Annotated in this window: 59 protein-coding genes and 1 riboswitch (1 of these 60 only partly in view); of the genes, 21 read left to right on the forward strand and 38 right to left on the reverse strand. The window is 72.3% G+C overall.

What is annotated here, in order from left to right; genetic code table 11:
- Window positions 1–587, reverse strand: partial view of an MgtC/SapB family protein gene (locus tag Q5425_RS10215; RefSeq protein WP_308671875.1) — the 5' portion only. The gene continues 205 nt to the left of window position 1, outside the view; the window shows 587 of its 792 coding nt (coding positions 1–587); the start codon lies at window positions 585–587; its stop codon lies beyond the left edge, outside the window.
- A 202-nt stretch (window positions 588–789) separates the two neighbouring features.
- Window positions 790–1,644 (reverse strand): alpha/beta hydrolase, encoded by an 855-nt coding sequence (locus tag Q5425_RS10220; RefSeq protein WP_308671876.1) that lies wholly within the window; start codon window positions 1,642–1,644, stop codon window positions 790–792.
- A gap of 91 nt (window positions 1,645–1,735) precedes the next feature.
- Here Q5425_RS10220 and Q5425_RS10225 point away from each other — a divergent pair, with 91 nt between their 5' ends.
- Window positions 1,736–2,314 carry a TetR/AcrR family transcriptional regulator gene (locus tag Q5425_RS10225; RefSeq protein WP_308671877.1) on the forward strand — a complete coding sequence of 193 codons (579 nt, stop codon included), beginning with the start codon at window positions 1,736–1,738 and terminating at the stop codon, window positions 2,312–2,314.
- A gap of 61 nt (window positions 2,315–2,375) precedes the next feature.
- Here Q5425_RS10225 and Q5425_RS10230 read toward each other — a convergent pair whose 3' ends face one another.
- From Q5425_RS10230 to Q5425_RS10260, 7 genes are all read right to left on the reverse strand, one after another.
- A complete protein-coding gene (locus Q5425_RS10230) occupies window positions 2,376–3,977 on the reverse strand; it encodes an alpha/beta hydrolase (RefSeq protein ID WP_308671958.1) in 1,602 nt (533 codons plus the stop codon).
- A 148-nt stretch (window positions 3,978–4,125) separates the two neighbouring features.
- Entirely contained in the window at window positions 4,126–4,548 is a 423-nt protein-coding gene (locus tag Q5425_RS10235) for a nitroreductase family deazaflavin-dependent oxidoreductase (RefSeq protein WP_308671959.1), read from the reverse strand.
- Between the two features lie 46 nt (window positions 4,549–4,594).
- The gene (gene egtD / locus Q5425_RS10240) at window positions 4,595–5,572 is read right to left on the reverse strand and encodes an L-histidine N(alpha)-methyltransferase (RefSeq protein WP_308671878.1); all 978 of its coding nucleotides are present in this window, start codon (window positions 5,570–5,572) and stop codon (window positions 4,595–4,597) included.
- Window positions 5,569–6,324, reverse strand: coding sequence for an ergothioneine biosynthesis protein EgtC (gene egtC / locus Q5425_RS10245; RefSeq protein ID WP_308671879.1), 756 nt, complete (start codon window positions 6,322–6,324; stop codon window positions 5,569–5,571). The genes egtD and egtC overlap by 4 nt, the downstream gene beginning before the upstream one ends.
- A gap of 4 nt (window positions 6,325–6,328) precedes the next feature.
- On the reverse strand, window positions 6,329–7,666 hold the full coding sequence (egtB, locus tag Q5425_RS10250; RefSeq protein ID WP_308671880.1) for an ergothioneine biosynthesis protein EgtB: 1,338 nt from the start codon (window positions 7,664–7,666) through the stop codon (window positions 6,329–6,331).
- Window positions 7,663–8,925, reverse strand: coding sequence for an ergothioneine biosynthesis glutamate--cysteine ligase EgtA (gene egtA / locus Q5425_RS10255; RefSeq protein ID WP_308671960.1), 1,263 nt, complete (start codon window positions 8,923–8,925; stop codon window positions 7,663–7,665). Before egtA ends, egtB begins: the two co-directional genes overlap by 4 nt.
- 120 nt (window positions 8,926–9,045) lie before the next feature.
- Window positions 9,046–9,972, reverse strand: a complete 927-nt coding sequence (locus Q5425_RS10260) for a LysR substrate-binding domain-containing protein (RefSeq protein ID WP_308671881.1) — start codon at window positions 9,970–9,972, stop codon at window positions 9,046–9,048.
- A 118-nt stretch (window positions 9,973–10,090) separates the two neighbouring features.
- On the opposite strand from Q5425_RS10260, the gene Q5425_RS10265 reads away from it, so the two are divergent.
- Window positions 10,091–11,284, forward strand: coding sequence for a Glu/Leu/Phe/Val dehydrogenase dimerization domain-containing protein (locus Q5425_RS10265; protein WP_308671882.1), 1,194 nt, complete (start codon window positions 10,091–10,093; stop codon window positions 11,282–11,284).
- Here the strand turns inward: Q5425_RS10265 and pip are convergent, their stop codons facing one another.
- The 5 genes from pip to Q5425_RS10290 form a co-directional block, all read right to left on the reverse strand.
- Window positions 11,285–12,238 (reverse strand): prolyl aminopeptidase, encoded by a 954-nt coding sequence (gene pip / locus Q5425_RS10270; protein WP_308671883.1) that lies wholly within the window; start codon window positions 12,236–12,238, stop codon window positions 11,285–11,287.
- Window positions 12,239–12,315: 77 nt separating this feature from the next.
- Window positions 12,316–13,044, reverse strand: coding sequence for an ESX secretion-associated protein EspG (locus tag Q5425_RS10275; RefSeq protein ID WP_308671961.1), 729 nt, complete (start codon window positions 13,042–13,044; stop codon window positions 12,316–12,318).
- A 25-nt stretch (window positions 13,045–13,069) separates the two neighbouring features.
- Window positions 13,070–14,419: a hypothetical protein gene (locus Q5425_RS10280; RefSeq protein WP_308671884.1), complete on the reverse strand. Its 1,350-nt coding sequence runs from the start codon at window positions 14,417–14,419 to the stop codon at window positions 13,070–13,072.
- A gap of 3 nt (window positions 14,420–14,422) precedes the next feature.
- Complete coding sequence (locus Q5425_RS10285; protein ID WP_308671885.1) at window positions 14,423–15,079, reverse strand: DUF3558 domain-containing protein; 657 nt, start codon at window positions 15,077–15,079, stop codon at window positions 14,423–14,425.
- Window positions 15,076–15,480: a hypothetical protein gene (locus Q5425_RS10290; protein WP_308671886.1), complete on the reverse strand. Its 405-nt coding sequence runs from the start codon at window positions 15,478–15,480 to the stop codon at window positions 15,076–15,078. Before Q5425_RS10290 ends, Q5425_RS10285 begins: the two co-directional genes overlap by 4 nt.
- 184 nt (window positions 15,481–15,664) lie before the next feature.
- Between Q5425_RS10290 and Q5425_RS10295 the strand changes: the two genes are divergently transcribed.
- The 5 genes from Q5425_RS10295 to Q5425_RS10315 all read left to right on the forward strand — a co-directional run bounded on the left by Q5425_RS10295 (window position 15,665) and on the right by Q5425_RS10315 (window position 21,438).
- On the forward strand, window positions 15,665–16,246 hold the full coding sequence (locus Q5425_RS10295; RefSeq protein ID WP_308671887.1) for a helix-turn-helix domain-containing protein: 582 nt from the start codon (window positions 15,665–15,667) through the stop codon (window positions 16,244–16,246).
- A gap of 210 nt (window positions 16,247–16,456) precedes the next feature.
- The gene (locus Q5425_RS10300; protein WP_308671888.1) at window positions 16,457–17,794 is read left to right on the forward strand and encodes a hemolysin family protein; all 1,338 of its coding nucleotides are present in this window, start codon (window positions 16,457–16,459) and stop codon (window positions 17,792–17,794) included.
- On the forward strand, window positions 17,791–18,834 hold the full coding sequence (locus tag Q5425_RS10305) for a hemolysin family protein (protein ID WP_308671889.1): 1,044 nt from the start codon (window positions 17,791–17,793) through the stop codon (window positions 18,832–18,834). The genes Q5425_RS10300 and Q5425_RS10305 overlap by 4 nt, the downstream gene beginning before the upstream one ends.
- Entirely contained in the window at window positions 18,831–19,730 is a 900-nt protein-coding gene (locus Q5425_RS10310; RefSeq protein ID WP_308671890.1) for a 3-methyladenine DNA glycosylase, read from the forward strand. Before Q5425_RS10305 ends, Q5425_RS10310 begins: the two co-directional genes overlap by 4 nt.
- 100 nt (window positions 19,731–19,830) lie before the next feature.
- Complete coding sequence (locus Q5425_RS10315; protein ID WP_308671891.1) at window positions 19,831–21,438, forward strand: hypothetical protein; 1,608 nt, start codon at window positions 19,831–19,833, stop codon at window positions 21,436–21,438.
- A gap of 74 nt (window positions 21,439–21,512) precedes the next feature.
- On the opposite strand, the gene Q5425_RS10320 is transcribed toward Q5425_RS10315, so the two are convergent.
- Both Q5425_RS10320 and Q5425_RS10325 read right to left on the reverse strand, forming a co-directional pair.
- Window positions 21,513–22,292: an aldo/keto reductase gene (locus tag Q5425_RS10320; protein WP_308671892.1), complete on the reverse strand. Its 780-nt coding sequence runs from the start codon at window positions 22,290–22,292 to the stop codon at window positions 21,513–21,515.
- 40 nt (window positions 22,293–22,332) lie between these two features.
- Window positions 22,333–23,127 (reverse strand): helix-turn-helix transcriptional regulator, encoded by a 795-nt coding sequence (locus Q5425_RS10325; protein WP_308671962.1) that lies wholly within the window; start codon window positions 23,125–23,127, stop codon window positions 22,333–22,335.
- 168 nt (window positions 23,128–23,295) lie between these two features.
- On the opposite strand from Q5425_RS10325, the gene Q5425_RS10330 reads away from it, so the two are divergent.
- The gene (locus Q5425_RS10330; protein ID WP_308671893.1) at window positions 23,296–23,655 is read left to right on the forward strand and encodes a nuclear transport factor 2 family protein; all 360 of its coding nucleotides are present in this window, start codon (window positions 23,296–23,298) and stop codon (window positions 23,653–23,655) included.
- A 38-nt stretch (window positions 23,656–23,693) separates the two neighbouring features.
- On the opposite strand, the gene Q5425_RS10335 is transcribed toward Q5425_RS10330, so the two are convergent.
- Window positions 23,694–24,848 carry an NAD-dependent epimerase/dehydratase family protein gene (locus tag Q5425_RS10335; protein ID WP_308671894.1) on the reverse strand — a complete coding sequence of 385 codons (1,155 nt, stop codon included), beginning with the start codon at window positions 24,846–24,848 and terminating at the stop codon, window positions 23,694–23,696.
- Between the two features lie 139 nt (window positions 24,849–24,987).
- Here Q5425_RS10335 and Q5425_RS10340 point away from each other — a divergent pair, with 139 nt between their 5' ends.
- Window positions 24,988–25,485, forward strand: coding sequence for a GtrA family protein (locus tag Q5425_RS10340; protein WP_308671895.1), 498 nt, complete (start codon window positions 24,988–24,990; stop codon window positions 25,483–25,485).
- Here Q5425_RS10340 and Q5425_RS10345 read toward each other — a convergent pair.
- A complete protein-coding gene (locus tag Q5425_RS10345) occupies window positions 25,415–27,589 on the reverse strand; it encodes a glycosyltransferase family 2 protein (protein WP_308671896.1) in 2,175 nt (724 codons plus the stop codon). The genes Q5425_RS10340 and Q5425_RS10345 overlap by 71 nt on opposite strands.
- Window positions 27,586–28,521, reverse strand: coding sequence for an NAD-dependent epimerase/dehydratase family protein (locus Q5425_RS10350; RefSeq protein WP_308671897.1), 936 nt, complete (start codon window positions 28,519–28,521; stop codon window positions 27,586–27,588). The genes Q5425_RS10345 and Q5425_RS10350 overlap by 4 nt, the downstream gene beginning before the upstream one ends.
- Before the next feature lie 124 nt (window positions 28,522–28,645).
- On the opposite strand from Q5425_RS10350, the gene Q5425_RS10355 reads away from it, so the two are divergent.
- On the forward strand, window positions 28,646–29,311 hold the full coding sequence (locus tag Q5425_RS10355; RefSeq protein WP_308671898.1) for a hypothetical protein: 666 nt from the start codon (window positions 28,646–28,648) through the stop codon (window positions 29,309–29,311).
- A gap of 68 nt (window positions 29,312–29,379) precedes the next feature.
- The gene (locus tag Q5425_RS10360; RefSeq protein WP_308671899.1) at window positions 29,380–30,120 is read left to right on the forward strand and encodes a LuxR C-terminal-related transcriptional regulator; all 741 of its coding nucleotides are present in this window, start codon (window positions 29,380–29,382) and stop codon (window positions 30,118–30,120) included.
- Here the strand turns inward: Q5425_RS10360 and gcvP are convergent.
- Both gcvP and Q5425_RS10370 read right to left on the reverse strand, forming a co-directional pair.
- Window positions 30,095–32,989, reverse strand: coding sequence for an aminomethyl-transferring glycine dehydrogenase (gene gcvP, locus Q5425_RS10365; protein ID WP_308671900.1), 2,895 nt, complete (start codon window positions 32,987–32,989; stop codon window positions 30,095–30,097). The genes Q5425_RS10360 and gcvP overlap by 26 nt on opposite strands.
- A gap of 170 nt (window positions 32,990–33,159) precedes the next feature.
- Window positions 33,160–33,258: riboswitch (glycine riboswitch) on the reverse strand.
- Window positions 33,259–33,328: 70 nt separating this feature from the next.
- Window positions 33,329–33,907 carry a MerR family transcriptional regulator gene (locus Q5425_RS10370; RefSeq protein ID WP_308671901.1) on the reverse strand — a complete coding sequence of 193 codons (579 nt, stop codon included), beginning with the start codon at window positions 33,905–33,907 and terminating at the stop codon, window positions 33,329–33,331.
- 279 nt (window positions 33,908–34,186) lie between these two features.
- On the opposite strand from Q5425_RS10370, the gene Q5425_RS10375 reads away from it, so the two are divergent.
- The gene (locus tag Q5425_RS10375) at window positions 34,187–34,819 is read left to right on the forward strand and encodes a TetR/AcrR family transcriptional regulator (protein WP_396135143.1); all 633 of its coding nucleotides are present in this window, start codon (window positions 34,187–34,189) and stop codon (window positions 34,817–34,819) included.
- Here the strand turns inward: Q5425_RS10375 and trxA are convergent.
- From trxA to Q5425_RS10410, 7 genes are all read right to left on the reverse strand, one after another.
- Window positions 34,800–35,141: a thioredoxin gene (gene trxA, locus Q5425_RS10380; protein ID WP_308671902.1), complete on the reverse strand. Its 342-nt coding sequence runs from the start codon at window positions 35,139–35,141 to the stop codon at window positions 34,800–34,802. The genes Q5425_RS10375 and trxA overlap by 20 nt on opposite strands.
- 11 nt (window positions 35,142–35,152) lie before the next feature.
- Window positions 35,153–35,548, reverse strand: coding sequence for a MerR family transcriptional regulator (locus Q5425_RS10385; protein WP_308671903.1), 396 nt, complete (start codon window positions 35,546–35,548; stop codon window positions 35,153–35,155).
- 42 nt (window positions 35,549–35,590) lie between these two features.
- Entirely contained in the window at window positions 35,591–36,064 is a 474-nt protein-coding gene (locus tag Q5425_RS10390) for a bifunctional nuclease family protein (RefSeq protein WP_009078856.1), read from the reverse strand.
- Between the two features lie 216 nt (window positions 36,065–36,280).
- A complete protein-coding gene (locus Q5425_RS10395) occupies window positions 36,281–37,027 on the reverse strand; it encodes a MerR family transcriptional regulator (RefSeq protein WP_308671904.1) in 747 nt (248 codons plus the stop codon).
- Window positions 37,024–37,494: a glycogen accumulation regulator GarA gene (garA, locus tag Q5425_RS10400; protein WP_086679381.1), complete on the reverse strand. Its 471-nt coding sequence runs from the start codon at window positions 37,492–37,494 to the stop codon at window positions 37,024–37,026. Before garA ends, Q5425_RS10395 begins: the two co-directional genes overlap by 4 nt.
- Before the next feature lie 115 nt (window positions 37,495–37,609).
- Window positions 37,610–37,996: a glycine cleavage system protein GcvH gene (gene gcvH / locus Q5425_RS10405; RefSeq protein ID WP_308671905.1), complete on the reverse strand. Its 387-nt coding sequence runs from the start codon at window positions 37,994–37,996 to the stop codon at window positions 37,610–37,612.
- Window positions 37,997–38,088: 92 nt separating this feature from the next.
- Window positions 38,089–38,703 (reverse strand): CDP-alcohol phosphatidyltransferase family protein, encoded by a 615-nt coding sequence (locus Q5425_RS10410; protein WP_308671906.1) that lies wholly within the window; start codon window positions 38,701–38,703, stop codon window positions 38,089–38,091.
- A gap of 48 nt (window positions 38,704–38,751) precedes the next feature.
- Between Q5425_RS10410 and Q5425_RS10415 the strand changes: the two genes are divergently transcribed.
- Window positions 38,752–38,961, forward strand: coding sequence for a hypothetical protein (locus Q5425_RS10415; RefSeq protein ID WP_308671907.1), 210 nt, complete (start codon window positions 38,752–38,754; stop codon window positions 38,959–38,961).
- A 253-nt stretch (window positions 38,962–39,214) separates the two neighbouring features.
- Here the strand turns inward: Q5425_RS10415 and Q5425_RS10420 are convergent, their stop codons facing one another.
- Window positions 39,215–39,424 carry a hypothetical protein gene (locus Q5425_RS10420; RefSeq protein ID WP_308671908.1) on the reverse strand — a complete coding sequence of 70 codons (210 nt, stop codon included), beginning with the start codon at window positions 39,422–39,424 and terminating at the stop codon, window positions 39,215–39,217.
- Between the two features lie 309 nt (window positions 39,425–39,733).
- Here Q5425_RS10420 and Q5425_RS10425 point away from each other — a divergent pair, with 309 nt between their 5' ends.
- Entirely contained in the window at window positions 39,734–40,237 is a 504-nt protein-coding gene (locus Q5425_RS10425; RefSeq protein ID WP_308671909.1) for a hypothetical protein, read from the forward strand.
- A 35-nt stretch (window positions 40,238–40,272) separates the two neighbouring features.
- The gene (locus Q5425_RS10430) at window positions 40,273–40,677 is read left to right on the forward strand and encodes a hypothetical protein (RefSeq protein WP_308671910.1); all 405 of its coding nucleotides are present in this window, start codon (window positions 40,273–40,275) and stop codon (window positions 40,675–40,677) included.
- Between the two features lie 113 nt (window positions 40,678–40,790).
- On the opposite strand, the gene Q5425_RS10435 is transcribed toward Q5425_RS10430, so the two are convergent.
- Together Q5425_RS10435 and Q5425_RS10440 are read right to left on the reverse strand one after the other, a co-directional pair.
- Window positions 40,791–42,494, reverse strand: a complete 1,704-nt coding sequence (locus Q5425_RS10435) for an AMP-binding protein (protein WP_308671911.1) — start codon at window positions 42,492–42,494, stop codon at window positions 40,791–40,793.
- 13 nt (window positions 42,495–42,507) lie between these two features.
- The gene (locus Q5425_RS10440) at window positions 42,508–43,350 is read right to left on the reverse strand and encodes a crotonase/enoyl-CoA hydratase family protein (protein WP_308671912.1); all 843 of its coding nucleotides are present in this window, start codon (window positions 43,348–43,350) and stop codon (window positions 42,508–42,510) included.
- Between the two features lie 135 nt (window positions 43,351–43,485).
- Here Q5425_RS10440 and Q5425_RS10445 point away from each other — a divergent pair, with 135 nt between their 5' ends.
- Both Q5425_RS10445 and Q5425_RS10450 read left to right on the forward strand, forming a co-directional pair.
- A complete protein-coding gene (locus tag Q5425_RS10445; protein WP_308671913.1) occupies window positions 43,486–44,364 on the forward strand; it encodes an alpha/beta fold hydrolase in 879 nt (292 codons plus the stop codon).
- 1 nt (window position 44,365) lies between these two features.
- Window positions 44,366–44,875, forward strand: coding sequence for an AAA family ATPase (locus Q5425_RS10450; RefSeq protein ID WP_308671914.1), 510 nt, complete (start codon window positions 44,366–44,368; stop codon window positions 44,873–44,875).
- A gap of 127 nt (window positions 44,876–45,002) precedes the next feature.
- Here the strand turns inward: Q5425_RS10450 and cobA are convergent, their stop codons facing one another.
- From cobA to rpmB, 7 genes are all read right to left on the reverse strand, one after another.
- The gene (cobA, locus tag Q5425_RS10455; protein WP_308671915.1) at window positions 45,003–46,223 is read right to left on the reverse strand and encodes a uroporphyrinogen-III C-methyltransferase; all 1,221 of its coding nucleotides are present in this window, start codon (window positions 46,221–46,223) and stop codon (window positions 45,003–45,005) included.
- Between the two features lie 47 nt (window positions 46,224–46,270).
- On the reverse strand, window positions 46,271–48,139 hold the full coding sequence (locus tag Q5425_RS10460; protein WP_308671916.1) for a DUF2201 family putative metallopeptidase: 1,869 nt from the start codon (window positions 48,137–48,139) through the stop codon (window positions 46,271–46,273).
- Window positions 48,136–49,197: a MoxR family ATPase gene (locus Q5425_RS10465; protein ID WP_308671917.1), complete on the reverse strand. Its 1,062-nt coding sequence runs from the start codon at window positions 49,195–49,197 to the stop codon at window positions 48,136–48,138. Before Q5425_RS10465 ends, Q5425_RS10460 begins: the two co-directional genes overlap by 4 nt.
- Window positions 49,198–49,285: 88 nt before the next feature.
- Window positions 49,286–49,540: a 30S ribosomal protein S18 gene (rpsR, locus tag Q5425_RS10470; RefSeq protein WP_308671918.1), complete on the reverse strand. Its 255-nt coding sequence runs from the start codon at window positions 49,538–49,540 to the stop codon at window positions 49,286–49,288.
- Window positions 49,537–49,842 (reverse strand): 30S ribosomal protein S14, encoded by a 306-nt coding sequence (rpsN, locus tag Q5425_RS10475; protein WP_308671919.1) that lies wholly within the window; start codon window positions 49,840–49,842, stop codon window positions 49,537–49,539. The genes rpsR and rpsN overlap by 4 nt, the downstream gene beginning before the upstream one ends.
- The gene (gene rpmG, locus Q5425_RS10480) at window positions 49,842–50,009 is read right to left on the reverse strand and encodes a 50S ribosomal protein L33 (protein WP_005149953.1); all 168 of its coding nucleotides are present in this window, start codon (window positions 50,007–50,009) and stop codon (window positions 49,842–49,844) included. The genes rpsN and rpmG overlap by 1 nt, the downstream gene beginning before the upstream one ends.
- Window positions 50,009–50,245, reverse strand: coding sequence for a 50S ribosomal protein L28 (gene rpmB, locus Q5425_RS10485; protein ID WP_308671920.1), 237 nt, complete (start codon window positions 50,243–50,245; stop codon window positions 50,009–50,011). The genes rpmG and rpmB overlap by 1 nt, the downstream gene beginning before the upstream one ends.
- A gap of 79 nt (window positions 50,246–50,324) precedes the next feature.
- Here rpmB and mrf point away from each other — a divergent pair, with 79 nt between their 5' ends.
- From mrf to Q5425_RS10505, 4 genes are read left to right on the forward strand one after another with little or no spacing between them, the layout of a single operon-like run.
- Window positions 50,325–51,587: a ribosome hibernation factor-recruiting GTPase MRF gene (gene mrf / locus Q5425_RS10490; protein WP_308671921.1), complete on the forward strand. Its 1,263-nt coding sequence runs from the start codon at window positions 50,325–50,327 to the stop codon at window positions 51,585–51,587.
- On the forward strand, window positions 51,584–51,838 hold the full coding sequence (locus tag Q5425_RS10495; RefSeq protein WP_308671922.1) for a type B 50S ribosomal protein L31: 255 nt from the start codon (window positions 51,584–51,586) through the stop codon (window positions 51,836–51,838). Before mrf ends, Q5425_RS10495 begins: the two co-directional genes overlap by 4 nt.
- Window positions 51,838–51,990, forward strand: coding sequence for a 50S ribosomal protein L32 (gene rpmF / locus Q5425_RS10500; RefSeq protein WP_308671923.1), 153 nt, complete (start codon window positions 51,838–51,840; stop codon window positions 51,988–51,990). Before Q5425_RS10495 ends, rpmF begins: the two co-directional genes overlap by 1 nt.
- Entirely contained in the window at window positions 51,987–53,045 is a 1,059-nt protein-coding gene (locus Q5425_RS10505) for a GTP-binding protein (RefSeq protein WP_308671924.1), read from the forward strand. Before rpmF ends, Q5425_RS10505 begins: the two co-directional genes overlap by 4 nt.
- The last annotated feature ends 92 nt before the right edge of the window (window positions 53,046–53,137 follow it).

Here is a 53,137-nt window from a genome sequence, read left to right on the forward strand (position 1 = left end):
TCGACCGTGTGGTCCTCGCGGTCGGTGCTCAGCACCGAAAGCAAGCGGAAGTCCGTGCGGGTCAACGACTGCACGAGCAACGCCCGCACGTGCGCTTCCGTGGCGTCGCGCGTGACGGCCTGGAAGGCGTACCGCGTCGGTGTCTCGTCGCCGGCGTCCGGGCGGCGGTCGACGACGCGGCCGAGGGGCCGCAGCACCACGTTGACCCCGACCACCACGGCGGTCCCGGCCGCCGCGACCGCGTACAGCCCCGCCCCGGCGAGGGCGCCGACCGCGGCCGAGCACCACAGCGTCGCGGCGGTGTTGAGGCCGCGGACGTTGAGGCCGTCCCGCAGGATGACGCCGGCCCCGAGGAACCCGATGCCCGAGACGATCTGCGCGGCCACCCGGGTCGGGTCGGCGTCCCCGCTGCCCGGCAGGCCGCCGAAACCGTGGGCGGACAGCAGCACGAACAGCGTCGCGCCGACCGCGACGAGGGCGTTGGTGCGCAGCCCGGCCATCCGGGCGCGGAACTGGCGCTCGAACCCGATGACGGCACCCAGGCCGACGCCGGCGCCGACGCGCAGCAGCATTTCGAAAATGGTCATGATCCGGCTCTTTTCCGGCGTGCGCGCACTGCCGAACAGGGGGCGGCCGGATTCAGCCCAGCCGGAAACCTCCGGTGAGCGCGCGCCCGGCCGTCCGAGGACTGTCCGCTGGCATGTGCCGCTCACCTCGCTTCCCGTGTTCGTCGATGATCAACCGCCCCACTGTAGCGCCGGATGGGCGAAGCCGGGCTTGTGATGATCGCTACGTCCAGTGCCGGCGCAGGTGCGGCACGAGGTCTCCGGGCCGCTCGTCCGGGAAGAACAGCCGCGCGCCCGGCACCTCGACGACCTCGGTGACCCCCGGGACGGCCTCGCGGAAGCGGTGGGCCCACTCGACGCCGAAGTTCGGGTCGCCGGTGCCCCAGACCAGCAGGGTCGGCACCCGGAACTCCTTGAGCAGCGGCTCGATCGCGTCCAGTTCCTCGCCGCGGACCGACGTCAGCAGGCGCTCGAACTGCCGGGCCGCGTCGAGGGTGCCGAACACCGGCCGGACGAAGGCGCCCAGGACTTCGTCCGGCACCAGGTCGGGACGCTCGTAGCCCCCGCCGAGCGCGCCGGCCCGCGCCCGGTCGAGGTCGGCGGCGAGCGGGACCGACAGCGGCGCCAGCTCCCCGCGCTCGGCCAGCTCGACGATCGGGCGGAACGCCGCGGGCGGCAGGTTGCCCCGGGTGTCGCAGTTGGTCAGGGTGAGCGTCCGGAGCCGGTCGGCGTGGTGCACGGCGAAGACCTGCGCGACCGCGCCGCCGGTGTTGTTGACCACCAGGTCCAGTTCGCCGACGTCCAGTGCCGCGCAGAAGTCGCCGAGCCACCGCGCCAATCCGTTCAGGCTGAGGTCCTGCCCGGGCGGCACCGGCGAGCCGCCGTGCCCCGGCAGGTCGGGGGCGAGGCACCGGCGCACACCCGCGAGCTCCGCGATCGCCTTGCGCCACAACAGGTTGTTCGTCCCCGCGCCGTGGAGGAAGACCGCCACCGGCCCTTCGCCGACGTCCACGTAGCTCACGTCACCGGACGCCGTCGACACGCGCCCGCGCTCGTCCTCCCAGGTCCGCAGATTCATGGACTAAGGTCCCTCCAGAAGTAAACCGACTGTCGGTCTAGTATCAACAGACCGACAGTCGGTTTGTCAACGACGGAGGCAGCCCACCCGCATGAACAAGAAGATCGACCGCGGCCAGGCGACCCGCGAGCACCTCGTCGCGGTCGCCACCGGCCTGTTCACCGAACACGGCTACGACGGGACCTCGATCGACGCCGTCCTGCGGGCCGCCGAGGTGAGCCGGGGCGCGCTCTACCACCACTTCCCCGGCAAGGACGCGCTGTTCGCCGCGGTCCTGGACGCCGTCTACGACCGCGTCGAAGCAGACGGCGCGCGAGCCGTCGAGGGGGTGACCGAGCCGGCGGCGGCGTTGCGCGCCGCCTGCCTGGCGTGGATCCGGAGCACCGCGGATCCCGTGGTGCGGCAGGTGATGCTGATCGACGCGCCCGCCGTGCTCGGCTGGCAGCGCTGGCGCGAAGGCGACGAAGCCCGCACGCTCGGCAAGATCAAGGCGGCGTTGCGGCGCGACGGCCGGATCCCCGCCGCGCGCGTGGACCTCTTCGCGCACGTGGTGCTCGCCGGGATGAACGAGATCGCGATGCTGGTCGCCCGCGCCGGCGACCCCGCGAGCGCGGCCGCGGAAGGCGAGGCCGCGGCCGGGGATCTGCTCGACCGGTTGCTGCGCGCGTGACGGTGTCCGCGAAAAACGGGGCCGGGGCGACCAGCGTCGCCCCGGCCCCCTCACACTCGGGCTACGACGTCTCGAACGGCTGGACGTTCGGCTGGAACACCTGCCCGTTCGCCGGCACCTTGAGGTCGGTCAGGTAGTCGGCCACGGCCTTGTCCACGCCGAGGGCGTCACCGAGGATGCAGTGGCCGAACGCGTCGACCGACAGCAGCCGGCTGTTGCCCAGCTCGGCCGCCATCCGCTGCGCGAACTTGTACCGCGTCGCCGGGTCGTAGTAGTTGCCGACCACGACCACCGGGACGTCCGTCTTCGCCCGCCACGGCCCGCGGTAGGCGTCCGGCTTCTTCGCCGGCCACACCGGGCAGGCCGCCGTGTCCGAGAACGCCTGCAGGCGGCCGAAGGTCCGCGACTCGCGCTCCCACTTCGCGGCGATGTCCGGCACCTGCTCCTGCCTGATCTTGAACGGCTTGTCCGAGCAGTTGACGGCGAAGTACGAGTCGTCGCTGCTGTAGGGGCTGTCCGGCCTGAGGTCGGCCAGGCCCCGATGACCGACGGCGGGCGCCTGCAACGGCCGGGCCTGCAGCGACTGCGCCTGCGCGGACGGGTGGATGGCGTCGTAGTACGCCTGCAGGTACTCGGCCAGGCTGCCGAACACACCCGGGCTGTAGAGGGCACCCGCCACGGTGCCGGTGAACCCGCTGATGTCGAGCGGGTCGGCGCCCGGGAGGGTGATCGGCTGCTTGCGCAGGTACTCGCGGAGCTCGTCGAACTTCGCCCGCGGGTTGCCGTCGCTGAACGCGCACTTCGCGCCCACCTGGTCGCAGCGCTCGAGGAACCCGGCCAGCGCGATCTCGAAGCCCTGCGCGCGCTCGCGGTCGTACTGCACACCGTCGCTGGTGCGCAGGGCCGGGTCGACGTTGCCGTCGATCACGATCGCCCGCGACTGCTTCGGGAACATCGACGTGTAGGTCGAGCCGATCAGGGTCCCGTACGAGAAGCCGACGTAGGTCAGCTTCCGGTCGCCGACCGCCGCGCGCAGCGTGTCGAGGTCCCGGACGACGTCCTTCGTGGACATGTGGTTCAGCAGCGAACCCGCGTTGTTCCTGCAGAACCGGCCGTAGTCGCGGTAACTGGCGAGCGTGCCGGAGATTTCGGTGCGGCTCAGCGGCACCGGGATCTGGGCGGCGAAGATCTCGTCGGCGTCTTCCTGGGTGGTGAAGCAGCGCAGCGGGTTGCTCTGCCCGACCCCGCGGGGGTCGAACCCGACGAGGTCGAAGCGGTCGAGCACCTGCGGCTGGAAGTAGTACTGGCCGCTGATCGGCATCCGCAGGCCCGACCCGCCGGGACCACCGGGGTTGATGAAGAGCGAGCCGACCCGCGCGTCCGGGGTGCGGGCGGCCCGCTTGAGCAGGGCGATGTCGATGGTGCCCAGCGAAGCGTTGTCGTGGTCGATCGGCACGCGGTAGCGCGCGCAGCTGTAGAACTTGACCTGGTCCGCGGGCACGCCGGCGAGGGTGTCGCTCGAGCACGTGCCCCAGGCGACCGCGGGGGTCGCCCCGACGACGGCGGGCTTGACCGCCGCGTCTTCGGCCGCGGCGGCGGCGCCGGCCGGCCCGGCCAGCCCCACGCCGGCCACGAGTGCCCCCACCAGTGCGAACGCCCGCACCCGGCTCTGTGTGGATCTCGGCAAGACGGTTCCTCCCTAGGTAACGCTTGCACGCAGCGCCGTGAGATCACGACGTCACGGCGCGTTACCCGGGTGAGACTGGCACAAACCGGTGAATCCCGGCACCGGCCGAACGGATGGTGAGAACCTAACGAGCCACCCGCGTGAGCACAAAAACCGGCAACGGACGGTTCGCTTCCCGCTGCTCCATCCGGTAGCCCGGCCAGAAGGCGAGCAGCTCGGCCCACATCCGCTCGTACTCCTCGCCGTGCAGCTCCCGTGCGAGGACGTCCACCGGCTTTCCGGCCCGCGCCACCTGGCACTTCGGGTTCGCCCGCAGGTTGAGGGCCCACGCCGGGTCGTTCGGGCGGCCCCAGTTGGACGCCGTCAGCACGAAGTCCTCCCCGCGCGGGAAGTAGAGCAGGTTCGTGCTCCGGGGCAGCCCGCTCTTGCGGCCGGTCGTCGTGAGGCGCAGCGACGGCAGCCCGGCGAGCGCCACGAGGCTCACCCGGCCGCCGAACGCCGTGTGCAGTTTCCGGTCCACCCACACGACGAACCGGGCCGTGCGCATCAGCCACGGCCGGGTGCCGGCGGCCCGGGCCAGTACCCGGAGAGGATTAGCCACGCACGGATTTTGCCAGGCTCACCCCGAACCGCTGCTGGGAGTCGGTCCACCAGTGTTCGAGCGCGAACCCGGCCGCGGCGAGCTCGGCCTCGACGCCGCCCGGGCGGAACTTGGCGGAGATCTCCGTCCGGATGTGCTCGCCCTCGGCGAAGGTCACCGTCAGGTCCGCGTCGGGGATCTCGACGGTCAGCGCGCGGCGGGCCCGCAGGCGCATCTCGATCCACTCGTTCTCCGCGTCCCAGTGCGAAACGTGGTCGAACTCGTCGGGGTCGAAGTTCGCACCGAGGCGGGAGTTGATCACCCGCAGCACGTTCTTGTCGAATTCGGCCGTGACACCGGCGGAGTCGTCGTAGGCGCGTTCGAGAATCCGGGGGTCCTTGACCAGGTCGGTGCCCAGCAGCAGCCACTCCCCCTCGTCCAGGACTTCCCGGACCGAGTGGAGGAAGGCCGCGCGCTCGGTGGGCAGGAAGTTGCCGATCGTGCCGCCGAGGAAGGCCACCACCCGCGGCTGGCCGCCGGGCAGCAGGGCGAGGTGCTGGGTGAAGTCCCCGACGACGCCGCGGACGCTCAGCCCCGGGTAGTCCTTCGAAATTGCCTCGGCGGCTTCGGCCAGCGCGGACTCGGACACGTCGAGCGGGACGAACGCTTCCAGCGTGCCGTGCCCGGTGAGCGCGTCGAGCAGCAGCCGGGTCTTCTCGCTCGAGCCCGAGCCGAGCTCGACGAGCGTGTGGGCGCCGGTCAGCCGCGCGACGTCGCCGGCGTGCGCGGCGAGCACCTCGCGCTCGCTGCGGGTGGGGTAGTACTCCGGCAGCTGGGTGATCTTTTCGAACAGCTCGCTGCCCTCAGCGTCGTAGAACCACTTGGGCGGCAGCCACTTCTGCGCCGCGGTGAGCCCGGCGACGACGTCGGCGCGCAGTTCCGCGGTGACGGCGTCGCCGGAGCGGTGGTGGTCGAGATCGACTTCGGTCATGACAGCTCCTGGGTCAGGGGAAGCAGGTCGACGCCGGCCGCGGTGGCGCGCACGGCGTGGTGGTCGGGGACGGGCCGCCAGCGCGGGTCGCCGTCGCAGGGTTCGGACGCCAGCAGCACGCCGGCCGGGGTCTCCAGCACGGACAGCGCGTGCGTCCAGGTCGTGCCGATCAGCGTTGCGCCGTCGGTGAGCAGGAAGTTGAGCCGGGAGCCGGGCGCGGCCGCCTCGACGGCGGCGCTCAGCCCGGCCACCGCCGTCAGCGGGTCCTCGCCCGTGGCGAGCCGGGCCCGCAGCAGGGCCCAGAGCACCACCGAATCCGTCGGTGCCTCCAGCGTCAGCAGTTCGGTGACCGGCAGGGTCTTGGCCAGCTCGGCCAGTGCGCCGGGGTAACCGCGGACGACGCCGTTGTGGCTGAACAGCCAGCGCCCGGCGGTGAACGGCGCCGCGGCCGCCTCGGTCACCGGCAGGCCGGTGGTGCCGTTGCGGACCGCGGCGACGAACGCGCCCGTGGTCACCGCCGCCGCGAGCGGCGGCAGCGTCTCGTCCGTCCACAGTGGAGTGGAACGCCGGTGGCGCAGCGGCGGCGAGCCCGGGCCGGGGTACCACCCCAGCCCGAACCCGTCGGCGTTCACCGAGCCGCCGCCGCGCATGTCCGCCGGCGCGTACGACTGCACCAGCAGCGAATGCGGGGCGCGGAAGAGCACCCCGGCGGGCGAAACCGGCTCGCCGAGGTAGCCGATGTGGCGGCACATGCGCCTACCCCACCTCGCCGGGGCCTGCGTCGCGGGCGGTGCGGAAGCCGGCGAAGATCTGCCGCCGGATCGGGTAGTCCCAGTTGCGGAACGTGCCCCGGATCGCCGCCGAGTCGGTGCCGAACGACCCGCCGCGCAGCACCTTGTGCTCGGGGCCGAAGAACACCTCCGAGTACTCCCGGTACGGGAAGGGCGCGAAGCCCGGGTAGCCGTGGAAGTCGGTGCTCGTCCACTCCCAGACGTCGCCGATCAGCTGGTGCACGCCGGTGGGCGACGCGCCCGCCGGGTACGCCCCCGCCGGCGCCGGGCGCAGGTGCCGCTGGCCGAGGTTGGCGTGCTCGGGGCCCGGTTCCTCGTCGCCCCACGGGAACCGGCGCGACCGGCCGCTCTCCGGGTCGAACCGGGCCGCTTTCTCCCACTCCGCCTCGGTCGGCAGCCGCCGCCCGGCCCAGGCCGCGTACGCCTCGGCCTCGAAGTAGGAGACGTGCACGACCGGTTCGTCCGCGGGCACCCGCTCGTAGACGCCGAACCGGGTCCGCCACCAGCCGTCCTGCTCCCGCTTCCAGAACCGCGGCGCGGTGATGCCGTTGTCCTGCCGGTAGGCCCAGCCGGCCGGGCTCCACCAGCGCTCGTCGTCGTAGCCGCCGCCGTCGAGAAATTCGACGTAGGCGCCGCACGTCACCGGCACGGTGTCCATCCAGAACGCCTCGACGGCGATCTCGTGCGCCGGGCGCTCGTTGTCCAGCGCCCACGGCTCGGCCGAGGTGCCCATGGTGAAGGCACCGCCGGGCACCAGCACCTCGGCCGGCAACACGCCGGACCGCGCGGGCGGCGGCTCGGGCGCGTGCAGCACCGGGTCGCCCTTGCGCAGCTGGTGGGTGGCCAGCATCGTCTCGTCGTGCTGCTGCTCGTGCTGGGTGATCATGCCGAACGCGAACGCCTGCTCGGTCAGCCTGCTGCCCTGCAGCGGGACGCGTTCGAGCACGTCGAACGCCTTCTCGCGGACCTGCTTGACGTACGCGCGCGCCTCGGCCGGGCCGAGCAGCGGCAGCTCCGGCCGGTCGGCGCGGGCGTGCTGGAAGGCGTCGTAGATGTCGTCGATGTCCGGCCGCAGCGGTTCCCGGCCGCCGACGTCGCGGACCAGCCACAGCTCCTCCTGGACGCCGATGTGCGCCAGGTCCCAGACCAGCGGCGACATCAGCTTCGAGTGCTGGCGGACCAGGTCCTCGTCGTCGACCGCGTCGGTCAGCGCGACGCTGCGCGCCCGCGCCCGGGTCAGTGCTTCGGCCGCCTGGGCACGCAGGTCCTGCGCGCTCAGCTCGCTCAGTGCGTCCGTGCTCATGCTTCGCTCCTCGATCGGTACGCGCGCCCCTGCACGCTCTCGCTGATCTCGGTGATCGATTCCTCCGCCAGCCCGGTGCCGCCCAGCTCGGCGCAGCCGAGGTCGGCCAGTGCCGCCGCGGCGGCCGCCACCTCCGGGTCCGCCAGGCCGCGCCGCGCCGCCGTGGTCCACCGGTCGGCGACCGGGGCGCAGACCTCGCGCACCTTGTCGACCGTGGACGGCCGGGCGAGCAGCGCGGCGACCAGCGCCACCGGGACCAGCCACTCGTCCGGCGGTTGCGCGTCGAGGTAGCGGATCTCCAGGTAGCCCTGGGGGCGGACGGGGGTGAACATCGTGGTGAGGTGGTAGTCGAGATCCGCCACGGTCGGCCTCGGCAGCAGGGCCGCCGCGCCCCGGCCGTCGATCCAGTCGGCGAACGTCAGCCCCTCCGGCGCATCCCACGGCCGGTCGCCGCGGGGCAGCACCATCAAGGGGACGTCCATCAGGCGCCCCGCCCACTCTCCGGCGGGGTCGTCGCCCGCCACGGCGGCCGTGCGCGTGCGCACCGCTTCCGTGTCGTGCACCGCCAGCCAGCGGGCGGAGGCGTGTCCGGTGTCCCGTCCGGCCTGGACGCGGGAGTTGGCGAAGAGGGCGAGCAGCGGCGGGCCCATCGCGTGGGCCGCCGCCCACCGGGCGGCGTAGTGCTCGGGCTCCCCCGCGTCGACGCAGATCTGCAGGCCGGCGGTGCTGCACATCATCGTGATGCCGCCGGGACCGATCGGCGCGAACCGGCGCTCCATGGCCGCGTACCGCGGTGTGTGCAGGAGCCTGCGGGGCGCGCGGTGGGCGTCGATGCCCGTTTCGCCCAGCTCAAGGCCGTGGGAGGCGAGACGGTCGCGCAGGTGGTGGAGGTCGGCCGTGACAGCTGCGTCGAGGTCACGCAGGGAGGCCTGGGGAAGAGCGGAAATCTCGACCTGGCACCCGGGTTCGAGGCTCACGGGTGAGCCGGCCGGGAGCGGTGAGGCGGGGCTGCCGGGGCGGAGCGTCCGCGGGGTGTGCGGACCCAGCGCCGAGGCGAGGACGTCGGGATCGAGGGGTCTGGCCGGGTCGTCGGCGTGGTGCACGGTGAACTCCAGTTCCACGCCGATCAGGCGCGGCGGTCCGTGCTTGAAACACACCGATGCGACATACGCCTCGCCGGCCGCGCGGTCCGCCAGGACCCGCGCGGTGCGGTTCGACGCACTACCCGACTTCTCGGGGAAATCGTGCACCGCTTGCATGTCCATTCCTGTTCCGTGTGGAGGAACTTCTCGCCTTCGGACGCTACACGCGGGGTACGACAAAATCAGGCCGGATCTTGCGCACCGGGAGCCGGTCACCACTCCGTAAGAAGACCCTGATCAGGGCAAAGCGGGCTCGGTGCCGAGGCCGAGTTCGGCCGCGGAAGCCCGCACGGCCTCGATCACCAGGTGCAGCGCGGGACGCCGGGACGCGGTCCGCCGGTAGGCGATCGACACCGTCCGCAGCAGCGGCGTGGTCAGGGTGACGACGTCGATTCCCGGCGGCCGCAGCAGGCGCAGGCCCAAATCGGACACGAGGGTGATGCCCAGCCCGGCGCCCACCATCGCCATCGCCGTCGACTGCTCTTCGACCTCGTGGTTGATCTTCGGCGTGAAGCCGTGGCGCCGGCAGGCGGTGCGCATCGCCCGGCCGAAGTGCGACTTCGCGCCGGCCAGGATCCACGGGTGCTCGGCGAGGTCGTCCAGGGACGCCGACCCGGCGGGCACGGCACCCCGCGGCACGGCCGCGTGCAGCCGTTCGACGGCCACGACCGCGCGTTCCAGCCCGGCGTCCCACGGCGTCGGCGCGTCGGAGTAGTCGATGACGAACGACAGGTCGAGGCGGCCGTCCCGGACCGCCTCGGCGGTGTCCTCCGGCGCCAGCTCGCGGGTGCGCACCTCGATGCCGGGGTGCGTGCCGGCCAGTGCGGTCAGCGCCGTCGGCAGCAGGCCGGAGGCCACCGACGCCCACACCCCGGCGGTCAGCCGGACCGTGCGGGATTCCTGGGCTTCCTCCAGGGCGAGCGTCGCACGCTCGACCGAACCGAGGATTTCTTCGGCGTGCTCGGTCAGCAGCGTGCCCAGCTCGGTCAGCTGGACGCGCCGGCCCAGCCGTTCGAACAGCTTCGCGCCGACGTCCCGCTCGAGCTGCGCGAGCTGCTGCGACACCGCCGAAGCGGTGTAGTGCAGGGCCGCGGCTGCCGCCGTCACGGTGCCCCGGCGGTGCAGCTCGCGCAGCATCCGCAAGCGGCGCAACGAAAGCTCCATGCACAAAACCTAAACGAGATCGTGCAGCAGCGGTAAATGGACGGGCGGGCCACCCGGGGCGCACGCTCGTGCCGGCGGTCGCGAGGCCGCCCGGACTCCCCTGGAGGTGAGTGGCCCGATGATCCCCGCCCCGCCACTGATGCGGCTCACGTGGACCGACCCCGTCACCGGCGCGAACGGCTACCTCGTCGTGCACAGCCTGGTCTCCGGCGTCGCCACCGGCGGCACCCGGATGCGGGCCGGCTGCACGCTGACCGAGGTCGAGGACCTCGCCCGGGGCATGGCCGACAAGACCGCGACCTTCAACCTGCCGGTCGGCGGGGCCAAGGGCGGCATCGACTTCGACCCCAAGGACCCGCGCGCGTACGACGTGCTGAAGCGCTTCTGCGCGTTCCTGCGGCCGTGGCTGGACGCGCACTGGGTGACGGCCGAGGACCTGGGCGTGCCGCAGCACCTGATCGACTCGGTGTTCGCCGAACTCGGGCTAGAGCAGTCCTACCACGCCGCGATCCGCCGTTCGGCCGATCCGGCGCGCACCCTGCGCCGGGTGCAGGCGGGCCTCACCGCGCCGGTCCCCGGCGGGCTGCTGCTCGGTGACGTCGTCGGCGGCTACGGCGTGGCGCAGGCGTGCCTGGGCGTCGCGGCGGCGTGGGACTGGGACGTGCGCGGGACGACGGTGGCGATCCAGGGCATCGGCACCATGGGCGGCGGAGCAGCGTGGTACCTGCACGAAGCGGGGATGCAGGTGGTCGCGGCGGCCGACGCCGCGGGCACGCTGTACGACCCCGCCGGCCTCGACGTCCCGGCGCTGCTGGAGCTGCGCGACCGCTTCGGCGAGGTGGACCGGTCCCGGCTGCCCGCCGGAGTCCGCTCGCTGCCGCGCGAGACGATCGCCGGCATCAACGCCGACATCTTCGTGCCGGCCGCGATCTCCTACGCGCTGCGGCCGGACAACGAGGACCTCGTCAAGGCCAAGGTCGTCGTCGAAGCGGCCAACGCGGCGACGACGCCGGAAGCGGAGGCGGCGCTGTCGGCCCGCGGGGTCGCGGTCGTGCCCGACTTCGTCGCCAACGCGGGCGCGGCGGCCTGGGCGTGGTGGCTGCTGCTGGGCGAGGTCGGCGCGGACCCGGCCGACTCCTTCCTGCGGCTGCGCACGGAAATGCAGGCGAAGGTCGCGCTGCTGCTGGCGGAGTGGAACTCGGACCGGCTGCCCCTGCGCCGCACCGCCCTGCGGCTGGCCGAGGCCAACCGGACCCGGCGCACCGAAGCGACGCCGGTCCCGGAAGGCGAGCCGGGGCTGCTCATCCCGTAGTCAGGAGCGGTCCGCGAAGCGGTCGGTCGCGCCGATCAGGACTTCCTGCATCGACGCGGCCGACACCGTGTGCCCGACGTCGTCGAGCAGCACCAGTTCACTGCCCGGCCAGGCGTGGTGCAGCAGCCACGGCGTGCCGGCGAGGTTGCTCGTGTCCAGCACCCCCTGCGCCAGCACCGCCGGGATGCCCGCGAGCTCGCCCGCCCGGCGCAGGATCTCGCCGTCCGGGAGGAAGGCGCGGTTGCTGAAGTAGTGCGTGACGAGCCGCGCGAAGCAGAGCCGGTACGCCGGGTCCTCGAAGACGTCGTGCGGGGGCACGCCCGGCAGCATCGCGTCCTCCCAGGCGCACCAGTCCGCGGCCGCCCGGTGGTGGACGGCGGGGTCCGGGTCCATCAGCAGGCGGTGGTAAGCCGCGGACAGGTCGCCGTCGCGCTCGCTTTCCGGTACGCCTTCGCGGAACTTGGCGAAGCCCTCCGGGAAGTACGCCCCCAAACCGCGGATCAGCATCTCGATCTCGAGGAAGCGGTCGGTCGCCAGGCCCATGAGGACGACCTCGCTGACCCGTTCGGTGTGGCGCAGCGCGTAGGCGAGGCTGAGGACCGAGCCCCAGGAACCGCCGAACAGCAGCCACTTGCCGATGCCGAGGCGCGTCCGGAGCAGTTCGAAGTCGGCGATCAGGTGCTCGGTGGTGTTGGCGGACAGGTCGGCGACCGGGGCGCCGGCGTGCGGGGTGCTGCGCCCGCAGCCGCGCTGGTCGGCCAGGACGATCCGGTAGCGCGCCGGGTCGAAGAAGCGGCGGACGTTCTCCGAGCAGCCGGAGCCGGGGCCGCCGTGCACGACGAGCGCGGGCTTGCCCTCGGGGTTCCCGCAGGTCTCCCAGTAGATCTCGTGCCCGTCGCCGACGTCGAGCATCCCGTGCTCGTACGGGGCGATCTCGGGGTACAGCCCAGCCATCAGCGCGTCCTTCCACCGGAATACAACAGCGCTGTCACATTAGTCGCGCCACCGGCCCCGCGCACGGTCTTTTCCGTTCAGCCGAGAGTGCCGGCCAGCTCGGCGAGCGTCTCCGCCAGCTCCTGCGAACCCGCCGGGCCGATGTGGATGACCGCGTCGCCGCCCGAGCCGGACGTGTAGCTGAGGTAGCGGCCCCAGTCGGTGTCGGCGTAGTGGAGCGGCTGCTGCAGGCAGGTGTGCCTGCCGACGTCGTCGCGGCGGCCGACGTAGAGCTCCCCGCTGCCCGAAACCGGCCGCTGCACCAGGCTGACGACGTCGGCGACGGCGGGGTCGAGCGGGTAGGCGCCCGGCCCGCGGCGGGCCGCCTCGGTCAGGTCCGCCACCCGCACGGTGCGCCGCTGGCCGCCACCGGGCCCGACCGGCGGCAGCTGCTCGACCAGGGACTCGGCGAGCCGGTTCCGGTCGATTTCCTGCACGCCGACGTGGGTCCCGTCGGAGACCGCCAAGACCGCTTGCAGCCCCTTCGCGGCGGCGAGGACGCCGTAGGTCCGGCCGCCGGCACCGACCCAGCCGTAGCACTCCCGCGCCGGGCTGACCAGCAGCGGCAGCCAGTCGAGGAAGTCGACGGTGGCGCGACCGCGGGCGTCGACCAGCCCGGCCTCGGCGAGGGCGGCGTCGACCCGCTTGGCGGCGTCCTCGCGCTCTTCGTCCGAGAGCCACAGCGGCTCCGGACGCAGGGTGAGGTGCAGCTGGCCGACCTGCTCGCGGTCGGCCAGCGCGGCCAGCGCCTCGACCGGAACGTCCACCCGGCCTGTTGCCACGTCCACCCGCCTATTCGCCGATGACCGGCGGGCTGGTCCGCTGGTCGGTGCCGAAGATCGCGTCCGGATCCGCTTCGATCAGGTAGTCCGGCCGCTGGTGCTCATCGTCGTCCTCACCCTCGCCCCGGCGGCCACCGGGCCCCATCGGCCCCAGCTGCCCGGACCGCCCGGCCGCCGACCGCGCGGCGGCGGCCTCCGCGGCGGCCGCGTTGCCGAGGCTGCCCATGCCGGAGCCGCGGCCCCCGCCGAGCCCGCGCTCCCCCGCACCGCCGGCCCCGCTGCCGGCGCCGGTTCCGGTCCCGGTACCGCCCCGGCCCGTCGGGTCCAGCAGCCGGCTGCCGGCGTTGCCGCCGGTGGGCCCGCGCCCGCCGGTGCTGGAGTTGGGGTCGTAGGTGTTCGAGTAGTTCTGCCCGCCACCACCGCCGGGGTTGGTGGGGTAGAACTCGACCCCGCCGGTGCCGGGCGGCGTCCTGCCGGGCTGATCGGCCGGCTGCCCGGGCCGCGTCTTCGTGGGCAGGGTGCCGGTCGGCCGGGTGGTGTCCGTCGGGCGCGTCATGTCGGTGCCGATCGGCTTTTCCGTGCCACCGGGCCGATCCGTGCCACCGGGGCGGTCGGTCCCGCCGGGACGATCGGTGCCGCCCGGGCGGTCGGTGCCGCCGGGCTTGTCGGTGCCGCCGGTGTGCGTGGTGTCGACGCTGGAGGTCGAGGTGTGGTCGTCGCCGCCCGGGTCGCCACCGCCGTATTCGGGGTACCACCGGTTCCGGTCGGTGGGCTCGTTGCTCCACGGGTCGACGCGCCCGGGCGGGCTCGGCTGGTTCACGGCGATCGCGGCACCGTCGGCCTCGAGCACGCCGTAGTCGGTGGGGAGGATCGCCCTGGTTCCGCTCGTGACGCTGCTGTACTGGTCCATCACGCGGACGTTCGTCTCGTTCGCGGCGTTGTACCGCGCCATGCCCTCTTGGTAGTTGTCGATGTCGTCCTTGGCCATGAACGGCCCGGCGATCGGGATGGCGGCCTTGAGGCCGGTGGTCCAGGGGTTCGGCTTGTCCGGCTTCGGCGGCACCTCGACGACGGTGGCGCTCGAGGCGTTGAAGACGTCGGCCTGGGTGTCCACGGAAGCCTTGGTCACGTCCAGCGGCGCGGCGGTTTCCGCGAAGGCCTGTTCGAGCGGCCCGGCCCCGGCGTTGGCCGCGTCGGCGGCGTCACCGGTCCAGGCCTGCTTCATCCGCTCCTGCAGGGACTTGATGCCCTGGGCGCGGTCCAGGTAGGCGGCGGACAGCTTGTTCACCCCCTCGGACAACTGCTGGAGTCCTTGGGTGTCGCCCTGTCTGAAGTTTTCGTAGATCTGCTTGCCGTCCACTCGTCAAGCCCCCTTGAGTGTTTTGACCGTCCCGGCTGCGACGCGCTGGGCGACGTCGCAGGAATCCTGTTGCCCCTCGTAGCCTTCCGCGAAGATCGACACCGCCAGGTCGTCGGCGATACCGAGCGCCATGGAGCAGTTCCCGATCGGGCGGCGGTCGCGGATGTCGAAGTACACCGCGGGGTAGCCCTCGATGTCCGGAGCGGGCTCGAGGAACCTGATCAGGCGGTTCGGGCGTTCGTACGCGGCCTGGATCCCGGTCAGCCCGCCGGCGCCGGCGTCACGGTTCCCCGTACCCAGGATGATCAGCACGCTCGTCCCGTCCCCCCGGATCTTCCAGCCGCAGCTGGGACCGGACTGCCGCTCGGGAGCGCTGTCCTGGGGACGCGGGTCGCCGGGATCGGTGTACCGCAGCTGGGACAGCAGTTCCTTCGGCACCAGACCACACGGGTCGCTCACGAACTTCGTCGCGTCCAGGGGAACGGCGACCTTCGGCACGTTCCCGGAGGGACTCGGCTGCGACGCCGTACCCGGCGAAGAAGGAGTGTTCGCCGGCTGAGCGGTACCGCCGGTCGTCGGGTTGCAGCCGGCAACGAGCGCGCAGACCACCAGAACGGCCCCGCCGAGCACACTCGCGCGGGCGGTGTTGCCCAGCTTCACGTCGCCTGCCCGAAGGTCTCGGACAGGCCCTGGTCGGTCGCGACCGTCTTCGTCTGGGCTTCCTTGAGCTTCTTGATGTAGTTCTGCACGTACTTGCGCATGGAGTCGTTCTGGGCCTGCAGCGAAGCGATCGAGTCGTAGGTGGTGGAGGCGTAACTCGAGCTCGCCGGATCCTGCCCCGGAGCGGGCGAGTGGTTCGTGAGCCCCTGGATCGTGCGCGCGTCCTCCACGATCTTGTCCAGTTCGGCTTCCCACAGCCCGATCACCGAGGCGAGCTCCTCGGGGTCCATCTCGAACTTGCCGCCCCCGCCGCCCCCGCCGCCGTAAACCCGGCCGGACCCGCCCAGGATGTCGCCACCCCAGACCGCCTGGACCGCCTGCCCGGCTTCGCCGATGATCACGCCGCACCTTCCCCTCGGTTCACCCACCGTGATGGGGCAGACCTTAGCCAACTGTCTCACTTCGTGTCAGCGAATCGCCGCAACGTTCAGACGGCAGGGTCACCGGATCGGTTCCCGGGCACTCCGGGTCACAGTACGTACGTACGGATTGCGAGAAGCCGGTCCCCGGTGCCAGGATTTCAGGATGCCACGCGTAAGCCAGGATCACCTCGACGCACGCCGGCGCCAGATCCTCGACGGCTCGCGCGTCTGCTTCGCGCGCTACGGCTATGAAGGTGCCACAGTCCGGCGGCTGGAGGAAGCCACCGGCCTCTCGCGCGGGGCCATCTTCCACCACTTCCGCGACAAGGAGTCGCTCTTCCTCGCCCTTGCCGAGGACGATGCCCTGCGGATGGCCGACGTCGTCGCCGAACAGGGGCTCGTGCAGGTCATGCGCGACCTGCTCGCCGGGGGTGACCACCCCGCCGACTGGCTCGGGACGCGCCTGGAGGTCTCCCGGCGGCTGCGCACCGACCCCGAGTTCCGGGGCCGCTGGGCCGAGCGGTCCGAGCAGCTCACCACCGCCACCCGGCTGCGCCTGCTGCGCCAGCGGGAGGCCGGGAACCTGCGCGACGACGTCGACGTCGACGTCCTCACCGCCTTCCTCGAGCTGGTTCTCGAGGGACTGGTGTCGCACCTGGCGATGGGCCTGCCCGCCGCCGGGCTGGGGCCGGTGCTCGACCTCGTCGAGGAGACCGTGCGGCGCCACCGGCCCGGCACCGCCTGATCCGCGGATGAGCTCGGCGACACACCGGCTGCGCCAGCGGCGAGCACCGGGGACACGTTAGGATTGTCCGCATATCCGCAGTACACGCCGATTCACATCTAGGAGTGACCGTTTCGTGCGCGCAGCGCAGTCACCCGGTGACAGTACCGGGCCGGGTGACCGACCCGGCTGTCCGATAGGTTCATCCCCCGCCGCCGAGGCGGCCGCGGAATGATGCAGATCCTCTTCGCCGTGCTCGGCGTCCTCCTCTTCGTGCTGCTGACGGTCGGCACCGGGCTCGCCGTCGCGGCCGAGTTCTCGCTGACCGCGCTCGAGCGCAGCACCGTCGACGCCAACGTCCGCCAAGTCGGCGACCGCCGCGCGGTGACCGTCCAGAAGGCCCACCGGACGCTGTCGTTCCAGCTCTCCGGTGCCCAGGTCGCCATCACCCTGACCACGCTGATCACCGGGTACCTGGCCGAGCCGCTGATCGGCGAGCTCGTCCGGCCGCTGCTCACCGGCATCGGGCTGCCTGCCGGGTTCGCCGCGGGCGCGTCGATCGCGCTCGCCCTGATCATCGCCACCTCGCTGTCGATGATCCTCGGTGAGATGGTGCCGAAGAACCTCGCGATCGCCCGGCCGCTGCCGACCGCGCGCGCGGTCGCCGGTTACCACTCGCGGTTCTCTTCGCTGTTCCGCTGGCTCATCACGCTGATGAACAACAGCGCGAACTTCCTCGTGCGCAAGTTCGGCGTCGAGCCGCAGGAAGAACTGCGGTCCGCCCGTTCGCCGCAGGAACTGGGCTCGATCGTGCGGTCCAGCGCCGAGAGCGGCACGCTCGACACGTCCACCGCCGAGCTGCTCGACCGCTCGCTGCGGTTCGGCGAGCGCACCGCGGAAGAGCTGATGACCCCGCGCGTGCAGCTCGAATCCCTGGCCGTCGACGACACCGTGGAAGACCTCATCGAGATCTCCCGCCGCACCGGGTTCTCGCGGTTCCCGGTGCACGCCGAGGACCTCGACGACGTCCGCGGCGCCGTGCACGTGAAGCAGGCCTTCGCCGTGCCCGCCGCGGACCGGGCCGCCGTGCCGATCGGCTCGGTCATGCGGCCGGTGCCGACCGTGCCGGAGTCGCTCCCCGGCGACGACCTGCTGCTGCGCCTGCGCGACTCCCGCTTCCAGCTGGCCATCGTCGTCGACGAGTACGGCGGCACGGCCGGGCTGGTGACCCTGGAGGACGTCGTCGAGGAGATCATCGGCGACGTCCGCGACGAGCACGACGAGCGCGAGGCCCCGGCGTCGCAGCAGGTCGGCACGGACAGCTGGCTGGTCTCCGGGCAGCTGCGCGCCGACGAGGTCACCGACGTCACCGGGTTCCGGATGCCGGACGGTGACTACGAGACCATCGCCGGGCTGATCCTCGAGCGGCTGGGCAAGATCCCCGCCGAGGGGGACGCCACCGAGGTCGACGGCTGGCTGCTCACCGTGACCACGATGGACAAGCGCCGGATCGCCGAGGTCGAGGTCGCCCCGGTCCGGGTCGGCGCGGACGCGGAGGTGGTCTCGTGACCGACTGGCTGAACATCGCCCTGGTCGTGGTCCTGCTGCTGACCAACGCCTTCTTCGTCGGCGCGGAGTTCACGCTGATCTCCTCTCGGCGGGACAGGCTCGAGGCGCTGCTGGAACAGGGCAAGACGCGCGCGAAGATCGTCATCAACGCGAGCAAGCACGTGTCGCTGATGCTCGCCGGCGCGCAGCTGGGCATCACCATCTGCTCGCTGCTGCTCGGCCGCGTCGGCGAGCCCGCCATCGCGCACCGGCTGTCGGCCGCCTTCGACCTGCTGGGCCTGCCCGAGGCGCTGCTGCACCCCATCTCCTTCGCCATCGCGCTGGCGTTCATCACCGTGGCGCACGTCCTGATCGGCGAGATGGTGCCGAAGAACCTCGCCATCGCCGAGCCCGAGCGGCTCGCGCTGTGGCTGGTGCCGGTGCACGTCGCGTGGGTGAAGCTGGCCAACCCGTTCATCTGGCTGCTGAACTTCGTGGCGAACTCGCTGCTGCGCGCGTTCCGCGTCGAGCCGAAGGACGAGCTGGAGACGGCCTACACGTCCGACGAGCTGGCCGAGCTGCTCAGCGAGTCGCGCCGGGAGGGCCTGCTCGACCAGTCCGAGCACCAGCGGCTCGCCCAGACGCTGTCGTCGGTGCAGAAGACGGTCGCCGACGTGCTGGTGCCCACCGCGGAGCTGACCACGCTCCCCTGCGGGCCGACCGTCGGCGAGGTCGAGAAGGCCGTCTCCTCCACGGGGTTCTCGCGGTTCCCGGTGTGCACCGACGACGGGCGCCTGACCGGCTACATCCACGTCAAGGACATCCTCGAGCTGGCTGGGCAGGACCCGCGGACGACCGTGCCCGACTCGAAGACGCGGCCCCTCACCGAGCTGCGCGCCGACGCCCGGCTCGACGTCGCGCTTTCGGCCATGCGCAAGGAGCGCAGCCACCTCGCGCGGGCGCTCGACGCGAGCGGCAACGCCGTCGGCGTCGTCGCGCTGGAGGACCTGGTCGAGGAGTACGTGGGCACGGTGCGCGACGGCACCCACGTCGGCGCATGACCGGCGTCGAGGTGCTGGCCGAACCGGACTGGCTGGCGCGGGAGGCGGCGCACGTCTCGCGGATGCGGCGGTGGACCGGCCCGCACCAGCAGCGGCGGTCGCGGGGCGAGAAGCACCCGGTGCTGGACTTCCTGTTCACCTACTACTCGTACCGGCCGTCGCACCTCGAGCGGTGGCAGCCCGGGCCCGGCGTCGCGCTCGCCGGGCCCGCGGCGCGGCGCTTCCTGGACCGCAAGGGTTACGTCTCGACGCCGGAGGGCGTCCTGCTGGATCCGGCCGGCTTCGGCGCGGGCAAGGTGCGCACGGCCGAGTTCGTCCTGAAGCTGCTGACCGCGACGGCGGCACGCGCGCCCCGGCTGAGCTGCTTCGGGCTGCACGAGTGGGCGATGGTCTACCGCGAGCCGGCGGACTCGGTGCGGCACGACCAGGTGCCGCTGCGGCTGGGGTCGGCGGGCACCGACGCGGTCGTCGAAGCCCTGGACATCCGGTGCGGGCACTTCGACGCGTTCCGCTTCTTCACGGCCGCGGCGCGGCCGCGGAACGAGCTGACGCCGGCTCGCGAGACGCAGATCGCCCTCGAGCAGCCGGGGTGCCTGCACGCGAACATGGATCTGTTCAAATGGGCGTACAAGCTCGACCCGTTCGTGCCCGCCGAGCTCGTGGCGGACTGCTTCGAGCTGGCGGTCGAGATCCGGACGCTCGACATGCGGGCGAGCCCGTACGACCTCGCCGCGCTCGGCTACCCGCCGGTGCCGATCGAAACCGCGGCCGGACGGGCCGAATACGCCCGGTTCCAAGGGGAGTTCGCCCGCCGGGCGGCGCCGCTGCGTCATCGCCTGATTGCGCATTGCCATCGCCTGGTCAGCGCAGCCGACCCTGAGCACGGGCAACTGTGAGTCAGATTATTCTCTCTCCGATACTCACCTGTTAGGGTGATAACGGTTTGATTGCATCGCAGCGCGTGCTTGGCATGCGCTCACCCCCGAAAGGATGACGATGGGGCGACACTACCGGGACGAGGAGCCGGTGCCGCACCCTCAGGACCGCACGCCGCGTGTGCCCGCCGAGGGCCGCAGTGAAGCCTCCGGCGCCTTCCGCACCCCGGGCCGCAGTTCCATCTCCGACGCCTTCGGGATCGCCGGCCGCGCCACGGGCGCCACCCGCATCCCCAGCGAGTCATCCGGTTCGGCGTTCTTCACGGAGGGGGCCGAGGCACCCGGGTTCGCGCCCGAGCCCAGCGGCACCCACCCGGCCCGGCGAGGCGAGGCTTCGGGTGCGTACCCGGCCACTCGCCGCGGCGAAGCCTCAGGTTCGTACCCGATCACCCCGGGCGGCGAGACCACGGCCACCCGTGCTCCCCGCCGCGGAGAGGCTGCCGGTCCCCCTCCGGTCGCGACCGGCAGCGAATCGACCCTGACCCACGCCCCTCGGCGCGGGGAAGGTTCGTACCCGGCGGCGAGCCGCGCCGAAGCCACCGCCACCCGCGCTCCCCGCCGCGGCGAAGCCCCCGGCCACCCGGCGGCCAGCACCGAAACCACCACGGTCTTCTCCACCCGCGTCGGCGATGCTTCCGGTTCGTACCCGGCCGCGAGCCGCACCGAAGCGACCGGTGCCCGCCCCGTCGCCACCCGCAAGTCCCGCCGGGGCGAAGCCTCCGGCGTCCACCCGGTCACCGCGGAAGCTCCCGCCGCCCCCCGCTCGCGCCGCAAGGGCAAGCCCGCCGGCGACCCCCACCCCGAATCCGCCGCCGAGCGCACCGAGGTCATCACCCGGCCGGACGACCTCGCGGTCGAGCTCCCCGACGACGTCGCCGCCACGGCCCGCACCCTCGACCGGAGCGACGACACCGGCTCGTCCCGTCGCCGGGGACGGAGCGCCGAACGCAGCGATCCCGGCACCGGACCCGACCGCGCCGGCCGCAGCGACAGCACCGGGCCGGCCCCGGCCGGGCGCAGCGAGGGCACCGGTTCGCACCGGATCGTCGGGAAGAGCGACGTCACCGGCTCGCACCGCATCGTCGGGAAAAAAGCCCCGCGCCGGCGGATCGCGACCTGGCCGATCGCCTGCCTGGTCCTCGCCGTCCTCATCGGGCTCGGGGTCGTCGGCTGGAACTGGGCCGACAACGAGCTGAACAGCCGGGCCGAGGCGCAGGCCGCCAGTTGTGACGGGGGCACCTCGCACATGCGGGTCGTCGTCACCCCGAGCGTGCAGAAGCCGGTCACCGCCGCGGCCGAGCGGTGGAACCAGGCCGCCACTGTCGTCCACGGCCAGTGCGTGCACATCATGATCGAAGCCAAGCCCTCGGCGCAGGTGCTCGACGCGCTGGTCGGCCGGGCCAACCTGGACTCCATCGGCGGGCTCCCGGCCGCCTGGCTGCCCGAATCGTCGTACTGGGTCAGCGAGCTGACCACGAAGAAGCCCGAGATGATCGGCTCGGCCGCGCAGTCGGTGGCCAACGCGCGCTCGGCGGACTACCCGTTCATCGGGCTGGCCGGCCCGGGCATCGACGACACCGTGCTGCGGGCCGCCCAGACGTTCCGCGAGTACCTGGAGCAGCCCGCCCAGCAGGCCGACTTCGCCGCGGCGGGGATCAAGTCCGCCTAGACGCGCGTGCCGTTGCCGAGCTGGACCGAGCCGCTGTTGCCGCCTCTGCCGACGCGGTTTCCGCTCACGCCCGCCTAGACGCGCGTGCCGTTGTCGAGCTCGGCCACCACCGAGACGTCGTCGTCGGCCAGCTCGAAGTCGAAGATCCCGAAGTTCTCGCGGATCCGGGTCGTGGTGGCCGAGGCCGCCACCGCGACCGTGTCGTTCTGCAGGTGCCAGCGGAGCACGATCTGCGCCGGGGTCTTGCCGTACTTGGCGGCGAGCGCGGTGACCGTCTCGTCCGACAGCAGCGCGGCGTTCGCGGCCGGGCTGGCCGCCGCCGTCAGGATGCCGCGCTCGCCGTGGAACTCGCGCAGCGGGAGCTGCTGCAGCCACGGGTGCAGCTCGACCTGGTTGATCGCGGGCACCGCGCCGGTCGCGTCGATCAGCCGGCGCAGCTCGGAGACACCGAAGCCGGCGACGCCGATCGAGCGGGCCCGGCCGTCGGCGCGCAGCCGGCTCAGCGCCCGCCACGTGTCGGTGAACGCGCCGTTCGTGCCGTCCAGCAGGACCAGGTCGACCCGCTCGACCTGCAGCGCCGCCAGCGCGCCGTCGACGGCCCGGCGGGCGGTGTCGTAGCCCTGGGCGGGCACGTGCACGCCGACGAACAGCTCCTCGCGGGGGACCTCCGCCGCGGCGAGCACGGCGCCCACCGCCGTCTCGGTGCCCGGCGTGGTGTCGATGCCGCGGTAGCCGGTGTCGAGGGCGATGCGGACGGCCCGGCCGGTTTCGGACGGCGACAGGCCGGCGACGCCGAACAGCAGCTGGGGGATGCGGACTCCGTCGGACAGGGCGAGCGAAGGCGGGACGGCCATCAACCGGTGATCCTCACTTCGGATGCTGCGCGGACCCCCATCATCCCACCCGGGCGGCCCGCTCGCGCAGATATGCCGCCGTTGCCGGGTCGGCCGGGAAGAACGACTCGATCACCAGCTCCGCCACGGTGACGTCCAGCGGGGTGCCGAACGTGGCCACCGTGCTGAAGAACGTCAGGTCGGTGCCCTCGTGGCGGAACTCGAGGGGCACGAAGATGTCGCCCGGCCCGGGGACCTCCACCTCGGGCACCGGCTGGTCGCACGGGTACCCGCGCAGCTCGTCGAGGAGCTCGGCGAGCCCGGCGTCCGCGGTCTGGGCCACCTGGCGCCGCAGCCGGCCGAGCAGGTGGGCGCGCCACTCCCCCAGGTTGCGGATGTGCGGGGCCATACCGGCGGGGTGCAGGGTCGCGCGCAGCACGTTGGTGGTGAGCTCGGGGGCGATCCCGGCCACGAACAACGTGATGCTGGAGTTGGCGTCGACGAGGTCCCAGTTCCGGTCGACGACGGCGGCCGGGTACGGCTCGTGCCCGGCGAGCAGCTGCCGGACGGCCTGGCGGACGGCAGAGAGCTCCGGGTCCGCGAGCGCGTTCTCGGTGTAGGCGGGCGCGTAGCCGGCGGCGAGCAGCAGCCGGTTGCGTTCCCGCAGCGGGACGTCGAGGTGTTCGCCGAGCCGCAGCACCATGTCCCGGCTCGGCTTGGACCGGCCGGTTTCCACGAAGCTGAGGTGGCGGGTGGAGACGTCCGCCGAGATCGCCAGGTCGAGCTGGCTGATCCGGCGCCGGTCGCGCCATTCCCTCAGCAGTTCACCGACGGGCCGCTGCCGTGCCTGCACCATGGTCGTCACTTCGGCGACGCTACGGCGAACACTGAACCGCTGCCATTACTTCGGAGGTAATGCCCCCGCATTACCTCGCGCGTAATCGACGCGACGCCGGCGCGCCGCCAGGGTGGGTTCCAGCGCCGGGACGACGAACCCGTTGTCCCCCAACGAAAGGAACCACCTGTGACCGACGTGCGTACCCTCGTCGAGCAGTACATCGCCGTCTGGAACGAGACCGACGCCGGCAAGCGCCGGGCCCTCGTCGCCGACGTCTTCACCGCCGGCGCCGGCTACACCGATCCGCTCGGCGCCGTCCGCGGGCACGACGGGATCGACCAGTTCGTCGCCGGTGCGCAAGCCCAGTTCGGCGGGCTCACCTTCAGCCTGCCCGCCGACCCGGACACCCACCACCACCTCGCCCGGTTCCAGTGGTACCTCGGCACCCCCGGTGCCGAGCCGGTCGCCATCGGCTTCGACGTCGTGGAGCTCGAAGACGGGAAGATCGCGAACGTGCACGGCTTCCTCGACAAGCTGCCCGGCTGAGCGCGTGCGGGCTCCCGGACGGCGGGAGCCCGCCCCCGCTAGGCCTTGAGCGCGCCCCGCCAGCGCACGGTCGGGCGCAGCTTCTCCGGGTTCACCCGGTGCTTGTTGGCGCCGACGATGTCGAACATCGACTCGATCAGCGTGTCCGAGAGCAGGTGCGGCTCGAGCCCGAGCCCGACCAGCCCGGTGTGCTTCACGTTGTAGTAGTGCTCCGGCGCCTCGGTGCGCGGGTTCTCCAGGTGCTCGATCTGCACCGGGCCGGGGAACCGGTCGGCGACGAGTTCGGCGATGCCGGCCACGGACAAACTCTCGGTCATCTGGTTGAAGACGCGGAACTCGCCCGGCTCGGCCGGGTGCTCGACGGCGAGGCGGATGCACTCCACGGTGTCGCGGATGTCGATCAGGCCCCGGGTCTGGGTGCCCTGGCCGTACACGGTCAGCGGCTGGCCCAAGACGGCCTGGATGACGAACCGGTTGAGCACCGTGCCGAACACCGCGTCGTAGTCGAAGCGGGTCGCCAGGCGCGGGTCGAGCGCGGTCTGCGGCGTCTGCTGGCCGTACACGACACCCTGGTTGAGGTCCGTGGCGCGCAGTCCCCAGGCGCGGCACGTGAATTCGATGTTGTGCGAATCGTGGACCTTGGTCAGGTGGTAGAAGGAACCCGGCCGTTTCGGGAACAGCACCCGGTCTCGGCGCCCGTTGTGCTCCAGCTCCAGCCAGCCTTCTTCGATGTCGATGTTCGGCGTGCCGTACTCGCCCATCGTGCCCAGTTTGACCAGGTGGATCGCCGGGTCGGTCTCCGCGATCGCGTACAGCAGGTTCAGCGTCCCGACCACGTTGTTGTGCTGGGTGTACACCGCGTGTTCGCGGTCGATCATGGAGTACGGGGCCGACCGCTGCTCGGCGTAGTGGACGATCGTGTCCGGCGCGAAGTCACGCACCGCCGCGAACAGGAACTCCGCGTCGAGGAGGTCGCCTTCGTAGCTGGTGATCGTCCGGCCGGAGACCTCCCGCCAGGTCGCGATCCGGTCCGCCAGCGAGGCGATCGGGACCAGGCTCTCGACTCCGAGTTCGGCGTCGTACCCCCGCCGCGCGAAATTGTCGAACACGGCCACCTCGTGGCCTTTGTCCGATAAGTGCAACGCGGTCGGCCAGCCCAGATATCCGTCACCGCCGAGAACCAGCACCCGCATTGTGCCGCCTTTCCTGCTCGTTTACGCCACACGAACGCTATAGATCACGTGCTGATGAAGACCTGGCAATGACCTGTGAATCTCCTATGCGTGAGGGGGCCGGACGGCGGCGCGGCCGGCCCGCGGGGAGGATGGGGGCATGACGACCGTAACCAACGGCGTGCGGCCCCGCAGAGCGGAGAAGACGCGCCGTCGCGGCTGGGCCCGCCTGGCCCGCGCCGCGACGACGTCCGTCGCGGCCACGGTCCTCAGCCAGGTCGTCCTGCTGCTGGTCCTCGCCACCGGCGGCGCCGCGGCCCTGGCGAGCACGCTGGCCTGGGCGGCCGGGGCGGTGCTGAACTTCCTGGTCACGCGGCGCTGGGTGTGGGGCCGCACCGGACGGCCGCGCGTCCGGGGCGAGCTGCTGCCCTACCTCGCGGTGGTCGGGCTCGGCGGGCTGGCGTCGATCGGCCTGACGACCCTCGCGGGCTCGCTGCTGACCCGGGCGGACCTGCCGCACTTCTGGTGGGTCGTGCTGGTCGACGGGGCGTACACCGCGAGCTACGCGCTGGTGTTCGTCGTCAAGTTCACCCTGCTCGACCGGCTCGTGTTCGGCCGCGGCGCAGGACGTACCCCCGCCACCACGTCCCGGTCATGACGCGGGCGTAGTTGGCGCCGTAGACGAGGCTGCCGCCCTTCTTGCTCTTGCCCGCCTTGCGCAGCCGCATGCTCATCGGCAGCTCGACGACCCGGGCGCCGCGCGCGGTGACGCCGAGCAGCAGCTCCGAGGACTGGTACTGCGGCTCGCGCAGCGGGATCGAGCAGGCCAGCTCCGCCCGCATCGCGCGGAAGCCGAACGACGTGTCGGTGATCCGCCGCCCGGTCAGCACCGACGCCAGCACGGCGAACACCCGCACGCCGAGCCACCGGACGCGGCTGTCGGCCTCCTCGTGCCCGAGCCGGCGGGACCCGGTGACGAAGTCGGCGGTGCCCTCGGCGATCGGGCGGACGAGCGCTTCGAGCTCGCTGTTGTCGTACTGGCCGTCGGCGTCGGTCGTCACGACGTACTCCGCGCCCGACCCGGCCGCGAGGTGGTAGCCCAGCCGCAGCGCGGCGCCTTGGCCGCGGTTCCGGGGCGCGACGCAGACGTACGCGCCGTGTGCCGCGGCGATCGCCGCGGTGTCGTCGGTTCCGCCGTCGACGACGACGAGGACGTCCACCGGCAGGCCGAGGCACTCGTCCGGCATCTTCTCCAGGACTTCGCCGATGCCGCCGGCTTCGTTGTAGGCGGCGATGACCACGGTCAGCGGAGCGAGGGCCAGGTCCGGGTGGCGGCCGCGGAAGTCGTCGAGGGCGCCGGAGTCGACGTCGTCGGGGAAGGCGGCGAGCCGCTTCCGGCTCGCCGACGTCAGCGTCGTGAAGCCGAGGGCCCCGGCGATCGGCAGCAGCACGAGCGCCGGGATCTGGTAGCGCCAGGAGAACTGGAACACCGCCGAGGCGAACAGCAGCAGCAGCCCGCTGGACGCCGCCAGCAGCGCCCCGGCCTGGGCCCGGTCCAGGGGCTTCTTGCGCCGGAACACCGTCAGGAGGCCGAAGAGGGCGCCGATGCCGAGCACCGCGCCCGGGACGTACCCGCCGCCGAGCTGGTAGTCGCGGAGGATCTTGGCCAGGGGCCGGTCGACGCTCGCGACGACACCGTCGTTCTGCAGCGTGACCAGATCGATCAGCGATTGGTCGGCCCATTGCGGGTAGCTCGGCTGGAACTGCCACCGGTCCAGGGCGACGTCGGTGGGGTCCTGCTCGCGCGTCCAGGCGAAGCTCTTGGCGAAGTCGTCCAGGATCGCTTCGGCGACGTCGCCGGGCTGCTCCTTCAGGACGTCGAGCGCGAACTCGTGCGCCAGCGCGGCCTTGTCCGCGCCGGGTGGCAGCGGGCCCGGCCAGTTCGGGTCGAGGTCGGCGTGGGTGTAGTTGTCGACGAGCCGCGTCTCGCGCGGCTCGGCCGGGCAGAACACCCGCAGCTCCGGGTCGAGGTGGAGGTTCGCACAGTCGGCGACGGCGGCGGTGCGGCCGTAGAGCATGTTCCCCGAAGGCCCGCTCAGGCCCCACTTCCCGGTCTCCGAATGCACCCGCGCCGAGTACGGCACCAGGACGGCGAGCAGGCCCAGGAGACCGACGCCGGCCCGGCGCCACCCCGCCCACTGCCGCCACGCTCCCCCGGCCACGACCAGGCAGACCAGCAGCGGGAGGGCGAGGGAGATCCCGATCAGCCGCGTCAGCACGCCGAACCCGAGCAGCAGTCCCGCGGCCCCGGCGCGCTTCCAGCCGGGGGTGCCCCGGCCGAGCAGGAGCCAGAGGAGCCCGAGGAGCACGGCCTCGAACGTCACTTCGGACATGATGTTCTGTTCGATCTGCAGCTGGTAGGCGTCGAGCAGCACCGGGGCCGCGGCGAGCGCGCCGACCCACGGGCGGCCACCGAGGCGCAGGACCAGCCCGTAAGCGCCGATCGCGATGAGCACCCCGCCGACGTGCTGGACCGCGGCGACCCAGGCCAGCCCGCCGACCCCGAGAAGCGGCCGCAGGACCAGGTCGTAGCCGATCGGGTCGAGCTGGTCCGCGCGCAGGGCGTGCAGGTTGTCGAGGTAGCGGAAGGAGTCGATGAACAGCAGCGCGGGCCGGTAGGCCAGCCAGGTCAGCACCCGGAGCGTGATCGCCGGGACGAGCAGCAGCAGGAGCAGCCAGTGGCGGCGTAAGAACACCTTCATGGTGTCGCGAGGCCGGAAAAGTACTTCCACGCCGTCGCCAGGCCGTCGGTCAGCGAGACCTCCGGCCGGTAGCCGATGGTCTCCGCACTCGCCGAGACGTCGACGACGACCGCGGGCATCTCCCCGGCCGGGGCCTCGACGTGCTCGACCGGCAGCTCGGCGCCGGTCACCTCGCGGACGGCCTCGACCAGCTCCAGCACGGACACCGAACGCCCGGCGCCGACGATCGCGCGGCCGGAGTAGCCGCGGCCGAGGGCCAGCAGGACCGCGCGGACGACGTCGTCGACGTGCACGAGGTCGCGGCGCTGACGGCCGTCGCCGTAGACCTTGACCCCGCCGCCGGTCAGCGCGGCCCGCATCATCCGCGGCACGAAACTGTCCTTGTGGGACATTCCCGGGCCGTAGACGTTGGTGAACCGCAACGAACACGTCGTCATGCCGTACGCGCCGGCGTAGCCCGACAGCAGCATTTCGCACGCCGCTTTGGTGGCGCCGTAGGGCGTCAGCGGGCGCAGCGGCAGATCCGGGGTGATGGTGGCGGTGCCGACGTTGCCGATCACCGCGTTGGTCGAGGCGAGCAGGAACGTGGGCACCTCGTGGCGCCGGGCGAGCTCCAGCAGTTCCTGGGTGACCAGGACGTTGTCGGCGAAGGTGTCTTCGGGCAGCTCGACCGACTTCAGCACCGACGTCAGGGCGGCGAGGTGGACGATGCCCGCCGTCTCGCGCGTCACGGCTTCCGCGCGGACGCCCGCCTCGCGGAGGTCCCCGGTGACCACGCGCACTCCGCCGAGGTCCCCGGGGAACGGGACCCGGTCCACGACGGTGACCGGGACGCCCCGGTCGCGCAGGGCGCGCACGACGGCCTGGCCGATGAAGCCGCTGCCGCCGGTCACGACCACGGACGTCCGATCAGGACCGCGCCCACTCGCCATGGGCGTCAACCTACCCGGAGCTCCTGTGCGCCCGCAGTGCGCGTACGCAGAACTGCGGATGGCCGCGGCCCCCGCCGGCTTGGTGTCCTTGAGCGGTCACACAGCAATGGGGAGGAAGCCAGACATGAAACGACTCTTCACCGTGCCGGCGCTGCTGCTCGCTTCGCTCGCCGGGGTCCTCGCGGCCCCGGGTGCGGCCCAGGCGGCCACGACCGACGTCGGGGTCATCCCGGCGAGCCGGTCGTGCCCCGCCGGGACCGAGGCCATCGTGATCCGGATGGACGACGAGGACTCCGGCAACACGAACTCGCGCGGCGGGTTCATCGGCGCCGTCAGCAGCACCAGCAACACCGAGATGTTCTACTGCCGCGTGAACGGCGCCGCGTTCCGCGGGGTCGTGCAGTCCGGCTCGTTCCGGCCCTACGCGGTCCTGAAGCTCGGCGCGAACTGCCCGAACGGCTCGCAGGAGTTCTCCCGGCGGTTCGACAACGAAGACGACAGCAACAACAACTCGTTCTCGGGCAACATCTTCCCGAACGTGAGCGACAGCAACACGCTGCTGCGGTTCTGCCTCTTCGCGCCGGGGGTGGCCACGACGACGGCGTTCCCGAACCTCGGCTTCGGCTACCTGGTGTTCTCCGGGGTGGACTCGTCGGGCTTCTTCCGCACCGACGACGAGGACGACAGCAACAACAACTCCTACAGCGCCCCGGCGGGGATCAGCAGCATCGCGCAGTCGATGGTGAGCGCCGGGCCGAACACGACGCTGAACGTCCGGATCGCCGGGTAACACCCGTTTTGTATCTCCCTCGGCTCCCCTGGGTCTTTTCCGACCAGGAGAGCCGAGGGGGACGCGGAGTGAACAGTGAGCTGACGGCGCGGTGCCTGCACCGCGCCCTCGACGTCGTGCACGACCTGAAGGCAGGCCCGGCCGCCGGCCTGGCCGCGCTGGGGCGGCTCGTCGGCTGCGACGTCGTCGCGTGCACGAGCACCGAGCACACGACCCGGCGGCTGACCGGCACGGTGATCGACCGTCCGGAGCAGAACCTGCTGCGCCACCCGGAGTTCCGCGCGCAGGCCCACCAGCACCCGGCGTTCGCCGCCCACCGGAGCGGACGGCTGCCGCTGGGGAGGTCGGCCGCGCTGAGCGACCTGGCGGACCTGCGCACGCTGCGTGCCCTGCCGCTGTACACGGACTTCTACCGGCCGCGGGGCACGGCCGACCAGCTGCTGTGCGTCGTCCAGGCCGACGACCGCCACGGGCGGATCCTGACGCTCAACCGCTCCCGGCCCGGCTTTTCCGCGCGGGACCGCGAGCTGGTCGACCTGCTCGCACCGCACGTGGCCCAGGCGTTCGCCCGCGAGGAGCACCCGCCGGTCCGGCCGGTCACCGGGGTGGCCCTCGAAGTGCTGACCGCGCGGGAACGCCAGGTGGCCGCGGCCGTGGCGCGGGCGGCGACCGACCGGGAGGTCGCCCGGCACCTGGGGATCAGCCCGCGGACGGTGCAGAAGCACCTCCAGCAGATCTACCGGAAGCTGGACCTGAGCAGCCGCGCCGAGCTGATGGTCCGCCTCACCCGCGGGGCGGGGAATCCGTGAACGCCTCCGGGGGCGGGCAGGAGCAGACCAGGTTCCGGTCACCCGCCGCGCCGTCGATCCGCCGGACCGGGGGCCAGATCTTCGCCGCGGTGTTCCCGGCCGGGAACACCGCGGTTTCGCGGCTGTACGGCCGGTCCCAGTCGCCGGCGAGGCACCGCGCGGTGTGCGGTGCCTGCCGCAGCGGCGAGTCTTCGAGGGGCCACTCCCCCGCCGCGACGCGGTCGATCTCGCCGCGGATCGCGATCATCGCGGCGCAGAAGCGGTCGAGTTCGGCGAGGTCTTCGCTTTCCGTCGGCTCCACCATCAGCGTGCCCGCGACGGGGAACGACATCGTGGGCGCGTGCAGGCCGTAGTCCGCCAGCCGCTTCGCGACGTCGTCGACCGTGACGCCGGTGGCCTTCGTCAGCGGCCGGAGGTCGAGGATGCATTCGTGCGCCACCAGACCTTCGTGCCCGGCGTACAGCACCGGGTAGTGGCCGCCGAGGCGGCGGGCGACGTAGTTGGCGGTGGCCACCGCGACGAGGGTGGCCCGGCGCAGCCCCGCGGCCCCCATCATCCGGACGTAGGCCCACGAGATCGGCAGGATCGACGCGCTGCCCCACGGCGCCGCGCTGACCGGGCCGACGCCGGTGGCGGGACCGGCCGCCGGCTGCAGCGGGTGGTTCGGCAGGAACGGCGCCAGGTGCGCGCGGACGCCGATCGGGCCGACGCCGGGCCCGCCGCCGCCGTGCGGGATGCAGAACGTCTTGTGCAGGTTGAGGTGGGAGACGTCGGCGCCGAAGCGGCCGTACTGGGCGACGCCGATGAGGGCGTTCAGGTTGGCGCCGTCGACGTACACCTGCCCGCCCGCGTCGTGCACCGCCGCGCACACCTCGCCGACGGTGTCTTCGTAGACGCCGTGCGTCGACGGGTAGGTGAGCATGATCGCGGCCAGGTCGGCGCGGTGGGCATCCACAGTGGACTTCAGGTGCGCGAGGTCGATGTTGCCGCTCGCGTCGCAGCGGACCACGACCACCCGCATGCCCGCCATCACCGCGCTCGCCGCGTTGGTGCCGTGTGCGCTCGCCGGGATCAGGCAGACGTCACGCGCGTGCTCGCCGCGGGAGCGGTGGTAGGCGCGGATGGCGAGCAGGCCCGCGAACTCGCCCTGGCTGCCGGCGTTGGGTTGCAGGGAAACCGCGTCGTAGCCGGTGATCCGGGCGAGCCAGGCGCTCAGGTCGGCGGCCACGTCCAGGAGCCCGGCGGCGTCTTCGGCCGGTGCGAAGGGGTGCAGCCCGGCGAACTCCGGCCAGGTGACCGGCTCCATCTCGGCGGTGGCGTTGAGCTTCATGGTGCACGAGCCCAGCGGGATCATGCTGCGGTCGAGGGCGATGTCCTTTTCGGCCAGCTGCCGCAGGTAGCGCAGCATCGCCGTCTCCGAGCGGTGCGCGTGGAACACGGGGTGGGTCAGGAATCCGCTCGTCCGCCGCAGCGGGGCCGGGAGCGCGTCCGCGGTGTCGGCGTCCAATCCGTCCACATCGGACACCGACACGCCGAAGGCCTTCCACACGCCGGTGAGCCGTTCGCGGGTCGTGGTTTCGTCGCAGGCGATGCCGACGTGGTCGTCGTCGATCCGGCGCAGGGAGATGCCGAGGTCGCGGGCCGCCGCGACGACCGTGTCCGCCCGGCCGGGCACCGCCGCGGCGACCGTGTCGAAGAATTCGCCGTGCACGACGTCGACGCCGCCTTCGGCGAGGCCGGCGGCCAGCACGGTGGCCATCCGGTGCGCCCGCAGCGCGATCGCCCGCAGCCCGTCGGGGCCGTGGTGGACCGCGTACATCGACGCCATGACCGCCAGGAGGACCTGCGCCGTGCAGATGTTCGAGGTCGCCTTCTCCCGGCGGATGTGCTGCTCGCGGGTCTGCAGGGCGAGCCGGTACGCGGGCAGGCCGTCGGCGTCCTTCGAGACGCCGACCAGCCGGCCGGGCAGCTGCCGCTCCAGGCCTTCGCGCACCGCCAGGTACGCGGCGTGCGGGCCGCCGAAGCCGAGCGGGACGCCGAACCGCTGTGTCGAGCCGACGGCGACGTCGGCACCGAGCTCGCCCGGCGGGCGCAGCAGGGTCAGGGCGAGCGGGTCCGCGGCGACGATGACGGCCGCGCCGTGCTTCTTGGCGTCGGCGATGGTGTGGTCGAGCTCGCGTACCGCGCCGGACGCGCCGGGGCAGGACAGGAGCACGCCGAAGAAGTCGCCGCCGAGCCCGAGCCCGGTCAGCCCCTGCGAGAGGTCCTCGACGACCAGTTCGATGCCGAGCGGCTCGGCCCGGGTGCGGAGCACGGCGAGGGTCTGGGGCAGGGTGTCTTCGTCGACGACGAACCGGTTGGACGTCGTGCGCCCGGCGCGGCGCACCAGCGTCATCGCCTCGGCGGCCGCGGTGGCCTCGTCGAGCAGGGACGCGTTGGCGACCGGGAGCGCGGTGAGGTCGGCGATCATCGTCTGGAAGTTGAGGAGGGCTTCGAGCCGCCCTTGCGAGATTTCGGGCTGGTAGGGCGTGTAGGCGGTGTACCAGGCGGGGTTCTCGAGGACGTTGCGCCGGATGACGGGCGGGGTGACGGTGTCGTGGTAGCCGAGCCCGATCATGGCGGCGGTCGGCCGGTTCCGGGCGGCCAGCTCGCGGAGTTCGGCGAGGGCCTGCGCCTCACTCGCGGCCGGAGGCAGTTCGAGCGGCTGCGCGGACTCCCGCAGCGACGCCGGGACGGCCCGTTCGGCGAGTTCGTCGAGGGAGGCGACGCCGATGACGTCGAGGATGTGGCGGAGTTCGCCCGGACCGGGCCCGATGTGCCGGTCGGCGAAGGGAAGGCCCTGTTCGAGGGAGGCGAGTGACGGATCCACGATGGGCCTCCTGGGGACAGCGGGGGTGGACCGGGACGGCGACGTCCTGGTCCTCCCCGCTCTGTCCGTACCCACTGGGGGCGCCTGAGAGTTTCGCCCGCAGTTTGCCGGGCTTGCACCGTCGGCGGGGCCATCAGGTGGTGTCCTGACGACCCGCTTTCCAGAGGCGTCTCGTCCGCGCGGTCCAGGGTGCCTGAGAGGTTCCGGGGAGGACTTGCTCCTTCGGCGCCGAGCTCAATATGAGGCTCGGACTCTCCCGCGCGGATTCGTCGACCGCACGGTGCAGCTTACTCTGCCCGCCGCGGTGGTGATCAAGCGGTGGTGATCAAGCGGTGGTGATCAACCGGTCTTGCGGGCGTTGCGGCGCTGGGTGAGTTCGTCCGGCTGGTGCGCCTCGACGATGCCGCCGTCGGCGCGTTCGGCGGGGAACTCGTGGATGGTGCCGCTGATCTCCTGCATGGCGCCGCTGACCGCGATGCCGAAGACGCCTTGCCCGCCCTGGAGCAGATCGACGATCTCTTCCGGCGAAGTGCACTCGTAGACGGTGGTGCCGTCGGAGAACAGCGTCACCCTGGCCAGGTCGCGGACGCCGCGGACGCGCAGGTGGTCGACGGCGACCCGGATGTTCTGCAGGGAGACACCGGTGTCCAGCAGCCGCTTGACGACCTTGAGGACCAGGATGTCCTTGAACGAGTACAGCCGCTGCGAGCCGGAGCCGTGCGCGGTGCGGATGCTGGGCGCGACCAGTTTGGTCCGGGCCCAGTAGTCGAGCTGGCGGTAGGTGATCCCGGCGATCTGGCACGCCGCCGGCCCCCGGTAACCCACCAGCTCGTCGGGCAGCGAGTTGTCGGGGAACAGTTCCCCCTGCTCACCAGTCGCGACCCCGACAGGCTGCTTCTCGGAACCAGCCTCGACCACGCAAGCCTCCCTTCGCCCGACCAGGCGGCCGGCGAATGACAGCCGGAGGAGTCCCAGGAGCGGGACCCGCCGGAGATCAACCGCCACGGTCCGGCCCCAGACCGTGAATCACACCGTGACGATTTACCTCCTCCGACGGTAAGCGCCAGGAGAACACCGGTCAACGCGACGCGCGGCAAGGCTCAACGGTCGGCTGAGCCTTTGAGCCGTTCGCCGTACCCCCTACGGCGTGGTTCAAACTTCTTGCCTCTTTTTACTCAGCCGTGTAACTTTTTACTCATGCAAGTAAACACGGACCTCATGGCCGAGATGGGCCTCAGCGTCACCGAGGCCGCGCGCCGGGCGCAGATCATCGGCGCGACCATCGGCGTCCTGGCCGACCTCGGCTACCGCCGGACCACCTTCGCCAAGATCAAGGAGCGCGCCGGGCTCAGCAGCACGCGGCTCATCTCCTACCACTTCACGAACAAGGCCGGCCTGATGCAGGCCGTGCTCAGCACGGTCGTCGAGACGAAGAACGAGTTCCTCACCGAACGCACCGGCGGCGGTCTCGACCCGGCCGACCGGCCCGGCTACCTGCGGGCGCACATCGAGACGTCCGTCGCGTTCCTGCGCGCGTACCCCCAGTGCGTCCGGGCGCTGACGGAGCTGGCCGCCAACGCCGACGACGCCGACGGCTGGGTGATGACGAAGGTGCTGGTCGACGACATGCGCGTGCACGGGCTGGCCCGCCAGCTGAAGCAGGGCCAGGCCGAGGGCGCGTTCGGCGACTTCACGCCCGAGGTGATGGCGATGTCCGTCGCCCAGGCCATCGACGGCGTCGCCGCGGCCTACGCGGCCGACCCTTCGCTGGACCTCGAAAAGTACGGGCGCGAAGTGGCGGACACGTTCGTCAAAGCGACGGCGCCTTGAGCGCCCGGTCGAGCCGCTCTTCGATGCGGGCCTTCGGGAACGCGCCGACGATCGTCTCGACCGGCTCGCCGCCCGAGAAGAGGATCATCGTCGGCAGCGACATGACCCGGTAGGAGCGGGTGGTCTCGGGGTTCTCGTCCGCGTTCACCTTGCGGACGGCGAGCTCCCCCGCCCGCTCGGCGGCCAGCTGCTCCAGCACCGGGCCGACCATCCGGCACGGGCCGCACCAGGTGGCCCAGAACTCGACCAGCACGGGGACGTCGCTGCCGAGGACCTCGGTGAACGTCGCGTCGGTGACTTCGGCAACGGGATTTTCGGACATGGCGGGCTCCTTCACGGGCGGGGTGCTCCGGGGACGACACACGGATCGGGCGCCTGCCGGGCGAGCGCACCGGCGAGCTTCGCGGCCAGTTCGGCGCGGATGCCACCGAGCCGGGCGAGGAGGGCGTCGGCTTCTTCGAGCTTGCGCCGGTACACCTCGATCGAGCTCGCGCACGAATCGCCGGTCTCGTGGCCGCTGCGCAGGCAGTCGACGAACGGGCGGGTCTCTTCGAGGGTCAGGCCGACCGTCTGGAGGGTCAGGATCTCCTTGACCAGCTGGAGGTCGTCCTCGCCGTACTCGCGGTAGCCGTTCGCCGAGCGCCGGGCCCGCAGAAGGCCCTGGTCCTCGTAAAACCGCAGCGCACGGGTGGTGACACCCGTGCGCTGCGCCAATTCTCCGATCCGCATGCCTCCGACGCTAGACGTTGCCGTCCACGTGAAGGCAAGGGCTCAGGTGTCTGCTCCGCGGAAGTCTTCCGGCGACACGGAGTCGAGGAACTCGCGGAACTTCTCGACCTCGTCCTCCTGCTCGTCCGGGATGATCAGGCCGGCCTCCTCCAGCACCGCGTCGACGGCGTGGATGGGCACCCCGATCCGCAGGGCCAGCGCGACCGAGTCGCTCGGCCGGGCGGACACCCGGATGTCGCCGTCGAACACGAGCTCCGCGAAGAACGTGCCTTCCTTCAGGTCGGTGATGACGACCTGCTCCAGCTCCCGGCCGAGCGCTCCGATGACCTCTTTCAGCAGGTCATGCGTCAGCGGACGGGCGGGGCGGACCCCCTGCTGCTCCAAGGCGATGGCGGTGGCTTCGACCGAGCCGATCCAGATCGGCAGGTACCGTTCACCTTCGGTCTCCCGCAGCAACAAGATCGGCTGATTCGCGGGCAGCTCGACCCGCACACCGACGACGCGCATTTCGCTCATCGGGCTTCGCCTCCCTCTCGTGCACACGGGCTGCAGCGCCGAACCGGCTTCACGCCCATACTCCCGACGCTACCCGTCATCCGTGCGCTGTGCTCGCTGTCCGGACTCTCTCGGTTCGCCTGCCGCAAACCCGTGCCTTCACGGTACGGCATGCGGTGCCGAACATTCAGTCATTGACATGGGACCGCAAAGAGGATCTCACTGCCCCGTTATCGATCAACACCCGGAAACGCCACGGATTCCGGCCTTGACGAGCAGCGTGTGCAGGGTCACGGACAGGGCCGCGAGCTCCCGCACCACCTCGTCGGCCCGGGCCTTGGCCTCCGGGTCGCGGTGCCGGTACACCGGCGTCACGATCTGCTCCAGCAGGCCGACCTCGCGGTCGGCGGCGGCGCGGAAAGCACGCAGGTGTCTCGGTTCGATCCCGAATTCGGTCAGCGCCTTCACCGTCCGCGCGACCAGCACCGCGTCCGGGTCGAAGAACCCGGCGGGACCGGACCGGACCAGGCCGTACTGCTGCAGCTCGGCCAGCGCGGGCGCGTCGATGCCGGCCTGCTCCAGGAGCTCCTCCTGGGTCAGGCGCTGCTCCTTGCCCCCGGCGAAGTCTTCCGCCACGGGCAGGCCGACGTTCTCCGCCAGCACGTCGATCGGCACCAGCCGGCGCGGCGGGCGGGGCAGGTCCGCGGCGGGCCCGGCCCCCGAGTCCGCCGCGTCCAGCTGTTCCTTGATGACCTTCAACGGGAGGTAGTGGTCCCGCTGGGCGGCCAGGACGAACCTCAGGCGCTCCACGTCCGCCGCGGCGAACTGCCGGTACCCCGAAGCCGTCCGGCCCGGCTGGACCAGGCCTTCCGCTTCGAGGAACCGGATCTTGGAGATGGTGACATCGGGGAAGTCACCGCGCAGCTGCGCGAGTACCGCCCCGATGCTCAGTCCGTGGTTCTGTGGCCGCCCGGCCGCCGTCACTGCGCCCCCTGGCCCCCGTGCCCCGGGCCGGTCAGGAAGACCAGGCGGAACTTCCCGATCTGCACCTCGTCGCCGCCGGCGAGGACGGCCTGGTCGACCGGCTCGCGGTTGACGTAGGTGCCGTTGAGGCTGCCGACGTCGATGACGACGAACTCGCCGCCCTCACGCCGGAACTCGGCGTGCCGGCGGGAGACCGTGACGTCGTCCAGGAAGATGTCGCTGTCCGGGTGCCGGCCGGCGCTGGTGGTGTCGCGGTCGAGCAGGAACCGCGAACCCGCGTTCGGCCCGCGCTTCACGACCAGCAGGGCCGAACCCGGCGGCAGGGCGTCGACGCCCTGGACCGGCGCCTCGGCGGCCGGGGCGGGCTCGTGGCCTTCGGCTTCGGCCAGGAAGTCGGCCCGGAAGACAGAGGTCCGCTCCGGAGACTGCTCCGGGGGAACGCCGCCGGGCCCGTCGTTCGTGCTCACCTGAGCTCTCCTCCACACATGCTGTGATGCCTAGTACTCAAGAACGTGTAGCTGCCAACGTACCGTGCCTGATCGATTCTCCGAGCCCCGGCTCCCCGAACCGGCGGAGCGGGCTTCAGCCCTTGGTCAGCGCGTCGTACGCCTCGGCTTCGAGCAGGGCTTCCAGACCCGCCGGGTCGTCGAGCCGGATCTCGATCAGCCAGCCCTCGCCGTAGGGGTCGCTGTTGATCAGTTCCGGCGAGTCGGCGACCGCGTCGTTGACCGCGACGACCTCACCGTCGACCGGCGCGAACAGCTCGGAGACGCTCTTGGTCGACTCGACCTCGCCGAAGACGTCACCCGCGCTCACCAGCCTGCCGACGTCGGGCAGGTCGACGAACACGACGTCGCCGAGCTGGTCCTGCGCGTACTCGGTGATGCCGACGCGCACGAGGGTCTCCTCGCCGCGGGTGGCGACCCACTCGTGTTCCTCGGTGTAGCGAAGCTCTTCAGGAGCGGACACCGCCGGTCCCCTTTCATGCCCTCACTGGCCAGACTGTTGCGCGAAGTCTTACACCCACACGGCGCAGCCGCCCGCCACGACCCGGGGAAAGCTCACTCTCCGGCTTCGCGGAGCGCGTTGCGCGCCTGGACGACGTAGAGCACGCCGGACCAGACGTAGAGAACGCCGCCCCAGATGGTGAAGGCGTACCCGATCGGTCTCGCCACGGCGGCGACGTCCGAGCCACCCTGCGCGAGCAGCAGCAACGGGAAGGCGTACATCAGGACGAAGGTGGCACCCTTGCCGATGTAGGTGACCTCGGGCGGCGCGAAGCCCCGGCGGCGCAGGGTGACGACGCAGACGCCGAGCACGGCCTCCCGCAGGATCAGCGGGACGACGACCCACCACGGGATGATGTCCCGCACGAGGAAGGCGACGAGGGTGGCGAGGATGTAGAGCCGGTCGGCGGCGGGGTCGAGCAGCTGCCCGAGCCGCGACATCTGGTTGAGCCAGCGGGCGAGCTTGCCGTCGAGCCAGTCGGTCAGGGCGCTGAAGACGAGCAGGGCGAGCGCCCAGCCGTCTTCCCGGGGGCCGAGCAGCAGCCAGAGGAAGACGGGCACCCCGGCCAGCCGCAGCAGCGACAGGATGTTGGGGACGTTGAGGGCCTGCCGCAGCAGCGACGGCTCGGCACCCGCCTGAGCGGCGGGTTCGGGGGCGGCTGTGCTCACGGGGCCATTAAACAGCGGCGCGGGGGTGGGTCGCCCGGTGGTGCGGGGGTGGGTGGCTGGGTTCCCGACGCCCGGTGGTCGCCTGACCGGCCGCGGGCCTGCGGCTCGGGCGGGGCCGGGCGGCGCCGGCGGGTGGGACTGGCGGCGGCGGGCGGGGCAGCGCTGGCGGCGGGCCGAGCTGGACTGGGCGGCGAGCTGGGCTGGGCCGGCGGCGGCAGTTCCCGCCCCGGCAGCCCGCCCGCCCTGCTGGCAACCTGATCGGGCCGCAGCGGCGCATCGCGGGGTTCCGCACGTCTGGCGGGCTGAAGTCTCGCCCCTGCGGCCCGCGGACCTGGGCCTCGAGCGCCACAGCGGGGCGGCCGGGTTCCGGGCCAGGCCAGCTGGAGTTTCGCCCGGTCAGCCCGCCGGGCTGCGGCTCGAGCGGCATGGGCCGGAAGTCACCCGGCAACCGCCCCGCCGAGTTCCCGGCGCACCGTGGTGGCCGGGCCGCCCCCGCGGCCCGGCGGCACTCTCAGCTCGCGCGGCGGTGGCTCCAGCCGCGTCGCTGCAGCTCGGCGCTGGTCAGGGACTCGGGGCGGCCGCGGTAGTCGGTGCCCATCCAGCGGGCTCGGCCGGCGCGTCCCTCGAGGACGTACGGGCGGCCGCAGCACCAGACCACGGTGCAGGGGACGGTCGGCGGACTGGACGGGTTTTCGGTGCTGGTCACAGCGTCGGCGTTCATCGCTCTCACGGATTCGGGACGGGGATTCGGGACGGGGAAACTCTTCGGCCTCCACCCAGATCTTCGGCGTGTGAGGCCGGATTGTTAACCGTTGCGGCGCGAATTAGACCGATCGGTTCTTGATGGCAGCGGGAGGTTTCAGAGCGTGAACGGAATGTTAATCGTCCATTGTGGACACCATTCCGGCAGCCACCGGACCGGGCCGCCACCCGGCTGTTGTAATCTCCGGCACACCCGTGGGCGCGCCGCTCCCCGGAGATCAGCGGAGACCAGGACGACCGCCCGGCCGGCCGGGGAGGAAGGATCGCGGTGCCCCACCCGACCACCACGAGGACGTGGCTCGTGGCCTGCCTCGCCGTGCCCGCGCTCGCGGCCTGCTCCGGCGACCCGGCCGCGCAGGCTCCCCCGGCCCCGTCGTCCTCGGCGGCCGCTCCCACCGCGCCGACGCCGACGGGCACCCCGCCGCCCCCGCCCGCCTCCGGGGACGGTTCGACCGCGCCGGCCGCGCCCCCCAAGCCGTCCGGGGCGCCGCCGCCGGTGCCCGGGTCCTGCGGCACCGTGACCGCCGCCAGCGGGCTGACCCTCTACGTCTTCGACAGCGGCGCCGCCGGCGTCAGCTGCGTCGCGGCGACGAAGCTCGTCGGCGACTTCCACCGCACGATCGCCGGGCGGCAGGGCGCCGGCTCGAACGACGCGGTGAACGAGACCGTCGACGGCTGGCTGTGCACCTCCGGGCCGCCCGCCGCCCAGGGCGGTACCACCTGCACCAAGGGCGAGCAGACGGTCTTCGCCGCCGTCGTGCCGTCCGAGTGAGTCCGTTCCGATCTCCTCGCGCTCCTGAAGGGCCCATGAAGACACTCGCGTACCCCCTGCTGCTCGTCGCCGCGACCGCCGCGCTGGCCGGCTGCGGCGGCGGCCCGGAGCCGGCCGCGCCGTCCTCCTCCGCCGGTCCCGCGCCCGTCCCCGCCGCGGCCGCCGCGGCCGGGTCGACGGCACCCGGCGTGCCGTGCGGCGAGGTCACCGGCACGGGCGGCGCGAAGACGGCGGTCGTCGCGCACGGCCGCGTCGACTGCGCCGCGGCGGCGAAGCTGCTGACGGACTACTTCGCGAAGCTGACCCCGGCCGAGGCGAACGACGCCGACGGCCCGGGCCCGATCGCCCTCGACGAGTGGACGTGCGGCAGCGGCCCGAACGACCCGGTGACGGCGTGCTCGACCGAGGACGGCCGCCAGGTCGAGGGCACCCGCAGCTGAGCGGCCCCCGAGCGCCCCAATGTGGCGTTGGTTGCGTCAGACGCACCGAACGCCACATTGGGTGCGTCTGACGCACCGAACGCCACATTGGGGCGCTTGAGGAGCCGGGACCGTCAGGACTTGAGGTCGGGGAAGTCCTCCTCGCGGAACTCGGTTCCCGCGCCGCGCTTCGGGTCGTTCTCCCGGCCCCGCAGCTCGACGCGGCGGATCTTGCCCGAAATCGTCTTCGGCAGCTCCGCGAACTCGAGCCGCCGGATCCGCTTGTACGGCGCCAGGTGCTCGCGGCAGTACGCCAGGATCGACCGCGCGGTCTCGGCGTCCGGCGAGAACCCCGCCGCCAGCACGACGTACGCCTTGGGCACCGCGAGCCGGATCGGGTCGGGGGCCGGGACGACCGCCGCTTCGGCCACCGCCTCGTGCTCGATGAGGACGCTCTCCAGCTCGAACGGCGAGATCCGGTAGTCCGACGCCTTGAACACGTCGTCGGTGCGCCCGACGTAGGTGATGTAGCCGCGTTCGTCGATCGAACCGACGTCACCCGTGTGGTAGAGGCCGCCGGCGAAGGCCGCCGACGTGCGCTCGTCGTCGCCGGTGTAACCGGTCATCAGGCCCACCGGCCGGTGCGCGAGGTCCAGGCAGATCTCGCCCTCGGCCGCGCGCTCGCCGCTGACCGGGTCGACCAGCGCCACCACGAACCCGGGCAGCGGGCGGCCCATCGACCCGGGCACGACGTCCTGGCCGGGCGTGTTCGCGATCTGGACGCTGCTTTCGGTCTGGCCGAACCCGTCGCGGATGGTGATGCCCCACGCCTTTTCGACCTGGTCGATCACCTCGGGGTTCAGCGGCTCCCCGGCGCCGACGACCTTGCGCGGCGGGTTCCGCAGGGCCGTCAGGTCGGCCTGGATGAGCATCCGCCACACCGTCGGCGGCGCGCAGAAGCTGGTCACGCCGCAGCGGTCCATCTGGGCCATCAGCGCGCCCGCGTCGAACCGGCTGTAGTTGTAGAGGAACACCGTCGCCTCGGCGTTCCACGGGGCGAAGAAGTTGCTCCACGCGTGCTTGGCCCAGCCGGGCGAGGAGATGTTGAGGTGGACGTCGCCCGGTTCCAGGCCGATCCAGTACATCGTCGACAGGTGGCCCACCGGGTAGGAGACGTGCGTGTGCTGCACCAGCTTCGGCTTCGCCGTCGTGCCGGAGGTGAAGTACAGCAGCAACGGGTCGGCGGCCTTCGTCGGGCCGTCCGGGGTGTACTCCGGCGACTCGGCGAACGCGGCCGAGTACGGGTGCCAGCCCTCGACCGGCTCCCCCACCGCGATCCGCGTGTAGTCCCCCTCGACGCCGTCGAACTTCGGCGCGTCCACCGAGCGGACGACGACGTGCTTGGCCGCGCCGCGCTCCACGCGGTCGGTCAGGTCGGCCGGGCCGAGCAGCGTCGACGCCGGGATGATCACGGCGCCGAGCTTGATCGCGGCGAGGATCGTCTCCCAGAGCTCGCCCTGGTTGCCCAGCATGAGGATCAGCCGGTCGCCGCGGCGGACGCCGAGGCCGCGCAGCCAGTTGGCGACCTGGTTGGACCGGCCGGACATCTCCGGGTAGGTCCAGCGGTTCTCGGTGCCGTCCTCTTCGACGATCCACAGCGCGTACCGCTCGGCGTTGTCCGGGTCGTGCGCGACGACGTCGAACCAGTCGATCGCCCAGTTGAACTCCTCGAACTCCGGCCAGGCGAAGTCGCGGTACGCCGTGTCGTAGTCCTCGCGGTGGGTCTGCAGGTAGTCCCGCGCCACGCGGAACGCGTGGTGGACTTCCGAAGCGCTCACGCTGCCTCCTCCGTTATTCGCCCTTGAACTCCGGCGCGCGCCGTTCCATGAACGCCTGGACCGCTTCGCCGAGGTCCTTGCTGGGCAGGAACGCCGAGTTCCACGCCGCGACGTACCGGAGGCCGTCGGCGACCTGGCGCTCGGTGTTCGCCGCCAGCACCTGCTTCGTACCCTGCACCACCAGCGGCGGGTTCGCAGCGATCTCCCCGGCGAGTTCGCGCGCGGCCTTCAGCACCGCGGCCTGGTCCTCGTGGACGTCGTTGACGAGGCCGATCTTCTCGGCGCGGGCGGCGTCGACGTCCTTGCCGGTCAGGGCGAGCTCCCGCAGGTGCCCCTCGCCGATGATCGACGCGAGCCGCTGCAGGCTGCCGAGGTCCGCGACGATGGCGACACGCACCTCGCGGACGCTGAACTTGGCGTCGGCGCTGGCCAGGCGGACGTCCGCGGCGGCGACGACGTCGACACCGCCGCCGATGCACCAGCCCGAAACGGCCGCGACGACCGGTTTGCGGCATTCCGCGATCGAGCTGACCGCCGCCTGCAGCGACCGGACCTGGTCGAGGAACGCCGTCCGCGGGCCGGCCAGGTTGTCCCCGCCCAGCATCGGCGCCCAGTCGCCCATCATCGCCGGCAGGTCGAGACCGTAGGAGAAGTTCGCCCCGCTGCCGGTCAGCACCACGGCCCTGACCTGCGGGTCGGCGTCCAGCGCACGGAAGACCAGCGGCAGCTCGCGCCAGAAGTCCGGCCCCATCGCGTTGCCCTTCGACGGGCCGAGGAGCGTCACTTCGGCCACATGGCCGTCGACGTCGACCTTCAGGGAGACGAGGTCGGGCAGACTGTCAGCAGTAGCGGTCATGGGGTCATCTTGACCCATGCCCGTGACGAGCCGCCATTGGCACATTGTCAATTGACGCGAGTGTCACCGTGCCGACGTCGGCACGGGATGATTTCCTGAACGCAGGTGTCCACGACTCGGGGAGGACGGTGGGACATGAGCCCGGCAAGCAGCGCGACCCTGATCGAGCCGGATCCCCCGGCCGCGCCGGCTCGGCGCGAGTCCCGGCCGATCGAGCTGACCGGCTCGTTCGACCACGAGGGACACCGCCTCTGGTACACCGAGTTCGGCAGCGGCGACAAGGTCGTCGTCCTCACCCACGGCATCATGCTGACCCGCCGGATGCACGCCCCGCTCGCGCGCCGGCTGGCCCGGGCCGGCTTCCGGGTGATCACCCTCGACCTGCTCGGCCACGGCGACTCGGACCGGCCGACCGAGTCGTGGCTGTACTCGATGCCGTCGTTCGCCGCGCAGACCCTGGCGCTGCTCGACCACCTCGAGGTGTCGTCCGCCGTGATCGGCGGGACGTCGCTGGGCGCGAACGTCTCCCTCGAAGTCGCGGTGCAGGCGCCGTCCCGGGCGCGCGGGCTGATCGTCGAGATGCCGGTGCTGGACAACGCGATCGTCGCCGGGCTGGTCACGTTCGCGCCGCTGCTGATGGCGGCCCGGTTCCTGCCGTTCACGGTGCAAGCGGTGGCGCTGGCGGCGTCGGTGGTCCCGCACGGCAACCAGTGGGTCGACGTCGTCACGGACACGCTCTCCCAGCGCCCGGCTCCGATGGCGGCGCTGCTGCACGGGGTCCTGTTCGGCCGGATCGCGCCCCCGAAGTCGGTCCGCCGCAAGATCACGACGCGCGCGCTGGTGATCGGCCACCAGGGCGACCCGATCCACCCGTTCGGCGACGCGGACAGCCTGGCGATCGACATGCCGGAGGCGGAGTTCGTCCAGGCGCGCAGCCCGGTCGAGCTCAGGCTCGACCCGACCCGGCTTTCGGACGCGATCCGGGATTTCGCCGCGAGCTGCTACGAGGATTGACATGCCCTTGGTGTGGGTGACCGGCAACGCGGGGGCCGGCAAGTCGGCGGTCTGCGCACTGCTGAAGGAACGGGGCGAGTTCGCGGTCGACGCGGACGAGGAGGGCTACCACCACTGGGCGGACCGGACGAGCGGGCAGGTCGTCACCGATCCCCCCGACCCGGTACCGGCCGGCTGGCTCGACCGCTTCGGATGGCGGATCAGCCGCGCGAAGGTCGAGGCCCTCGCGGCCCGGGCGGCCGGCCGGATCGTGTTCTTCTGCGGCTGCCCCGAGAACCACGAGGACGTGCGGGATCTCTTCGACCTCGTGATCTGCCTGGTGATCGACGAAGACACGCTCCGCCACCGGCTCCTGACCCGCACGTCGAACAGCTTCGGCAAGCACCCGGAGGAGCTGGCGGCGGCCCTCGGCGACAACGCCTACCGCTACCCCGGCGCAACGATCCTCGACGGCACCCGCCCGTTGCCCGAAGTAGCCGACGCAATCCTCACCACCGCCCGCCGTGCTTGAGCGGGCATCACCCGTGTTTGGAGGGGCATCACGCGTGCTTGGGCGGGCATCACGCGTGATTGAGGGGGCATCGCGGTGATGCCCCGCTGATCACGCGTGATGCCCGCCGGATCACGGGAAAGTCCCCTTAGGACACGGGGGCGAGGCCCGCTACCGGGCCGATCACGATCACCGCCGGTGGGCGGACCGCCGAGGCCGCCGCGTCCGCGACCACCTTGTCCAATGTGGACCGGAGGGTGCGCTGGGTGCGCATCGTGCCGTCCTCGACGATCGCCACCGGGGTGCCGGCCGGGCGGCCGCCGTCCAGGAGGGCCTTCGCGAACTGCGGGAGGCGCTCCACGCCCATCATCAGCACGATCGTGCCGCGCAGGCGGGCCAGCACGTCCCAGTCGACCAGGGACCGGTCGTCGCCGGGGGCGACGTGGCCGGAGACCACCACCACCTCGTGCGCCACGCCGCGGTGGGTCACCGGGACGTCCGCCACCGCCGGCACCGCGAACGCGCTCGTGATGCCCGGGACCATCGTCACCGGGACGCCCGCCTCGGCGCAGGCCAGGACCTCCTCGAAGCCGCGGCCGAACAGGTACGGGTCGCCGCCCTTGAGCCGGACGACGAACTTGCCCTCCTTGGCGCGCTCGATCAGCGTGCTGTTGATGACGTCCTGGCTGGCCGCGCGGCCGTAGGGGATCTTCGCCGCGTCGACGATCTCCACCTCGGGCGCGAGCTCGTCGAGCAGCTCGCGGGGCGCCAGCCGGTCCACCACGACGACGTCCGCGCGCGACAGCAGGCGCCGCCCGCGGACCGTGATCAGCTCCGGGTCGCCCGGGCCGCCGCCGACCAGCGCCACCCCGGGCAGGCTGCCCTCCGGGTGCGGCTGACGGCCGTCCTCGATCGTGCCGTTGTGCAGGCCGTCGAGGATCGAGTCGCGGACCGCGGCCGAGCGCAGCGGTTCGCCGCCCGAAAGCACCCCGAACAGCAGGCCACCGTGCCGCCCCGACGCCGGGGTGACGGCCGAACCGGACTCGCCTTCGTCGGCGCGGACGCAGAACACGCGTTCCTGCTCGGCTTCGGCGCAGACAGCCGCGTTCACGTCGGGGTCGTTCGTGCAGGCCAGCGCGTACCAGGCGTCGCGAAGGTCACCGGGAGCGTAGGGGCGTTCGTGCCAGACGAGCTCGCCCGCGTCCACCATCCCCTGCACGGAAGGCGTCGTGTGCGGCGACACCAGTTCGACACGGGCCCCCGCGCCGATCAGCCGGGGCAGCCGGCGCTGAGCCACGCTGCCGCCGCCGATCATCACGACGCGGCGGCCGGTCAGCTGGAGGCCGGAGAGGTAGTGCGGGTCGTCCATGGCCGGGAGTTTATTGGTGACCGGAGCCCGCGCCAGCCCAGCGTGGGTCACGCCACCCGGAACACCGGCCCGCGGGCCACGAACGGCAGCCGCGCACCCCGCGGCACCAGGAACGCGTGCTCCCGGCGCGGCCGGACGTGGTCGCACTGCGCGTCGGTGATGAGCAGGATCGGCCCGTCGGCCGGGAAGTCGGCCGCCCGCTGCAGCAGGTCGACGCCGGGTTGCAGAACCGTCCCGCCCCGCCCGCGCACCTTGACGCGGCCCGCGATGTCCTCCACCGCCAGGTACCCGGCGTCGTAGGCGACGGCGTCGCAGAACACCACGCGGGCCGCCGGGACGTCGCGGGCCAGCGCGTACGACGCGATCGCGCCGAGCGCCTTGCCCAGCAGCTCGGCGTTCATCGACCCCGAGGTGTCCAGCACCACGCCGAAGGTGACGCGCCGGTCGAGGCGTTCCGGGCGGACGCGGCCCGGCCGCGGGATGTCCGGCGTCGCCGACTGGCGGCGTGACGCCCGCGCGTAGCTGCGCACCGGGAGCTCCGCACGGACGTGCTCGTCGAACCAGCGCGCGAGCTGGGCATCCCACGGCAGCGGCGGGTGATCCAGGGCCCGGATCTCCTGCTCCAGCCCGGCCGGCAGGAGCCCGCGGCCCTGGGCGTGGTGGTACTCGAGCCCCTGGGTGAGCGCCCGGCGGTAGAACTCGTCGAGGTCGACACCGCCGGCGCGGTCATCCCACGGCACCGGCCGCGCGCCCCGCCGGGACGACCGGCGCTGCGCCGCCTCCGGCTCGGACAGCCAGCCGCCCAGCACGTCCCCGGCCTCGCGCGAGCCCAGGGTCAGGAGCTTGCGGGCCCGGCGGAGGTCGGTGGTCAGCGTGTCGTACACCGACTCGGCCGACATCCCGGCGAGCTGCCGGTCGTGCAGGCTGCCGTCGGGCAGCTCGCCGACGCCCATGGCGACCAGCCAGCCGTTGATCACGTAGTCGCAGGCGACGTTCCACAGGTACGGCTCGCGGCCCAGGGCCCGCCGGTCGTGCCGCAGCGCGGCGTGCAGCATCTCGTGGGCCAGGACGAACCGCCACTCCTCGGCGGTCAGTGCAGCGGCGGGGTTGACGTAGATCTCGCCGTGCTCGGCGTCGACCGCGGCCAGGGAGATGTCCCAGGCGCGGACGACCTCGGCGTCGGCGACCAGGGTGAACCCGGCCGCGACCGCGCCGAGCAGCGGGAACGAAGAGACGAACCAGGACAGCGCGCGGTCCCACTCCCCCATCGCGCGCCGATGGCGGGTCTGGCCGCGCGCGTCGGCGGCGTGTTCCATGGCTTCGGTCGCCGAGGCGATCAGCCCGCGGGCGAACCTCTCGGTCCACGGCTCCGGCTTCCCGTGGTACTGCAGCTGCCAGCGGGACATCGGCTCCGCGAGCGCCAGGCACGGCCGGCCGGTGCCCAGATCGGCGAACGGCGCCGGAACGCCCGTTCGCCGCCAGGCCCGGGTCAGGGCCTGCTCCTCGGTGCTCGGGAGTTCGGGCAGGTACAGCACCGGTGTCCCGACGTGGACGGCCTCGGCGAACCGGTGCACGGCGACGCAGCACGCGGCGGCGTAGACCGGGTCGACCGCACGGTCCGGGGTGACCGCTTCCGCCTCGGTGAGCCGGTCCTCGTCGAGGTGGCCGAGGCCGAGGTGCAGCAGCAGGTGCGCGAACACCCAGGCCCACTCGGCGGGCTCGGCGTCACGGGCGCGGTTCGCCGTGACCGCCCCGCGATCGGTGACCACGGCCCAGCCACCGGTGCTGTCCGAGCTGAGGCTCGCGCCGCGGGCGAGGTGCTCGAGGACGGTGTGCGAGCGCGCCTGGGCCCAGCCGTCGAAGATCGCCTTGTTCCGGCGCTCGCGGCGCTTGGCTTCGGCGCGGGCGTTGCTCACGCTCGCGCCGCCACCAGCCGCGGCAGGTCACGGGCCGCTTCGACCAGGAACCACGACGGCAGCCGCGGGTTCCCGGCTTCGTCGTCGGCGATGACCAGCTGCGCCATCTCCAGGGAGATTTCGGCCAGCTCCACGAGCAGGCTCTTCGCCCGGAAGGCGAACTGGCGCACGGCCGCCGACGCGTGCCGCTTGTCCGCGGGCAGGTCCTTGACCAGCCGCGCGCGGAACGTCTCGGCCAGGAAGTAGAGCAGGTCGCGGTCACCCGGCCCGGCGGGCCGGCGCGCGTCGCCCTTGAGGATCGCCTCCAGGCCGAACGCGTGGCGCGCCACCTTGAGGTACGCGCGGAAGGCGCCCGCGTGCTGGGGCGTGAGGGTGGCGTACGCCAGCAGCGCGATCGTCTCGTCGTCGGCCGGGTCGCCGGCGGAGTGCAGGAGGTCCGAGAGCATGTGCCAGGACCGCGGCGTCGAGAACGGCTCCTCGGTCTTCGGCGGCGCGCTCCAGAGGTGGTCCGGGCGCTGGGTGAGGTACTCGATCACCCACGGGTGGATGCCGTGGCCCGCCGCCCACGCGAGCCAGTCGCCCGGCGCGGCGCGCAGGTGGACGTGCACCAGGCGGTTGACCAGGGCCGAGGCCATCGGCCGCGCGAGGGCCTGGTCGGTGGCCCGGTTGCCGGCGCCGATGACGACCGAGCCCGGCGGCAGCTCGTACGAGCCGATGCGGCGGTCGAGGATGAGCGAGTAGAACGCCTTCTGCACGTCGGGCGCGGCGGCGTTCAGCTCGTCGAGGAACAGGCAGTACGGCTCGTCGCGGGCGATCTGCTCGGGCGGGCAGAACCGGCTGCGGCCGTCGGCGATCTGCGGGACGCCGATGAGGTCTTCGGGCGCGAGCTGGGTGCCCAGCAGCGAAACGCAGTCCAGCCCCAGCGACGCCGCGAAGTCCCGCACCAGCGAGGACTTCCCGATCCCGGGCGCACCCCAGAGGAACACCGGCCGGACGACGGCGACGGTGAGCAGGAGCTCGGGCAGCCGGGCGGGCGTGACCGTGAGCTGGGCGTGCAAGCGTGGACCTCCTGCGTCAGGACATCCCTTGCGACGCCCCGTTCGCCACGCCCATGGTCGCGCACCGCCCGGCCGCCCGCACCTGGTTTTAGCTCGCGCGCCCCGCGGACGGGTACGGCAGCAGGGCCATCTCGCGCGCGTTCTTGATCGCCGTGGCGACCTGTTTCTGTTGCTGCGGCGTCAATCCGGTGACCCGGCGGGCGCGGATCTTGCCGCGGTCGGAGACGAACTTCCGCAGCAGGTCGGCGTCCTTCCAGTCGACGTGGGTGATCTTGTTGGCGCGCAACAGGTTCACCTTGCGCTTGGCCGGGCGGTCGCGGTGCGGCTTCGGCATGCGGCTCACCAGCTCGACTTCGCGACGCCGGGCAGCTCGCCGCGGTGCGCGGCCTGCCGCATCTTCACCCGCGATAGCCCAAACTTCCGCAGGTAGCCGCGCGGGCGGCCGTCCGCGACGTCGCGGTTGCGGATCCGCGTCGGGCTCGCGTCGCGCGGCAGCTTCTGCAGCGCGACCACCGCGTCCGCCTTCTCCTCCGGCGGCGACGCCGGCGAGGCGATGACGGCCTTGAGCGCGCGGCGGCGCTCGGCGAACCGGGCGGCGATCACCTTCCGCTGCTCGTTCTTCGCGATCTTCGACTTCTTGGCCATCAGCGCTCTTCCTTGAACTCGACGTGCTTGCGCGCCACGGGGTCGTACTTGCGCAGGACCATCCGGTCCGGATCGTTCCGGCGGTTCTTCTTCGTCACGTACGTGTAGCCGGTGCCCGCGGTGGACCGCAGCTTGATGATCGGCCGGATGTCGGTGCTCTTCGCCATTACAGCTTCACCCCCTTCGCTTTCAGCTCGGCGACGACGGCCTCGATGCCGCGCTTGTCGATGGTCTTCATGCCCTTCACGGACACGCGCAGCCGCACCCAGCGGCCTTCACTGGGCACGAAGTAGCGACGGCTCTGCAGGTTCGGCTCCCACCGCCGGGACGTGCGGCGGTGGGAGTGCGAGACCTGCTTGCCGTAGCCCGGCTTGCGGCCGGTGACCTGGCACACGGCGGACAAGAGACCCTCCCGAGTTGATAGTGGTTATCATTGTCATCTACTCTACGCACCGTACCCCGCCCGTATTCCTGGAGCCGTAGTGACCCCCAAGCAGACCCGTCACCCCCGAGTCCCGCTCGTCCTCGTGAGCGGCCTCGCCGCGGGCCCGAACGCCGAACTGGCGGAGCTGCTGCGCGCCGCCGGGCCCGGCACCGCCGTCGTCCACCACGACCTGCGCGAAATCCACTCCGGCGTCGTCCGCCGCCGGCTGCGGCTCGGCGAGCGCGACGAGCTGACCGTGCTCGAACTGGCCCACGGCTGCGTGTCCTGCACCATGCGCGAGGACCTGCTGCCGCTGCTGCGGCGGCTGGCCCGGCGCCCGGAGGTGACCCGGATCGTCGTCCGGCTCGACGAGGCCATGGAGCCGGAGCCGGTGAGCTGGGCGATCCGGAACGTCCTGGTCGGCGACCACCCGGTGCGCGACGACGTCGACCTGCGGGCCGTCCTCACCGTCGTCGACTGCGCGACCTGGCTGGCCGACGCCACCGGCGACGACGAGCTGGCCGACCGGAACCTGCAGGGCAGCCCCGAAGACGAGCGGACCGTCGCCCAGGTGGCGCTGTCCCAGGTCGAGTTCGCCGACGTCGTCGTGCTGGCCGGCGCGGCCACCGACGCGTGGAGCGCCGCGAAGGCGTCCGCGGTGCTCGACCGGGTGGCGCCGTCGATCCCGCGGGTCGAACTGGCCCGCACCGACGGCCACCGCGTGCTCGACGCGGTTCCGGCGGACGCCCGGCGCGGCGAGGTCACCGACATGCACGGCGCGCTGCTGCGCGGCGAGCCGCCGCTGCACCCCGACTGCGGCATCGCCCTGCTCACCTTCACCGCGCGGCGGCCGTTCCACCCGGAGCGGCTGCACGACGCGCTCGACGTGCTCCTCGACGGCGTCGTCCGCACCCGCGGGCGCGCCTGGGTGGCCAGCCAGCCCGACGTGGCGTTCTGGATCGAGTCGGCGGGCGGCGGGCTGGGCCTCGGCCACGCCGGGCCGTGGCTGGCGTCCCCGGACGGTCCGGAGTGGACGGACGTCTCCCCCGAGCGCCGCACGCTGGCGTCCCTGCGCTGGGACCCGGTGCACGGCGACCGGGCGCAGGAACTGGTGGTCGTCACCGACCAGGCGACGCCGGACGAGGTCGAGGCCGCGTTGCGCGGCGCGCTGCTCACCGACGCCGAACTCGCCGAGGGCCCCGAAGCCTGGCTGCGCTACCCCGACCCGTTCGGGGACTGGCACGAGGAACCGTGCGAGGACACCGAAGCCGACCCGGCGCGGCACGACGCGACCGCGGCCAACCGAAAGGAAGACCAGTGAAACCCGGGATCCACCCCGACTACCACCCGGTGGTGTTCAAGGACTCGTCGACCGGCGATGCGTTCCTGACCCGCTCCACCGTCACCTCCGAGCGGACGATCGAGTGGTCCGACGGCCGCACCTACCCGCTGGTCATGGTCGACATCAGCGCGTGGTCGCACCCGTTCTGGACCGGCACCCAGCGGATCATGGACAGCGCCGGCCAGGTCGAGAAGTTCCACCGCCGCTACGGGAAGCGAGGCACCCGCTGATGGCCGTCCCCAAGCGCAAGACGTCCCGCAGCAACACGCGGTCGCGGCGGTCGCAGTGGAAGGCCGCCGTGCCCGACCTGGTGCCGATCAAGGTGGACGGCAAGGTGCAGCTGGTCCCCCGCCGGCTGATGAAGCACTTCCACGCGCGGTGAGCGTTCCGGTCACCGTGCTGTCCGGCTTCCTCGGCGCGGGCAAGACGACGCTGCTCAACCACATCCTCGCCAACCGGTCCGGGGTGCGGGTCGCGGTGATCGTCAACGACATGAGCGAGGTCAACATCGACGCCGCGCTGGTCCGATCGCAGGAGCGGCTGGTCGAACTGACCAACGGGTGCATCTGCTGCACCCTGCGGGAGGACCTCCTCGAAGAGGTCGCGGCGCTGTGCGCGGACGACCGCTTCGACCACGTGCTCATCGAGTCGAGCGGGATCTCCGAGCCGATGCCGGTGGCCGCGACGTTCACCTTCCTCGAGCGGGTGGCCCACCTCGACACGATGGTGACCGTGGTGGACGCGGCCGGCTTCGCCCGCGAGCTGGCGGCCGGCGACTCCCTGGTCGAGCGCCGGCTCGACCAGTACGAGAACGACGAGCGGACGGTCAGCGACCTGCTGGTGGACCAGGTCGAGTTCGCCGACGTGCTCGTGCTGAACAAGACGGACCTGGCCACCGACGTCGACCGGCTCGTGGCGACGCTGCGGCGGCTCAACCCGGCCGCCGACGTCGTCACGGGCAGCTTCGGGAAGGTGCCGCTGGAGCGGGTCTTCGGGACCGGGAGGTACGACGCCGTCCGGGCTCAGGAGGCACCGGGCTGGGTGGCCGAGCTGAACGGCGACCACGTCCCGGAGACCGAGGAGTACGGCATCTCCAGCGTGGTGTTCCGCGCTTCCCGGCCGTTCGACCCGGCCCGGCTGTGGGATTTCGTCACCCGGCGGCTGGATTCCGGCGAATTCGGGACGGTGCTGCGGTCGAAGGGGTTCTTCGCGCTGGCCTCCCGGCCCGGGGTGCTCGGGCTGTGGTCGCAGGCGGGCACGGTGGCGCGCTTCGAACCCCAGGGCGTGGCCGTCGAACCCCGGCAGGAGCTGGTGTTCATCGGTGTCGACCTGGCAGGGGAGGCTCTGCTGGGGGCACTGCGGGACTGCCTCGGGGAGGTCGCCACGGGACCGGACCCGTTCCCGGAGTGGGACCCGGTCCACGTCCATTCCGCGTAGGTGGTCTGCCGCGGCTTGTCGTGAGTGGTAAGGCGGGTTCTAACCCGCCTTACCACTCACGACCGGGTCAGGGGGCGTCGTAGTGGTCCTCG

The organism is Amycolatopsis sp. A133 (genome assembly GCF_031082405.1).
Taxonomy (GTDB): domain Bacteria; phylum Actinomycetota; class Actinomycetes; order Mycobacteriales; family Pseudonocardiaceae; genus Amycolatopsis.

What these genes read in the sequence shown, in the direction of transcription:
- egtD (WP_308671878.1), bottom strand. Translation starts at nt 5,572, where the DNA reads ATGACCGAAGTCGATCTCGACCACCACCGCTCCGGCGACGCCGTCACC.
- Q5425_RS10225 (WP_308671877.1), top strand. Translation starts at nt 1,736, where the DNA reads ATGAACAAGAAGATCGACCGCGGCCAGGCGACCCGCGAGCACCTCGTC.
- Q5425_RS10300 (WP_308671888.1), top strand. Translation starts at nt 16,457, where the DNA reads ATGATGCAGATCCTCTTCGCCGTGCTCGGCGTCCTCCTCTTCGTGCTG.
- rpsN (WP_308671919.1), bottom strand. Translation starts at nt 49,842, where the DNA reads ATGGCCAAGAAGTCGAAGATCGCGAAGAACGAGCAGCGGAAGGTGATC.
- Q5425_RS10315 (WP_308671891.1), top strand. Translation starts at nt 19,831, where the DNA reads ATGGGGCGACACTACCGGGACGAGGAGCCGGTGCCGCACCCTCAGGAC.
- pip (WP_308671883.1), bottom strand. Translation starts at nt 12,238, where the DNA reads ATGGCTGGGCTGTACCCCGAGATCGCCCCGTACGAGCACGGGATGCTC.
- Q5425_RS10350 (WP_308671897.1), bottom strand. Translation starts at nt 28,521, where the DNA reads ATGGCGAGTGGGCGCGGTCCTGATCGGACGTCCGTGGTCGTGACCGGC.
- Q5425_RS10295 (WP_308671887.1), top strand. Translation starts at nt 15,665, where the DNA reads ATGCCACGCGTAAGCCAGGATCACCTCGACGCACGCCGGCGCCAGATC.
- rpmF (WP_308671923.1), top strand. Translation starts at nt 51,838, where the DNA reads ATGGCCGTCCCCAAGCGCAAGACGTCCCGCAGCAACACGCGGTCGCGG.
- Q5425_RS10450 (WP_308671914.1), top strand. Translation starts at nt 44,366, where the DNA reads ATGCCCTTGGTGTGGGTGACCGGCAACGCGGGGGCCGGCAAGTCGGCG.
- Q5425_RS10430 (WP_308671910.1), top strand. Translation starts at nt 40,273, where the DNA reads ATGAAGACACTCGCGTACCCCCTGCTGCTCGTCGCCGCGACCGCCGCG.
- Q5425_RS10375 (WP_396135143.1), top strand. Translation starts at nt 34,187, where the DNA reads ATGCAAGTAAACACGGACCTCATGGCCGAGATGGGCCTCAGCGTCACC.
- Q5425_RS10420 (WP_308671908.1), bottom strand. Translation starts at nt 39,424, where the DNA reads ATGAACGCCGACGCTGTGACCAGCACCGAAAACCCGTCCAGTCCGCCG.
- Q5425_RS10390 (WP_009078856.1), bottom strand. Translation starts at nt 36,064, where the DNA reads ATGAGCGAAATGCGCGTCGTCGGTGTGCGGGTCGAGCTGCCCGCGAAT.
- Q5425_RS10265 (WP_308671882.1), top strand. Translation starts at nt 10,091, where the DNA reads ATGATCCCCGCCCCGCCACTGATGCGGCTCACGTGGACCGACCCCGTC.
- Q5425_RS10345 (WP_308671896.1), bottom strand. Translation starts at nt 27,589, where the DNA reads ATGAAGGTGTTCTTACGCCGCCACTGGCTGCTCCTGCTGCTGCTCGTC.
- rpmG (WP_005149953.1), bottom strand. Translation starts at nt 50,009, where the DNA reads ATGGCGAAGAGCACCGACATCCGGCCGATCATCAAGCTGCGGTCCACC.
- egtC (WP_308671879.1), bottom strand. Translation starts at nt 6,324, where the DNA reads ATGTGCCGCCACATCGGCTACCTCGGCGAGCCGGTTTCGCCCGCCGGG.
- Q5425_RS10440 (WP_308671912.1), bottom strand. Translation starts at nt 43,350, where the DNA reads ATGACCGCTACTGCTGACAGTCTGCCCGACCTCGTCTCCCTGAAGGTC.
- Q5425_RS10340 (WP_308671895.1), top strand. Translation starts at nt 24,988, where the DNA reads ATGACGACCGTAACCAACGGCGTGCGGCCCCGCAGAGCGGAGAAGACG.
- Q5425_RS10385 (WP_308671903.1), bottom strand. Translation starts at nt 35,548, where the DNA reads ATGCGGATCGGAGAATTGGCGCAGCGCACGGGTGTCACCACCCGTGCG.
- Q5425_RS10445 (WP_308671913.1), top strand. Translation starts at nt 43,486, where the DNA reads ATGAGCCCGGCAAGCAGCGCGACCCTGATCGAGCCGGATCCCCCGGCC.
- Q5425_RS10320 (WP_308671892.1), bottom strand. Translation starts at nt 22,292, where the DNA reads ATGGCCGTCCCGCCTTCGCTCGCCCTGTCCGACGGAGTCCGCATCCCC.
- Q5425_RS10355 (WP_308671898.1), top strand. Translation starts at nt 28,646, where the DNA reads ATGAAACGACTCTTCACCGTGCCGGCGCTGCTGCTCGCTTCGCTCGCC.
- egtB (WP_308671880.1), bottom strand. Translation starts at nt 7,666, where the DNA reads ATGAGCACGGACGCACTGAGCGAGCTGAGCGCGCAGGACCTGCGTGCC.
- Q5425_RS10310 (WP_308671890.1), top strand. Translation starts at nt 18,831, where the DNA reads ATGACCGGCGTCGAGGTGCTGGCCGAACCGGACTGGCTGGCGCGGGAG.
- egtA (WP_308671960.1), bottom strand. Translation starts at nt 8,925, where the DNA reads ATGCAAGCGGTGCACGATTTCCCCGAGAAGTCGGGTAGTGCGTCGAAC.
- trxA (WP_308671902.1), bottom strand. Translation starts at nt 35,141, where the DNA reads ATGTCCGAAAATCCCGTTGCCGAAGTCACCGACGCGACGTTCACCGAG.
- cobA (WP_308671915.1), bottom strand. Translation starts at nt 46,223, where the DNA reads ATGGACGACCCGCACTACCTCTCCGGCCTCCAGCTGACCGGCCGCCGC.
- Q5425_RS10260 (WP_308671881.1), bottom strand. Translation starts at nt 9,972, where the DNA reads ATGGAGCTTTCGTTGCGCCGCTTGCGGATGCTGCGCGAGCTGCACCGC.
- Q5425_RS10335 (WP_308671894.1), bottom strand. Translation starts at nt 24,848, where the DNA reads ATGCGGGTGCTGGTTCTCGGCGGTGACGGATATCTGGGCTGGCCGACC.
- Q5425_RS10235 (WP_308671959.1), bottom strand. Translation starts at nt 4,548, where the DNA reads ATGCGCACGGCCCGGTTCGTCGTGTGGGTGGACCGGAAACTGCACACG.
- Q5425_RS10325 (WP_308671962.1), bottom strand. Translation starts at nt 23,127, where the DNA reads ATGGTGCAGGCACGGCAGCGGCCCGTCGGTGAACTGCTGAGGGAATGG.
- Q5425_RS10220 (WP_308671876.1), bottom strand. Translation starts at nt 1,644, where the DNA reads ATGAATCTGCGGACCTGGGAGGACGAGCGCGGGCGCGTGTCGACGGCG.